53 protein-coding genes and 2 pseudogenes (2 of these 55 cut by a window edge) are annotated in these 57,671 nt (G+C 47.3%); 28 read left to right on the forward strand and 27 right to left on the reverse strand.

Going from position 1 to position 57,671, the window contains the following annotated elements; genetic code table 11:
• The 5 genes from recC to SOHN41_RS09105 all read left to right on the forward strand — a co-directional run.
• Positions 1-284, forward strand: partial view of an exodeoxyribonuclease V subunit gamma gene (gene recC, locus SOHN41_RS09085; RefSeq protein WP_007648078.1) — the 3' portion only. 3,385 nt of this gene lie to the left of the window's left edge; 284 of the gene's 3,669 nt are visible here — the last part of the coding sequence; its start codon lies beyond the left edge, outside the window; it ends in the stop codon at positions 282-284.
• A complete protein-coding gene (gene recB, locus SOHN41_RS09090) occupies positions 281-4,105 on the forward strand; it encodes an exodeoxyribonuclease V subunit beta (protein WP_007648081.1) in 3,825 nt (1,274 codons plus the stop codon). The genes recC and recB overlap by 4 nt, the downstream gene beginning before the upstream one ends.
• The gene (recD, locus tag SOHN41_RS09095; RefSeq protein ID WP_007648083.1) at positions 4,102-6,219 is read left to right on the forward strand and encodes an exodeoxyribonuclease V subunit alpha; all 2,118 of its coding nucleotides are present in this window, start codon (positions 4,102-4,104) and stop codon (positions 6,217-6,219) included. Before recB ends, recD begins: the two co-directional genes overlap by 4 nt.
• Before the next feature lie 22 nt (positions 6,220-6,241).
• Positions 6,242-6,637 (forward strand): hypothetical protein, encoded by a 396-nt coding sequence (locus tag SOHN41_RS09100; RefSeq protein ID WP_007648085.1) that lies wholly within the window; start codon positions 6,242-6,244, stop codon positions 6,635-6,637.
• An 88-nt stretch (positions 6,638-6,725) separates the two neighbouring features.
• A complete protein-coding gene (locus SOHN41_RS09105; RefSeq protein WP_007648086.1) occupies positions 6,726-7,361 on the forward strand; it encodes a PolC-type DNA polymerase III in 636 nt (211 codons plus the stop codon).
• Between the two features lie 171 nt (positions 7,362-7,532).
• On the opposite strand, the pseudogene SOHN41_RS20395 reads toward SOHN41_RS09105, so the two are convergent.
• The 6 genes and pseudogenes from SOHN41_RS20395 to SOHN41_RS09125 all read right to left on the reverse strand — a co-directional run.
• Positions 7,533-7,643, reverse strand: a pseudogene (locus SOHN41_RS20395) (transposase); the annotation flags it as partial.
• Positions 7,636-7,716, reverse strand: a pseudogene (locus tag SOHN41_RS20630) (transposase); the annotation flags it as partial. The pseudogenes SOHN41_RS20395 and SOHN41_RS20630, both read right to left, overlap by 8 nt.
• Positions 7,717-7,852: 136 nt before the next feature.
• Positions 7,853-8,344, reverse strand: a complete 492-nt coding sequence (locus SOHN41_RS09110; RefSeq protein ID WP_037458592.1) for a hypothetical protein — start codon at positions 8,342-8,344, stop codon at positions 7,853-7,855.
• A gap of 22 nt (positions 8,345-8,366) precedes the next feature.
• Positions 8,367-9,068 carry a hypothetical protein gene (locus SOHN41_RS09115; protein ID WP_007648091.1) on the reverse strand — a complete coding sequence of 234 codons (702 nt, stop codon included), beginning with the start codon at positions 9,066-9,068 and terminating at the stop codon, positions 8,367-8,369.
• Positions 9,069-9,248: 180 nt separating this feature from the next.
• Positions 9,249-10,295, reverse strand: coding sequence for a LacI family DNA-binding transcriptional regulator (locus SOHN41_RS09120; protein WP_007648093.1), 1,047 nt, complete (start codon positions 10,293-10,295; stop codon positions 9,249-9,251).
• Between the two features lie 104 nt (positions 10,296-10,399).
• Positions 10,400-11,128 carry a DUF3334 family protein gene (locus SOHN41_RS09125; RefSeq protein WP_007648095.1) on the reverse strand — a complete coding sequence of 243 codons (729 nt, stop codon included), beginning with the start codon at positions 11,126-11,128 and terminating at the stop codon, positions 10,400-10,402.
• A gap of 506 nt (positions 11,129-11,634) precedes the next feature.
• Here SOHN41_RS09125 and SOHN41_RS09130 point away from each other — a divergent pair.
• The 5 genes from SOHN41_RS09130 (at position 11,635) to crr (ending at position 16,443) form a co-directional block, all read left to right on the forward strand.
• Positions 11,635-13,272, forward strand: coding sequence for a methyl-accepting chemotaxis protein (locus SOHN41_RS09130; RefSeq protein ID WP_007648097.1), 1,638 nt, complete (start codon positions 11,635-11,637; stop codon positions 13,270-13,272).
• 162 nt (positions 13,273-13,434) lie between these two features.
• Positions 13,435-13,830, forward strand: coding sequence for an ACT domain-containing protein (locus SOHN41_RS09135; RefSeq protein ID WP_007648099.1), 396 nt, complete (start codon positions 13,435-13,437; stop codon positions 13,828-13,830).
• A gap of 24 nt (positions 13,831-13,854) precedes the next feature.
• Complete coding sequence (locus SOHN41_RS09140; protein WP_007648101.1) at positions 13,855-14,112, forward strand: HPr family phosphocarrier protein; 258 nt, start codon at positions 13,855-13,857, stop codon at positions 14,110-14,112.
• Between the two features lie 44 nt (positions 14,113-14,156).
• A complete protein-coding gene (ptsP, locus tag SOHN41_RS09145) occupies positions 14,157-15,863 on the forward strand; it encodes a phosphoenolpyruvate--protein phosphotransferase (protein ID WP_007648102.1) in 1,707 nt (568 codons plus the stop codon).
• A gap of 70 nt (positions 15,864-15,933) precedes the next feature.
• Positions 15,934-16,443, forward strand: coding sequence for a PTS glucose transporter subunit IIA (crr, locus tag SOHN41_RS09150; RefSeq protein WP_007648104.1), 510 nt, complete (start codon positions 15,934-15,936; stop codon positions 16,441-16,443).
• Positions 16,444-16,523: 80 nt separating this feature from the next.
• On the opposite strand, the gene SOHN41_RS09155 is transcribed toward crr, so the two are convergent.
• From SOHN41_RS09155 to SOHN41_RS09190, 8 genes are all read right to left on the reverse strand, one after another.
• Positions 16,524-17,684 (reverse strand): cupin domain-containing protein, encoded by a 1,161-nt coding sequence (locus SOHN41_RS09155; protein ID WP_037458633.1) that lies wholly within the window; start codon positions 17,682-17,684, stop codon positions 16,524-16,526.
• Positions 17,685-17,856: 172 nt separating this feature from the next.
• On the reverse strand, positions 17,857-18,444 hold the full coding sequence (locus tag SOHN41_RS09160; protein ID WP_007648108.1) for a cytochrome c3 family protein: 588 nt from the start codon (positions 18,442-18,444) through the stop codon (positions 17,857-17,859).
• A gap of 8 nt (positions 18,445-18,452) precedes the next feature.
• Positions 18,453-18,938: a nitrate reductase cytochrome c-type subunit gene (locus SOHN41_RS09165; protein ID WP_007648110.1), complete on the reverse strand. Its 486-nt coding sequence runs from the start codon at positions 18,936-18,938 to the stop codon at positions 18,453-18,455.
• Positions 18,939-18,948: 10 nt separating this feature from the next.
• A complete protein-coding gene (gene napA / locus SOHN41_RS09170) occupies positions 18,949-21,438 on the reverse strand; it encodes a nitrate reductase catalytic subunit NapA (protein WP_007648112.1) in 2,490 nt (829 codons plus the stop codon).
• A gap of 2 nt (positions 21,439-21,440) precedes the next feature.
• On the reverse strand, positions 21,441-21,698 hold the full coding sequence (locus SOHN41_RS09175) for a chaperone NapD (RefSeq protein ID WP_007648114.1): 258 nt from the start codon (positions 21,696-21,698) through the stop codon (positions 21,441-21,443).
• A gap of 41 nt (positions 21,699-21,739) precedes the next feature.
• On the reverse strand, positions 21,740-21,898 hold the full coding sequence (locus SOHN41_RS09180; protein ID WP_007648116.1) for a periplasmic nitrate reductase, NapE protein: 159 nt from the start codon (positions 21,896-21,898) through the stop codon (positions 21,740-21,742).
• Positions 21,899-22,407: 509 nt separating this feature from the next.
• Entirely contained in the window at positions 22,408-26,289 is a 3,882-nt protein-coding gene (gene hrpA, locus SOHN41_RS09185) for an ATP-dependent RNA helicase HrpA (RefSeq protein WP_037458594.1), read from the reverse strand.
• A gap of 136 nt (positions 26,290-26,425) precedes the next feature.
• Entirely contained in the window at positions 26,426-26,842 is a 417-nt protein-coding gene (locus SOHN41_RS09190; RefSeq protein WP_007648118.1) for a CBS domain-containing protein, read from the reverse strand.
• Between the two features lie 273 nt (positions 26,843-27,115).
• Between SOHN41_RS09190 and SOHN41_RS09195 the strand changes: the two genes are divergently transcribed.
• The 9 genes from SOHN41_RS09195 (at position 27,116) to SOHN41_RS09235 (ending at position 34,571) form a co-directional block, all read left to right on the forward strand.
• Positions 27,116-27,460 (forward strand): ArsC family reductase, encoded by a 345-nt coding sequence (locus SOHN41_RS09195; RefSeq protein WP_037458636.1) that lies wholly within the window; start codon positions 27,116-27,118, stop codon positions 27,458-27,460.
• Positions 27,457-28,611, forward strand: coding sequence for a succinyl-diaminopimelate desuccinylase (gene dapE / locus SOHN41_RS09200; protein ID WP_007648120.1), 1,155 nt, complete (start codon positions 27,457-27,459; stop codon positions 28,609-28,611). Before SOHN41_RS09195 ends, dapE begins: the two co-directional genes overlap by 4 nt.
• On the forward strand, positions 28,605-29,336 hold the full coding sequence (locus SOHN41_RS09205; protein WP_007648123.1) for a M15 family metallopeptidase: 732 nt from the start codon (positions 28,605-28,607) through the stop codon (positions 29,334-29,336). Before dapE ends, SOHN41_RS09205 begins: the two co-directional genes overlap by 7 nt.
• Positions 29,337-29,379: 43 nt before the next feature.
• Complete coding sequence (locus SOHN41_RS09210) at positions 29,380-30,210, forward strand: alpha/beta fold hydrolase (protein WP_007648124.1); 831 nt, start codon at positions 29,380-29,382, stop codon at positions 30,208-30,210.
• A gap of 177 nt (positions 30,211-30,387) precedes the next feature.
• Positions 30,388-31,005, forward strand: a complete 618-nt coding sequence (gene can / locus SOHN41_RS09215) for a carbonate dehydratase (RefSeq protein WP_007648126.1) — start codon at positions 30,388-30,390, stop codon at positions 31,003-31,005.
• Positions 31,006-31,197: 192 nt separating this feature from the next.
• Positions 31,198-32,385: an 8-amino-3,8-dideoxy-alpha-D-manno-octulosonate transaminase KdnA gene (gene kdnA / locus SOHN41_RS09220; protein ID WP_007648128.1), complete on the forward strand. Its 1,188-nt coding sequence runs from the start codon at positions 31,198-31,200 to the stop codon at positions 32,383-32,385.
• Positions 32,386-32,403: 18 nt separating this feature from the next.
• Complete coding sequence (kdnB, locus tag SOHN41_RS09225) at positions 32,404-33,474, forward strand: 3-deoxy-alpha-D-manno-octulosonate 8-oxidase KdnB (protein WP_007648131.1); 1,071 nt, start codon at positions 32,404-32,406, stop codon at positions 33,472-33,474.
• A gap of 77 nt (positions 33,475-33,551) precedes the next feature.
• The gene (gene kdsB, locus SOHN41_RS09230) at positions 33,552-34,289 is read left to right on the forward strand and encodes an 8-amino-3,8-dideoxy-manno-octulosonate cytidylyltransferase KdsB (RefSeq protein WP_007648132.1); all 738 of its coding nucleotides are present in this window, start codon (positions 33,552-33,554) and stop codon (positions 34,287-34,289) included.
• Between the two features lie 33 nt (positions 34,290-34,322).
• Positions 34,323-34,571, forward strand: a complete 249-nt coding sequence (locus SOHN41_RS09235; protein ID WP_007648134.1) for a DUF2897 family protein — start codon at positions 34,323-34,325, stop codon at positions 34,569-34,571.
• A gap of 110 nt (positions 34,572-34,681) precedes the next feature.
• On the opposite strand, the gene arsJ is transcribed toward SOHN41_RS09235, so the two are convergent.
• From arsJ to SOHN41_RS09265, 6 genes are all read right to left on the reverse strand, one after another.
• Complete coding sequence (arsJ, locus tag SOHN41_RS09240; protein WP_007648136.1) at positions 34,682-35,926, reverse strand: organoarsenical effux MFS transporter ArsJ; 1,245 nt, start codon at positions 35,924-35,926, stop codon at positions 34,682-34,684.
• A 70-nt stretch (positions 35,927-35,996) separates the two neighbouring features.
• A complete protein-coding gene (locus SOHN41_RS09245) occupies positions 35,997-37,007 on the reverse strand; it encodes an ArsJ-associated glyceraldehyde-3-phosphate dehydrogenase (protein ID WP_007648138.1) in 1,011 nt (336 codons plus the stop codon).
• 124 nt (positions 37,008-37,131) lie between these two features.
• Complete coding sequence (locus SOHN41_RS09250) at positions 37,132-37,368, reverse strand: thioredoxin family protein (protein ID WP_007648140.1); 237 nt, start codon at positions 37,366-37,368, stop codon at positions 37,132-37,134.
• 10 nt (positions 37,369-37,378) lie between these two features.
• Positions 37,379-38,377: a permease gene (locus SOHN41_RS09255; protein WP_007648142.1), complete on the reverse strand. Its 999-nt coding sequence runs from the start codon at positions 38,375-38,377 to the stop codon at positions 37,379-37,381.
• Between the two features lie 91 nt (positions 38,378-38,468).
• On the reverse strand, positions 38,469-38,816 hold the full coding sequence (locus SOHN41_RS09260) for a metalloregulator ArsR/SmtB family transcription factor (protein ID WP_007648144.1): 348 nt from the start codon (positions 38,814-38,816) through the stop codon (positions 38,469-38,471).
• Between the two features lie 257 nt (positions 38,817-39,073).
• Complete coding sequence (locus SOHN41_RS09265) at positions 39,074-39,361, reverse strand: ArsR/SmtB family transcription factor (RefSeq protein WP_007648153.1); 288 nt, start codon at positions 39,359-39,361, stop codon at positions 39,074-39,076.
• Positions 39,362-39,865: 504 nt separating this feature from the next.
• On the opposite strand from SOHN41_RS09265, the gene SOHN41_RS09270 reads away from it, so the two are divergent.
• From SOHN41_RS09270 to arsC, 3 genes are all read left to right on the forward strand, one after another.
• A complete protein-coding gene (locus SOHN41_RS09270; RefSeq protein ID WP_007648155.1) occupies positions 39,866-41,311 on the forward strand; it encodes a glutathione synthase in 1,446 nt (481 codons plus the stop codon).
• A 202-nt stretch (positions 41,312-41,513) separates the two neighbouring features.
• Complete coding sequence (locus SOHN41_RS09275; protein ID WP_007648157.1) at positions 41,514-42,797, forward strand: arsenic transporter; 1,284 nt, start codon at positions 41,514-41,516, stop codon at positions 42,795-42,797.
• A gap of 78 nt (positions 42,798-42,875) precedes the next feature.
• A complete protein-coding gene (gene arsC / locus SOHN41_RS09280) occupies positions 42,876-43,337 on the forward strand; it encodes a glutaredoxin-dependent arsenate reductase (RefSeq protein ID WP_007648159.1) in 462 nt (153 codons plus the stop codon).
• 279 nt (positions 43,338-43,616) lie between these two features.
• Here the strand turns inward: arsC and SOHN41_RS09285 are convergent, their stop codons facing one another.
• The 3 genes from SOHN41_RS09285 to SOHN41_RS09295 all read right to left on the reverse strand — a co-directional run bounded on the left by SOHN41_RS09285 (position 43,617) and on the right by SOHN41_RS09295 (position 45,759).
• Entirely contained in the window at positions 43,617-43,964 is a 348-nt protein-coding gene (locus tag SOHN41_RS09285) for an NIPSNAP family protein (protein WP_037458597.1), read from the reverse strand.
• 143 nt (positions 43,965-44,107) lie between these two features.
• Positions 44,108-44,575, reverse strand: a complete 468-nt coding sequence (locus tag SOHN41_RS09290) for a hypothetical protein (RefSeq protein ID WP_007648161.1) — start codon at positions 44,573-44,575, stop codon at positions 44,108-44,110.
• 179 nt (positions 44,576-44,754) lie between these two features.
• Positions 44,755-45,759 (reverse strand): rhodanese-related sulfurtransferase, encoded by a 1,005-nt coding sequence (locus tag SOHN41_RS09295; protein ID WP_007648162.1) that lies wholly within the window; start codon positions 45,757-45,759, stop codon positions 44,755-44,757.
• 264 nt (positions 45,760-46,023) lie between these two features.
• Here SOHN41_RS09295 and SOHN41_RS09300 point away from each other — a divergent pair, with 264 nt between their 5' ends.
• Both SOHN41_RS09300 and SOHN41_RS09305 read left to right on the forward strand, forming a co-directional pair.
• Entirely contained in the window at positions 46,024-46,701 is a 678-nt protein-coding gene (locus tag SOHN41_RS09300) for a glutathione S-transferase (protein ID WP_007648164.1), read from the forward strand.
• Positions 46,702-46,854: 153 nt separating this feature from the next.
• Complete coding sequence (locus SOHN41_RS09305; protein ID WP_037458599.1) at positions 46,855-47,052, forward strand: hypothetical protein; 198 nt, start codon at positions 46,855-46,857, stop codon at positions 47,050-47,052.
• Positions 47,053-47,117: 65 nt separating this feature from the next.
• On the opposite strand, the gene SOHN41_RS09310 is transcribed toward SOHN41_RS09305, so the two are convergent.
• The gene (locus tag SOHN41_RS09310; RefSeq protein ID WP_007648167.1) at positions 47,118-48,875 is read right to left on the reverse strand and encodes a SulP family inorganic anion transporter; all 1,758 of its coding nucleotides are present in this window, start codon (positions 48,873-48,875) and stop codon (positions 47,118-47,120) included.
• A 181-nt stretch (positions 48,876-49,056) separates the two neighbouring features.
• Complete coding sequence (locus tag SOHN41_RS09315) at positions 49,057-49,683, reverse strand: LysE family translocator (protein ID WP_007648168.1); 627 nt, start codon at positions 49,681-49,683, stop codon at positions 49,057-49,059.
• A gap of 93 nt (positions 49,684-49,776) precedes the next feature.
• Here SOHN41_RS09315 and SOHN41_RS09320 point away from each other — a divergent pair, with 93 nt between their 5' ends.
• Entirely contained in the window at positions 49,777-51,135 is a 1,359-nt protein-coding gene (locus SOHN41_RS09320; RefSeq protein WP_007648169.1) for a PLP-dependent aminotransferase family protein, read from the forward strand.
• Positions 51,136-51,306: 171 nt separating this feature from the next.
• Here the strand turns inward: SOHN41_RS09320 and SOHN41_RS09325 are convergent, their stop codons facing one another.
• On the reverse strand, positions 51,307-53,181 hold the full coding sequence (locus SOHN41_RS09325) for a choice-of-anchor I family protein (protein ID WP_007648170.1): 1,875 nt from the start codon (positions 53,179-53,181) through the stop codon (positions 51,307-51,309).
• Between the two features lie 467 nt (positions 53,182-53,648).
• Between SOHN41_RS09325 and SOHN41_RS09330 the strand changes: the two genes are divergently transcribed.
• The 3 genes from SOHN41_RS09330 to ilvN all read left to right on the forward strand — a co-directional run bounded on the left by SOHN41_RS09330 (position 53,649) and on the right by ilvN (position 57,501).
• Entirely contained in the window at positions 53,649-54,890 is a 1,242-nt protein-coding gene (locus tag SOHN41_RS09330) for a multidrug effflux MFS transporter (RefSeq protein ID WP_037458602.1), read from the forward strand.
• Between the two features lie 398 nt (positions 54,891-55,288).
• Complete coding sequence (locus SOHN41_RS09335) at positions 55,289-57,007, forward strand: acetolactate synthase 3 large subunit (protein ID WP_007648173.1); 1,719 nt, start codon at positions 55,289-55,291, stop codon at positions 57,005-57,007.
• Positions 57,007-57,501, forward strand: coding sequence for an acetolactate synthase small subunit (ilvN, locus tag SOHN41_RS09340; RefSeq protein ID WP_007648174.1), 495 nt, complete (start codon positions 57,007-57,009; stop codon positions 57,499-57,501). The genes SOHN41_RS09335 and ilvN overlap by 1 nt, the downstream gene beginning before the upstream one ends.
• A 74-nt stretch (positions 57,502-57,575) precedes the next feature.
• On the opposite strand, the gene SOHN41_RS09345 is transcribed toward ilvN, so the two are convergent.
• Positions 57,576-57,671 carry the 3' end of an Hsp20 family protein gene (locus tag SOHN41_RS09345; RefSeq protein WP_007648175.1) on the reverse strand. It continues 348 nt past the right edge of the window, so the window shows 96 of its 444 coding nt (coding positions 349-444); its start codon lies beyond the right edge, outside the window; the stop codon is at positions 57,576-57,578.

The following is a 57,671-nucleotide window of genomic DNA, read 5'->3' on the forward strand; positions in this document are numbered from 1 at the left end:
AAGCCGAGGGGGAGCATGCTGACAAACTGAAGGAAGCAGAGGCTGAATGGTTAGATGAACAGGGCGAAATCGGCGAAGGTACAGAGCCACACTACCAAAGGCTGTTTCAGTTCCCCAAGGACTTCACCCAAGCTCGCTTTGGGGAACTGGCGCAGCGCATTTATACACCTATGGTGAGCCTATATCATAAGGGTACCTTAGCGGATCTGGAGGACTTTGCCCTTAACGAAGGCATGACCTTAGGTGCAATCAGCCCCGGTCGCGAAGAAGGAGTACAGGCATGAGTCACCCGATAGGCCTGGACTCCCATAAGCAGGCACAAACCCTTAATCCCTTAACCCTACCCTTTGGTGGCAGTCGCCTGATCGAAGCCAGTGCGGGAACGGGGAAAACCTACACTATCTCAGGGCTATACCTGCGATTACTCCTAGGTGATATCACAGGAACTGGTGACAGCGGCAATCCCCTCACCTGTGAGCAAATTTTGGTGGTCACCTTTACCAATGCCGCCACCGAGGAGCTAAGGGATCGTATTCGTCGCCGTATTCAAGTCGCCTTTAAGCGTTTTTTAGGCCTAAGCGTGGACGACCCCTTCGTTGAAGCGCTTTACCAGAATACCCCAGAGGAGCAGCGACCTATTGCCCTAAGGCGTTTCGATTTGGCATTAAAGTCCCTCGATGAGGCAGCGATTTTTACTATCCATGGTTTCTGTCAGCGAATTTTAGCGGATCTTGCCTTTGAGTCTTCCCTACTGTTCGAGTCGGACTTTACCTTAGACGACAGTGAGTTTTTACACCATGCGGTGCGGGATTTTTGGCGTGAAACCTGTTATCCATTACCAGATGACTTAGCCGAAATCATTGCCAAGGAATTTGCGGATCCCGATAGTTTAGTCAAGCAATTACGCCCGCTACTCGGGGCGAGCCAAGCTATACCCCTAGTATCCACGGCAAAGTTTGCCACCTTAGCCCAATCCCTGCAGCAAAGTTTAGCGCGCTTTAAATTAGCGTGGCCCCGTGGCCGCGATGGCTTGCTCGAACTGCTCCACAGCTTGCCCTTAAACGGCACCCGATTTGGTAAGGCCAGCGATCAGTACCCCAGACTTGCAGAGATGTTCGATAGCCTAGACAACTGGCTCGCCTCGGGCCGCGGACTGCCTTCGCCAAAAGCCCTAGAGGCTTTATCCCTATCAACGCTAAAACTCAATAAGGGCGGCGTGATCCCAAGCGTGGCAGAGGCGCCCTTAATGGCACATATAGAACAGCTCGCCACGCTTATCGCCGACATCAAACCCGCGTTTTTATACAGTGCCAAACTGGGGATAAGCGCTCGTTTTGCCAAGCAAAAGCAGCAAAAAAATGTGCTCACACCGGATGATCTACTGACGAGCCTTGAGGCGGCACTACGCGCCAACCATCAGAGTTTACCTCAGGCCGTGGCGAGCCGCTTCCCGGTAGCGCTGATCGATGAATTCCAAGACACAGATCCATTACAATTTTCAATTTTTTCACAGATTTACCAGCTAGATAGCCCACAACATTCGAAGGATAAGCTCCCAGCGGCAGGTAAGGCACTTGGCCTACTGATGATAGGCGATCCCAAGCAGGCGATTTATGCCTTCCGTGGCGCCGATATCCATACCTATATTGAGGCCCGCAAGGCCACGGCCGAACACTATCACTTAGACACGAACTATCGTTCGGGCGCTAATATGGTGGCGGGGGTGAATCACCTGTTTAGCCAGCATCCTAATGCCTTTATCAGTGATTCAATCCCCTTTGAGGCGGTTAAAACACCCAGTGCGGCCAAAAACAAAGTCTTAACTGAGAAAATACCCACCGCGGCATCCCTCAGATTAAGGCTGCTGGGTGAAACCGACAATGGCCTAAATAAAACCTTAGCCAGGCAAATACTGGCGGAGGATGCGGCCGCAGAAATCACAAGGTTATTGACCGATGCGGCCAATGGCGAGTGTCTCAGTCCTAAGGGACCACTAGTGGCGAAGGACATTGCCATCCTAGTGCGGGACCGCAACGAAGCGGCGGTGATGAAAACCGCCTTAAATAAACGCCAAATTGGTGCAGTCTTTTTAAGCCGTGACAGTGTGTTTAGCACCTTAGAGGCGCGGGAAATGGTGTTAGTGCTGCGCTCATTGGCCGATCCTAAGGATGAGCGTGCCCTGCGCAGCGCACTGGCTAGTGCATTATTAGGCTATAGCGCGGAGCAAATTCATGCATTTAATCAAGATGAAGAGCAGCGGCAGCAACTTCTAGAGCAGTTTTTTAATCTGCATCAAGTGTGGCAAAAACGCGGCATCATGCCCGCTCTGTTAAGCCTCGCCAATAGCACTCATCTGATCGAACGCCTATTAGCCACAGGTAACACCCGAGCCGAGGATAGGCAGGATGGCCCCCTGGCCGACAACATAGACGGCGAGCGGCGTTTAACCGACTTTCGTCATCTTGCCGAGTTATTACAGCAAAAATCCACTGAGCTGGATGGCATAAGCGCTCTTCTCAATTGGTATGAACAGCAACTGATTGATAATACAGGCACAGATGAGCAGCAATTGCGGCTAGAGAGTGAACAGAATCTAGTACAGATTATCACTATCCATAAGAGTAAGGGCCTTGAGTACCCCGTCTGCTTTATCCCCTTTGTTAGCCTTGCGCGGGACAATCGCCGCAGACCTTCACCTATGCTTTACCACAGGACCAATGCCCAGGGGGGACAAGAACTGGTATGGGATATTGAGGGTACAGACGAAGGCTGGGAACAAGCCAAGCAAGAAACCTTAGCCGAAGATCTCCGCCTATTATATGTGGCGCTCACCCGCCCCGTTTACCTCTGCTATTTATCGGTTGCCAATCATAGCCGTCAACTTAAAAACGGGCTCAAGAGTCAGTTACATGAAACGGCCATAGGCTATCTGCTGGGCATTGATGACGACAACTGCGACTTTAGCCGCCTGTGCCAAGCGGTGCAGCGGCTTATCCAAGACCTTGATGCGATCAATTTTGCCATAGTGCCCGAGAATATCGACCCAAGCTCATTGCCCTCAAGCCAAGATGAGACGCAGGCGTTAAGCGCTAAAACCGTCACTCGCCAATATATGACGCCCTGGCGGATAGGCAGTTATTCCGGCTTAGTCAAAAACGCCAGCCAGGGTAAGGCCAAGCCAGGGGCCGATGATGAGGCCCTAGGATCACTTGAGTTAGATGGCGCATTTGGCTCTGCGATCCTTAATCTATTAGGACAAATCGCCAGCGATCCTCAAACAGGAGACCCAGATCCCCTCGCCTTAAGCCGTTTTAACTTCGAGCGCGGCGCCAATGCGGGCAGTTTTATGCATTTAGTGTTGGAACTCATTGATTTTACAAAGGCTGAAATCGATTTAGTACAACATTTACCTAAGGCAATGCTGCAATATGCTATTGCCCCAGAATGGCAAACGGTACTACAGGCTTGGTATCTGGATCTGTTGCACGCACCGCTCGCACCGATCCCCAGTGAAACTGCACCATCGGATGCGATTGCCTCGGCGCACAACAGCAATACTCTGGCGAACCATTCACCGCTCTGTCTTGCCAAGCTCGCCCCAAAGGACACTTTAGTCGAGATGGAATTTTACCTGCCATTAAGTGCACTTAAGGATACTGAGCTCAATACTCTGTTGCTGCAGTATGGTTACGAATCAAGTCTCAAGTTTGACGAACTTGAGGGCATGTTGAAGGGTTTTATCGACTTAACCTTTGAATATCAAGGCAAGTTTTATATTGCTGACTATAAATCCAATCATTTAGGCGACTCGTTCCAAGCCTACCATCAGGGAGCGCTGCAACAAGCGATAACCGAGCACAGATACGATTTACAGTACATTCTCTATTCCTTGGCTCTGCACAGATACCTAGCACTGCGCCTACCAGACTACGACTACGACATGCATATTGGAGGTTGTTACTATCTGTTTTTACGGGGAATGTCGGCGCAGCAGCCTGGGTTTGGTGTCTATTACGATAAACCGCCCAAGGCGCTTATCTTAGCCCTCGATGCTTTGTTTAAGCGCAGTCCATTAACCCCAAAAGCGGCAGGAGCCACAGCATGAACACCACACTTGGGCCAAATGTAATGTCAAACAGGGTTATCGCACACGGTAAAACCGCTGAAAACTGGCTTGACTATGGTGCAGTGCAACTGACGGCACCCATAGAGGAACTGCTCAAACGCTGGGAATTAGAAAGGCTGCTGACACCGCTCGATCGCCATTTTGCCCTCGAAATGGCCCAGCTACACCCTAAGGATCAGCAGGATCCGCTATTTATCCTGCTGTGCGCCCTACTGAGCCAGCAATTATCTTCCCAACACAGTTGCCTTGTGCTGGCCCATCTAGTGCCGCTCAATCCCCTGGCCGAACAGTATAGCCATTGTAAACTCACCCTCAGCCTAGAGGCACTCAACGACAGATTGCAAACCTTTGATGCGGTTGGTCATGCAGGCAGTAATAAACCCCTTATCCTCGATAATGGCCGGTTATATCTACAGCGTTATTACCAGTTTGAGACCAAAGTCGCGGCGGCTTTAGTGCGACTCTCGCAGCAATCGAGCCTTGAAAATGAACAGGATCCCAGTCGCAATCTCGGGCCGTATTTAGATCAATTGTTCCCATCGATTCAGGAAAAAAATGCCATTGACTGGCAAAAAGTGGCCACAGCAACGGCGCTCGGTAAAAAACTGGCGGTGATCACCGGCGGCCCTGGTACAGGTAAAACCACCACAGTGACTAAGCTGTTGTTATTGCAACAAATGCTTAAACTTCGGGAAATCCGTCTAGTCGCACCGACGGGCAAAGCTGCCGCCCGTTTAAGTGAATCCATTAAGGCCTCTAAGACTCGTCTAGCAAAGGAACTGTTAACACTGACGCTTCCCCAGATGACCGCAGCCGCCAATACAAAGAGCACGGCGAATTTAACGGATAACGAGGCGCTCTTAAGGGCCCTAGCACAGATCCCCGAGGAAGCCTCGACCCTCCATAGGCTACTTGGGGTGATCCCCAATTCCACCCAATTTCGTCACCACCTAGGCAATCCCCTAAGACTCGATCTCTTGATTGTCGATGAAGCCTCTATGGTGGATTTACCTATGATGTATAAACTGCTCAGCGCCCTACCCGAACACGCCAGTTTAATTTTACTTGGGGATCAGGATCAGCTTGCCTCCGTCGAAGCCGGAGCCGTACTCGCCGATATTTGCGCCGGACTCAAGCGTGAAGATGCCCCCTATGGTGAGCAGGGTATTCCTTGGCAAATGCGTTACTCCAAGGAACAGGCAAATCGGCTAAGCCAGTTAACGGGTTTTGATTTAAGTCCCTATATCAGCGACTCACCCAAACTCGGCGATAGCCTGTGCATGTTAATGCATAGCCATAGGTTTAAGGGCGATGCCGGAATTGGGCTACTCGCCAGCGCGGTCAATCGCTCCGATTTGCAGGGGATATTAGCGGTCTGGCAACGGGGATTCGCCGAGCTTAACTGGTTAGAGCATGGGATGGAGCTCAATGCCACCCAAGCCAAGATCAGTGAGCCTGAAAACAATAGCGGACTCAATGCACTGCTTGAACAAGCGGTGAGTCTCTATGGTAATTATCTGAGTCCCTTGCTCCAAGGCGCCCGCCCAAGCACCTTTGATATTATCGAATCCTTTAACCAATATCGTATTTTATGTGCGATGCGCTCGGGCAATTATGGGGTCGAAGGGATCAACAGCTATGTCACTTTGGCCCTCACCAAGGCAAAACTTATCCAGCCACAGCAGGAGTTTTACCTCGGTAGGCCCATCATCATCCAAAGCAACGACTATAACTTAGGGCTATTTAACGGCGATATCGGGCTGATTTTACCAGACGAAGACAAACCCGAGCGATTAATGGCCCACTTTATCAAGGCCGACGGCAGCCAACTTAAGGTATTGCCCGCACGCTTACCCCGCCATGAAACCTGTTACGCGATGACAGTGCACAAAAGCCAAGGCAGTGAATTTAATCGGGTAGCCTTAGTCCTGCCGCCTAACCCCCAGCCTAGCCCAGTGGCAGCTACTCACCAAGGAATTAGTCTACACGGCCATTACCCGCGCAAAAGCGCATTTTACCTGCCTAGGCACCCAACCCGTTTTCGAGCGTGCCAGCAGCCAAATCACCCAAAGGGCATCTGGCCTTGCCGCTAGGCTTTGGGAATAAGGATCAACATTGAACAATAACGGCATAATTAAACTTCAAAATCTGCAACAGGTTACCACCCTGTTTGATGCCATAGCGCCCGAGGCAAATTTGCCCGCAGAATACTACAGCAAGACCCGGTATATTCCCTGGTCAACATTCGATGCTATGCAGGTCTATGCCCTCGATTTTGAGCCCTATCTCTCCATCGCCGATCGCTGCAATATGAACTTTTTTAGTATCAGCCAAAGTCAGCGGCGTTTATACCTTACATACTGTAACGATGCGGGCCATGCGCCGCGTTGGGAGGCAAGACCTATCACCCTAGCGCAGCTTCTGGATACTGAATTGATGGAATATTTACATCAAAATCATGCCTATAACTTAGGGCTTAGAATAAGTATGGATCTGCATTATGATATTTAAGCCCCGAGAAGTGCAGACAACTTAGCATCCACCTTGGCCCATTAAAGGGCCAAACACTTGAGAAAAATAACGAACCTAAGACAGATTTATGCCTAAAAAACCCACATTCAGTCCCGCAAATACCTTAGTAGTGCTCGACTTTGAAACCTCTGGCCTGTCCCCCAATCAAGGGGATCGCGCCATCGAAATCGGCGCGGTACTCATAGAAAAAGGTGTAATAACCGATCGATTTTCAGAGTTGATGAACCCAGGATTTAAGATCAGCGCCTTTATTGAGGACTACACGGGGATCAGCAATCAGATGCTTAAGCATGCGGCGCCCAATCACGAAGTGATGGCCCGTTTTGCCGACTTTATCGGCGATCACCATTTAGTCGCCCATAACGCAGCATTTGACCAACGCTTCCTCGATGCCGAATTTGCCCATATAGGCCATCAATATGCGGGGCAATTTGGTTGCTCTTTACTCGTGGCGAGGCGTTTATATCCCTTAGCCACCAATCATCAACTTGCAACCTTAGTTCGTTATAAGCAAATCCCCAACGACGGCACCTTTCACCGCGCCTTAGCCGATGCGCAGATGACAGGCCATCTGTGGCTCACCATGCTCGATGACTTGCAACGTGACTTCGCTATTTCTACCCCGCCATTTAGCCTACTGCAAACCCTAGCGAAAAAGGCAAAAGCGGATGTGCCCAAGTTTTTGCGTCAATACGGGAAATAAACCCGTTAATAAAAGTCCGGGCTCAGTTGTGGGGAAATAAAGGGAGAATTCATTCGGATGTAAAGGACTACACGGACAGAAAACGATTTAGGGATTTGCCTGTGTACTTTGTTCCTACTAAACAAAAGTAATGCAAAGCGTTGAACAGTCAGCATTGAGCAGTTCATCCGTTTAAGGGTGTAAAGCGTGACGAGAGGCTTTACCTTTACACCATTCTCCACTGTTGGGCTGCTTTTTGAATTCGCACATGCTATCCCATCGACTACTTATACCACTGAATCGATGTAAAATCAGAGGCTTGCAAAGAATCAACAATGCCTGCCCGAATAGGATTTAAATCCATGTACATCATGCACGGCTTGTTCGTCCCAAAAAAGATATACCTTTCCTTGTTGTTTTACTTGTTGCTCTTTTTCTTTTGTTGCACTTGCCCACGGGAAATTAACCGTATATCATTGATTATGTTTATTTTTCACCATACCACTTCAAAATTAAGTGTCCGATGGAATTAGACCAGAACATGCCCATTGCTGCTCAATATTTTGTTTGAGATTATTCCAATGATGCCAGCAAGACTCGGCCAACTCCAAAACATCAATGACCTCATTTTCTGTTACAACGGCAAATTTCCCTCGAACTCCTGAAAGCTCGGCATCTCCAACGCTCTCATATTGAACTCCTGCGAGATGAGGCTTTACATTCGACCACTGTTTCTTAGTTAATCTGCAATGTTTTGATTGGTTGGCCAAATCCGCGCAAATTTGAAGAGATTTATGACTTTCGATGAACTGCTTAATTTGATCAAATTCGACACAAATTTTATTAAGATTTACTACCCAATCTTGCAAATGATGACAGTGCATAAAGAAAGATAAAATATCATCTTCAACACACTCTCTATCATCCCACAAGATGACATTGTCACCAGAGTACACATTTCTAATTCGTTTTAGATATCGTTCAACTCGAGCAAACTGTTCCATATTACCTCTAAAACTAACGCCTTCACTGGGGAAAACCGGAGCACAGCGTAGGTCTGTCACTAATAGTAGTTTTTAATACGTTAACACCTTGCGTTTCCATGAACCAAAAATTGCCGTACTGCATCCAATTTAGTGCATATGCTTTTTCAAGGCTAATATTCACCGGCTTACCACCGATTGGTGTTGTGAGAGTGATTGGACCGAAATTTGCTAAATTTGAAATGTCGTAATCCCAGCACTTAGCATTTTTATTTTTCGGATTCACCAATCTTGGTAAATCATTCATTACAAGAGATACGCCTTCTTGAGCTATACCTGTTAAAACATATTGCTCCAAAAGATAGAAATCTTCATATACATCTTTCATAAAAATGTCAGTAGCACCACGGTTGCCACCAGAAGAGGCCAAAGTACGGTAGCACTTCATTTCTATCGCTATAGCGTATTTTTGCTCTACAAATTCGCCCTTAAAGAGCAAATCAATTTCCCGACTTCTGCCGTTTACCTGAACGCCTGTTTCTAATTCAATTTCAAAAATCTCATGTTCATGAAATGTGATCAGCGGCAAAAGTTGCTGAAGGATATAAGCATACTGAAGCTGCATTGACGCTTCTTTATTTATTGATATAAGCCCATTTCCAACTTTTCGTGAGAACATTATCCAGCTTAGGTTTACAGCGGCTCTCATTCTCTCAGAAAAGCTTTCTGCTTCGATATTTGGCACTATCTATCCTTTACGCATAACGTCTTAGTATTTATGTGCGCTGTTTACAGGACATAAATTGCTTGTTGGCTTGACTGCTGAATCAATAAGGCTATAGGAGTTTGTTTTAACTGGGTCGTTGTTTTTATGCAACCATATGACTCTGAAGATAATTATTTGATACTTTTAGCTTTATCATCTTTATAGCGCCTCTATTGGCGTACTATCTATCCCGCAGGAGCTACGGACCACTAATGTGGTTGGAATAAGTTGCGGGCTGACTTCGATACCGCGAATCAGCTTAAGCACGCTCTCCACTAAAATTTCGCCGGCTAACTGGGTATTTTGTTTAATGGTGGTCAGTGGTGGGTTGGCAAAGCTGGCAACGGGAATATCGTCATAGCCGACCACGGCAACCTGCTCAGGTACCGCTATCCCCTTTTCTTTGAGTGCCCGAATGGCGCCAATGGCAATTAAATCACTGGCGGCAAAAATCGCATCAAATTTTGCCCCCCGTTCCAACAACAACATCGCCGCATCATAACCCGAGCTTTCCGTGCTGATGGCCGACACTTGTTTATTGCTATCAACGGGAATATTCGCCATTTGTAAGGCTTTAACGTGCCCTAGGTATCTATCCCTAAACTCGGGACTGTGGCTCGACGCATCCCCTAAAAAGGCAAATGCTTTACGTCCAAGGGAAATCAAATGCTCTGTTGCGATTAGACCGCCCTGATGGTTATCGCAACCAATTGACAATACTGACTTATTATTGTGTTCAGCTCCCCAAATCACAAAATGGGTGTTTTGGGCCAATAACCGTTCGAGCTTTTGCTCGTAGTCCATATAGTCGCCATAGCCGAGCAGAATAATGCCATCGGCCTTATTACTGTCCTCGTAATCGGCGTGCCAATCACTGGATAATTGCTGAAAAGAAACAAGCAAATCATAGCCTTGTTGCGCAGTTGCCCGGGTTATAGACCCCAACATCGACAGAAAAAAGGGGTTGATTAACGAGTCATCATTGGTGGGATCTTCACATAATAGGAGCGCCAAAGTATGGCTGTTTTGGGTGCGAAGATTACTGGCATTTTTATCGACTTTGTAATTCAACTCCTTCGCAATCGCTTGAATTCGCTGACGAGTCTCTAAGTTGACTAACGGACTGTTTCTCAGGGCACGGGAAACCGTTGACTGGGATACACCAGCACGATAAGCAATATCGATCGAGGTCGCTTTCGATGCCATAGAGGGTTTTTAACCTTAGTTATTATTTTGCGACGATACTAAAACAGTTCAATCAACTTGTATAGACGAATGGTTTAGCATTCGTCTTACAAGCACTTATCTACTTAAATACCCAACTGATCGAGCAGATCATCGGCGTCAACATCATTTAGTTGACTGGCGATCGCAGGCTTATCGGCCATCTTAGTCCAGGGTGAGACTGTGTTTGATGTTGTTATATGATTGCCATTTTGACCATGTTGCTCCAACAGGCTATCTGGATCGAATTCTTCATCGTATTCAAACTCATCTAATTTAATAAATTCAGTTTTATCCATGGCGAATTCGAGGTAAAAAATATGATTGTTTTCGGTTTTAAAAGACACTCGCCTCGCCACAGGATCGTCGAGATTAGCATCGATTGAAATAGTCAACTCTTTGTTAATAGTTAACATTTTCGGCTGACTCTGGCTGATTGACGTCTGTAATTCCTTAGAGATTTTATTGATAAAATCACCGAGGATCTGGTTCATCAACTCCCCCATCACGTTGCCGACTTCATCGGAGGTGTGGGAAAACGCCAATTCCGCTTCTGGCATGCCCATGTTCAGCATATAACGGCGGTAAATTTCAATCGCGGCGGAGGCGGAAAAGTTGATGACGACTAGGCCCGAAAATCCACCATCAAAAATAGAAAAGCAACCAAGATCGGGTTTAAGGCGGGTACGAGTGATGCTTTGTACCATACCCGCATGGCTCACATGGCTAGCGCTGGTATGGGATAACACATGGGCTACCGAGTGGCATAACTTCAGTAAAATATCATCCGAAGTTACAATTGTATTTGTAGTCATAATCGATTCTCAAACTAAACAGTAAATTAATCTTGCGCGTAAATACCTAAAAAATCAAAACTAAAACAATTGATTAGCTGAATTTTGCCCGCCATTCCATTTAACAATACCATAACCTATTGATATTTAATCATTCACCGAGCAAGTCAATGTTCAGTTATTGGTAACTTAATCACAAGCTAAATAACGGTTCCTAATTATGCTACATCGCAGGGTATTGCACGCAGGCACGCCTAAACGCTTCCATGAGGACGCCAACGCGCCATCCATGCCGCAGAGGGCCAGCTTAGCGATACTCTGCTCACCCTATAAATGGCCTACAAGAAACAACTAGTTAGCGCATCAGGCTATCGATTCCATTACCCTCACCTTATCAATATCCTGCTTAAGATCAAAAAAACTAATATTCCTAACGGCTTTACACGAAATTTGAACATACGCGATTCTATTAAAAAACATTCGCAGGTATATTGTGGCGCAATATCTTGCACGTCAGAGGAACACAAATGATCACATTTTTGCGTCGATTTACCATACTGCAACGGCTGATGATGATGTTAGTCATGGCGGCCATCGGCACTGTGTGTTTTGCGAGTTTCTCGATTAAAGAGCAGTACAGCAATTTAATCGATCAAAAATGGCTGCAAATTGATGGTCAATTAGGCAGCATCCTAAGTATCGTTGATGTATATCGTCAGGATGCACTTAATGGTAAAACCACCGAGGATGAGGCCAAAAAGGCTGCCGCCGCCCTGATCAATCAAACCCGCTATGCTGGTGCAGGTTACTTTATTGTGATCGATGATACTAATCAAATACTTGCACATGGTGAAACCCGCGAGCTTATCGGAACATCGGCACTGAATTATCGCTTAGCCAATGGTATGAATCCGTTGGCGACTATGTTGCCCTTAGCGCGCAGTCAGTCAAAAACCTCCTTAGAATATCCCATCGTCAACCCCATCACTAAGGTGGTTGAAGATAAGCTGACCACCGCCCGTTATTATCCACAGTGGGGCTGGACTATTATCACTGGGGCGTATCTGAGTGATGTTAAGCAAAGCTTAACTGCGGTGATCATTGATTACCTGATTATTATGTTTTTGATTTCAGTGCCTATTTTTGCATTTTTCCTCGTGCTGAATCACTCGATTACCTCGCCCCTTAACGCTGCCATCGACGCACTAGAGGATATCGCCCAAGGTGAAGGCGACTTGAGCCAACGCTTAAGCACCCAAGGTAAGGATGAAATTGCTCACCTTGCCCTCGCCTATAATCTCTTCGCGCAAAAAATTGGCGATATGGTGGGCCACCTACAACCCCTAGGACAATCCCTCGATAACGACGCCAAACAACTTATGCTCGCGGTCAAAGCCTCAAACCAGAGCGCTGAGCATATTCACCGTGAAACCGGTAGCGTTGCCACTGCGGTCAACCAAATGCTCTCGACCACCCATGAGATGGCAAGTAATACACAGCAAGCCGCAGATGCCGCCACCAGTGTTAAAGATCAAGCCGAGCAAAGCCAAGTGGTTATCGATAACACAGTACGCAACACTGAAAAACTCGCTCTAGAACTCAAAGCCTCAGAGGCCATCACCCAGAAACTAGGGGTTGCATCTGAACAAATTGGCAGCATTCTCGATGTGATCCGTGGCATTGCTGAGCAAACTAATTTGTTAGCACTCAATGCCGCTATCGAAGCCGCACGGGCAGGCAGCCATGGTCGAGGATTTGCCGTTGTCGCCGATGAAGTACGTGCACTGGCCAATCGCACCCAGGACTCGACCAATGAAATTCAAAAAATCATCACTGAAATCCAAACCGGCGTCGGCTCGGTGATGAAGAGCAATAGCCAAACTCAACATCAATCGGACGAACTTCAGGCCCAAGCCCGTGAAGCAGGTAACGCCATGGCGGCGATTTTGCAGCTGATTGCCCATATCAGCGACATGAATACCCAGCTGGCGAGTGCGACGGAAGAGCAGTCCCTTGTGACCGAGGAAATCAATCGCAACATCTGTAATATCTCGGAGTTGACCGAAGTGTCAGTCACGGCGAACGAAGGCAATAGCCGCGCCGCCCAATCGCTCCAAGAGATTAGCCAAGATATGTCGCATACCTTAGGCCAATTCAAAATCTGATCCGCGCTACTCAAGAAAACACTGATGCAGCAAAAGGAGGCGTTTAAGGACGCCTTCTTTTAGTTTACACTGCTGCCTATCTTGAAATTGCTGTTATAGGGTATGCTGTAACTAAATCCAAACTAGGCTGCCTAACTTGCAGTGCCGATTGAGGAACAGTCAATGCGAATGACCTTAGCCGTCCACACGCGGCAATACACTATCCATAGTTTTAGCCCTAATGCCCAATTACCCAGTGAGGTATTTGCAGAAGAAGTGTATTTTATCGGCAAAACGGAGGAAGGTCTTACCCTAGTGATTTCCAGCGACATCGAACTCGACAGTCTCGAACAGGAGCCAAACTGGTGCTGTTTGGAGGTTTTAGGGCCGTTGGGGTTTTCAATGACGGGTATTCTCTCTAAAGTTTCAGGCACCCTAGCGGACGTGCAAATCAGTATTTTTGCACTTTCAACCTTCGACACCGATTATATTCTCGTGAAAAAGAATCGCCTAACCAGTGCGATTGCCGCCTTAAAAAAACAGGGCTACCAAATTATCGAGCCAGAAGCTACGCCGTAATACGCCCATAAGAGTCTATCCAATATGTACGAAAAATCTGTCACTATCACCGCAAAACATGGTATCCATACCCGCCCTGCGGCGCTCTTAGTTAAAGAAGCTAAGACCTTTCATTGCGATGTCTTAGTGGAATGCAACGGTAAACAAGCCAGTGCTAAAAGCTTGTTTAAGTTACAAACCTTAGGTTTGTACCAGGGGGTTACTGTGAGAGTGTTTGCCGATGGCGAGCAGGCACAGGAAGCCGTTGAAAAAGTGTCTGCACTCTTAATTACCTTAAGTTAAACTTTGCTTTTACTGGCAGCTAAGACTCGATTGTAGGAATAAATATGTCGATTACGGGGATCATAGTGTCATCGGGTATTGCCTTTGGACAGGCACTGCACCTTAACCACACCGAAAATCACCTCGATTATCGCCCGATTCCCCTTTCACGGATCCCACAACAACAAAGCAAATTTGTCAAAGCATTACAGGCACTTCAACAGCAACTCAGCCACAGTCAAGCCAAGCTCGAGAGTGAGTGTGAAAATTTTCAGTTGATCGAAGCGGATTTATTACTGCTGCAGGATGAAGAACTCCTCGATCAGGTCAAGGAGGCCATCCGTACCCTGCAATTATCGGCAAGTGTCGCGGTAGAGCGTATTTTTGCGCACCAAGCCAACGAGTTAGAATCATTGGATGATCCTTACCTTGCCAACCGCGCACAGGATGTACGCTGCCTAGGGCAGCGCCTCGTCGCCGCCATTAATGGCCGGTTAGACCAAGGACTAGAAAAACTCACCACACCCACGATTCTGCTGGCACAGGATCTCACCCCCGCCGAATTTGCCCTATTACCCAAGGAGCATATTAGCGGTATCGTCCTTAAAACCGGCGGCTTAACCAGTCACACGGCCATTTTGGCCAGAGCCGCAGGCATACCGGCGATTTTAAGCTGTCAGTTTGATGCCGAGTTTATCCCCAATGGTACGCCACTAGTGCTCGATGCGCTCAACGGCGAACTATGCGTTAACCCCAATCCCGAACAACAGGCACGCTTAACGGCCACCCTGCACCATGAGCAGGCAAGACGCGCCGCATTACAGGCCTATCGGGATGTTCCGGCTAAGACGCAGGATGGTCACCAAATTGGGCTTCTGGCCAATGTCGGCAACCTAAACGACATCACCCATGTGAGTGATGTCGGCGCCGACGGTATTGGGTTATTTCGTACCGAGTTTATGTTGATGAACGTCAGCACCCTACCCGATGAAAAAGCCCAATACAGCCTCTATTGTGAGGCGCTACATGCCTTAGGTGGAAAAACATTTACTGTTAGAACCTTAGACATAGGTGCAGATAAAGAATTACCCTGTCTCTGCCAAGAGGTTGAAGACAATCCTGCCTTAGGTCTGCGTGGCGTGCGCTACACCTTAGCCCACCCAGAGCTGTTTAAAACCCAGATCCGTGCGATCCTGCGTGCCGCCAACCACGGCCCTATTCGTCTGATGTTTCCTATGGTGAACCAAGTAGAAGAACTCGATCAGATTTTTCAGCTTATCGCCGAATGCCAAGATGCCCTAGAGGAAGAGGAAAAAGGCTACGGTGAGCTGAGTTACGGCATTGTCGTTGAGACACCCGCCGCCGTGCTCAATCTGGCCTCCATGTTACCTAGACTCGATTTTGTCAGTATCGGCACCAATGACTTAACCCAATACGCCATGGCGGCGGATCGCACTAATCCACAACTCACCCGGGACTATCCTTCACTCTCACCCGCCATTTTAACCTTAATTAAAATGACCATTAGCCAAGCTAAGCATGCCGGCGTAAAAGTGTCCCTTTGCGGGGAACTGGGCAGTTCGCCCATGATGATCCCCCTGTTACTCGGCTTGGGGCTCGATGAACTCAGTGTCAATTTAAGTTCACTGCTAGAAGTCAAAGCCGCCATTTGCAAAGGCCATTTTGAACAATTTTCAGAACTCGCGCACACCGCACTACAACAAGATCGCATTGCAAGCCTACAGCAGTGTATAACAAGCTATAAATATTGAGATTTATTCGTTATGCTGCTTCACAGACCAAAAGAACAATGACAAAAACAAGCAAAAGGGGCTCAACATCATGGGATTTTTAAGCCGAATAAGGCGATTGGTATCGGGACAACCCCATTTGGCCGGCGGTATTATGGTATATGCCCCCGTGAATGGCGACATAGTGGCGATTGAAAAAGTCCCCGATGTGGTTTTTGCAGAAAAAATTGTCGGCGACGGCATAGCCATCGCACCTAAGGGCGAACTGATCCTCGCGCCAATTGATGGCACTATTGGCAAGATTTTCGAAACCAACCATGCGTTTAGCATAGAGTCACCCCAAGGTTTAGAATTGTTCGTCCATTTTGGTGTCGGCACAGTCGAACTGAGGGGCAAGGGATTTAAGCGTTTGGCCGAAGAAGGTCAAGTGGTCAAAGTGGGCGATCCTATCCTGTCATTCGATATTGATTATCTAAAAGATCAAGTGGATAGTTTGCTCACGCCCGTAGTGCTCGCCAATATGGAAGACGTGAAATACCTAGATAAAGCTCAGGGAAGCGTGATCGCAGGCAAGGATGTGATCTTTACGGTGCAGCTTTAACGCACTTCCCTGTAGGGGAAGCTTAAACGGTTTTGAGGGGCGCAAATATATTTGCGCCCCTCATCTATTGTTGGGTCAGACTATTCATCATCCCCATCACTCAAATCGTCAAAATACCAGTAACCTAAATTCACCCATTCAGTCAGCTGTGCTCGAAATTCGGCATTGTTTAACCAAGGCGCAAGCGCCGCCTTACTTAACAGACTGCCATCACAGAGTAGCGGGATCACCTCTGCAAATTCTGCGGGCAATTGGTAGCGTTCACCATTGATAAACACTATGCCCTTCACAAGGCTTATCTCAAAGTACAGGCAACGCAAACCGCCGAGGCGAATAAGCGGTTGCTCGTCTAGCCAAGCGAGTACCTCATCCTGGGTGATATCCAGCGACTCATCGGGTAAATCTAAGGCACATTTTGACTGGGTTAAATAGCGGCCGGAAAACTCACTGACCAAGTCATCATTTAACACTTGGGTGAGTTGTGTCCGTAAACGCGCAAGATCGGCCTTGTCGACACAACCACTACGGCTTGAGATCTGGCGGTCAGGATCTTCAATCTGTTGGGCACCTAAATCATGTTCAGATAAATGATCCGCTAATGCACTGACCATATCCTTTGCCGAGGCCGTTCGATAACCCACCGAAAAACTTAATGATTCTTCGAGTGTTATCCCATCGTGGGGAAACCCAGGGGGGATATAAAGGATATCACCGGGTAACAACTCGGTATCGATGATAGGTTCAAAGGCTTCGGTATGCAGTAGCGCAGGATGGGCAGCAAACTCACGGTGCGGACCGCGATCCCCCACTCGCCAACGGCGACGTCCAGAACCCTGACAGATAAATACATCGTAGAGATCGATATGCGGCCCGACACCACCACCAGGGGTCGCGTAGCTGACCATCACATCATCGAAGCGCCAACGGGGAATAAAATCAAAGCATTGAATTAATGCTTCTGCATCGGGTAGCCAGTTATTCAGGGCCTGAACTATCAAAGTCCAATCCCGCTCACCGAGTTCTTCATAGGAGTCAAAGGGACCAAACTCCGCATGCCATTGCCCCGCCTGCTGATAAACTCGCCGCGATTCGACTAACTCATCCATCGCCAAGCCAGCTAATTCCTCGGGGGACACTAGATCTTGAAAATGCTTAAATCCTTGACGGATCACCAGTGGCTTTTTCTGCCAATACTGGGCTAAGAACGCTGCGGGGGTTAAACCGTTAATATCGAGTTGCATGGGTTGCTCACGGACAAAACTGGGATTGATAATGATGAATGTTAACAGGAAGCTAAGGGGAGAAAGCTCGATGGGATCAACAAAGCGTGAAGTCCTTTGATAAGGGTGAATAACAATAAAAAGGCCAAGTGTGAAATACACTTGGCCTTGGAGTGATACTCAATATTGCAGGTTAGAAGCCTTCCACCCCTTTCATATCGGGGAGATGGTGGGCAATGCCTTTATGGCAGTCGATACAGGTTTTTTCTCCGCTCGCCAGCGAGGTGGAGTGCATCTGCGCCGCCCGAGGTGATTGGCGGGTAAAGTCCATATAGGTGAAGTTATGGCAGTTTCGACACTCTAAAGAGTCATTTGCCTTTAACCTTTCCCATTCGTGCTCCGCCAACTCACGCCGTTTGTCCTCAAACTTCTCACGGGTATTAATAGTGCCAAACACTTTACCCCACACTTCCTTAGAGGCCTGCATCTTGCGGGCGATCTTATCGGTCCAATTGTGTGGCACATGGCAATCGGGACAGGTCGCACGCACACCACTGCGGTTAGTGAAATGGATCGTCGTCTGTAATTCTTGGTAGACGTTATTTTCCATTTCGTGACAACCGATACAGAAAGCTTCCCTGTTGGTTGCTTCTAATGCAGTGTTAAATCCCCCCCAAAAAATCACTCCCGCCACGAAGCCACCTAAGGTTAAAAAACCTAAACTGTAGTGCACACTCGGGCGATTGAGTACTTGCCAGATCTTTTTCAGTTTATCTAACATGCTAACTCCTAGTGTTTTTTCTGCTCGGTGTTGGCTTTAATAAGATGTTCCATATCCACAAAGTCGTTTTCGACCAGTAATTTGGCATCTAACTGCGGCACATGGCATTGAGTACAGAAATAACGACGCGGAGAAAGCTCGGCTAAAAAGTTATTATCCCTATCCATATAGTGTGTCACGCTGACCATAGGCGCTTGGGAGTCACCGGTGCGGCTTCTCGCGTGGCAGGCCATACATTTATTCACTTTAAGATCTAACTGATAACCATCAATTTTGTGTGGGATCACTGGCGGTTGCATCGGGTAATTACGCACTTCTTTTACATCTGTGTTACGTACCGTTTGCATCGCAGGGGGCGTAGGTTCGATATTGATCGGTGCCTGACGCAAGGTATCGATTCTCTCATCGGGAACAGTGGCCGCCGATACGCTGGCCATAAAGACTAATCCCTGTGCGAGTAAGCCTAATGCTGAGACTAATTTGAATGTTTTCATCCTGTACTCCTTATACCTTGACGATTTTCACCGCACATTTCTTAAAGTCAGTTTGTTTTGACAAAGGATCTGTCGCATCTAAGGTGACTTTATTAATGAGCTGGCTGGCATCAAACCAAGGTACAAACACAAGGCCAACGGGCGGTTTATTACGACCACGGGTTTCGACTCGCGTCTTGATCTCCCCACGGCGTGACACCACTCGCACTTCATCGCCACGGCGAAGACCACGTTTTTTGGCATCCTCTGGGTGCATAAAACACACCGCATCGGGGAAGGCGCGGTAAAGCTCGGGCACACGTTGGGTCATCGAACCCGAATGCCAGTGCTCAAGCACGCGACCTGTGGATAACCAAATATCATATTCTTCATCCGGAGACTCGGCGGCAGGTTCATAGGGCAGCGCAAAGATCACCGCGCGGCCATCTGGTTTACCGTAAAACTCGAAGCCTTTACCCGCTTTAACATAGGGATCGGTTCCCTCGCGGAAACGCCACTTGGTTTCTTTACCATCGACCACGGGCCAACGTAGTCCATGGGCTTCGTGGTAAGCCTCAAAGGGGGCTAAGTCGTGACCATGGCCACGGCCAAAGGTCGCGTATTCTTCGAATAGGCCCTTCTGTACATAAAAACCAAAGTGTTTCGCTTCGTTGTTCAGATACTTAGGATCGGCATCCGTCAATGGGAACTTGTCAACATTACCGTTTTGGTACAGTACTTCGAATAAGGTTTTGCCCTTAAACTCAGGGTTAGCGGCGAGCACTTCCTTCGACCAGACTTCATCCGTGGTAAAACGCTTGGAAAATTCCATCAATTGCCACAGATCCGAATGGGACTCACCCGGTGCCTGCACCATTTGGTGCCAGAACTGGGTACGGCGCTCGGCATTACCATAGGCGCCTTCTTTCTCAACCCACATCGCAGTTGGTAGGATCAGATCCGCCGCCTGGGTGGTGACCGTTGGGTAGGCATCCGATACCACAATAAAGTTGGCTGGATTGCGATATCCTGGTAGCCCTTCTTCATTGATATTAGGACCGGCCTGCATATTGTTATTCACTTGTACCCAATAGCAGTTCAAGTCGCCGTCTTTTAACCGACGGTTTTGCTCGACGGCGTGGTAACCGGGTTTAGGCGGAATGATACCACTGGGGATCTTCCAGATTTCTTCGGCGTGTTTTCTGTGCTCAGGATTAGTGACCACCATATCGGCGGGTAAACGATGGGAGAAAGTCCCCACTTCACGGGCCGTACCACAGGCTGACGGTTGACCCGTCAATGAGAATGGGCTGTTACCTGGGGTAGAAATTTTACCCGTTAGTAAGTGGATGTTATAAATCAGGTTGTTACACCATACACCGCGGGTATGTTGGTTAAAGCCCATGGTCCAGAACGAAGTGACTTTCGTATTAGGATCGGCATAGAGTTTCGCCAGTTCAATTAACTTATCCTCTGAAACACCGGACAGTTTACTGACTTTTTCAACCGTATAATCGGCCACAAACGCCTTGAATGTATCAAAATCGATTGGGGTAGAATCCCCCGCCGTTTTCACATTTTTGGCTTTTTTCTCAAGGGGATGGGTTGGACGTAAACCGTAGCCTATGTCTGTGGTGCCCTGGCGGAAATTGACGTGTTTTTTAACGAAGTCCCAATTCACTTTATCGTTTTGAATAATGTAGTTAGCAATAAAGTTCAACATAGCTAAGTCGGTTTGCGGGGTGAACACTATCGGCAAATCGGCTAAATCGAAGGATCTATGCTCAAAGGTGGACAGCACAGCCACTTTGACATGGGATGCACTCAAGCGACGATCAGTCACGCGGCTCCAGAGGATGGGGTGCATTTCGGCCATATTCGAGCCCCACAGCACGAACGCATCGGCCGCTTCCATATCGTCATAGCAACCCATAGGCTCATCGATACCGAAGGTGCGCATAAAGCCGACAACCGCCGACGCCATGCAGTGGCGCGCATTAGGGTCAATATTGTTCGAGCCAAAGCCCGCTTTCATCAACTTAACGGCGGCGTAACCTTCCCATACTGTCCACTGGCCCGAGCCGAACATCCCCACCGCGGTTGGCCCCTTGGCTTTGATGGTTTCTTTCCATTTTTGCGCCATGATGTCAAAGGCACTGTCCCAGCTGATAGGTGAGAATTCGCCGTGTTTATCGTATTTGCCATCGGTCATTCGCAGCATAGGCGTGGTAAGACGATCACTGCCGTACATGATTTTCGATAGGAAATAGCCTTTGATGCAGTTCAGGCCACGGTTAACTTCACTGTTGGCATCGCCGTGGGTGGCCACGACTTTGCCATCGCGGGTGGCGACAATCACGGAACAACCCGTGCCACAGAAACGGCAAGGCGCCTTGTTCCATTCGAGTTTAGTTTGTTCTGAGCTGGTAATTAAGTTGCTTGCGCCCGCGGGCAAGGCTAAACCTGCTGCACCCGCCGCGGCGATCACCGCATTGGCTTTAATAAAATCGCGTCTGTTCATGTTCATTCTTCACCCTCTTCGAGCGTTTCACTCTGGTGGTAAACCATAGTGGCGGATAGGACGCCAGGAATGGCATTGATCTTTTCTATGCCGTCCATCAAGGCGCGTTGGGAATCGCCTTCAAGTACAACGACCAATTTCACATCGTTATTCACGGAAAGTTCGGCGTTTTCAATCGTCATAATGTGTTGCCTAACGTCTGCCATTTTCTGCGGCAATACTTGCACCACTAAACTGGTGATATGAAGTTCTTTGCTCATCCGACATTCCACTCTATTGCATTGTTATTGTTGTTTTCGGCTTAGCCTGCACCCGGTGGACCAGTGAGAATTTGGCTGAACCAAATCGCAAAGCCTAAGCCACTGACCAGTAATACGGACAATATCGGTGCTAATAGCACGGTTAAAAAGATAAAAATTTTCAGTTCTAAGGATTTTTCTTCTGCAGCGCTAGCACTCATGCGGCCTCCAAGAGGGTATCTCCCGTTTTACTTTGAACTCAATTCACACTGGTTTTACGGAAGTTTTATGTATATTAATTAAATCTTTTCTTCACATAACGATCATACCTTTGTGCTGTTAATAAAATGTATACCTCCAAATCGGTAAAGCAGATGATGCTTGATCCAGATCATCAATTTGTTGTAAATATTGGTTAGATCTAGGTTTTTAACTGATTTAAAAAATTAAAAGACAATCACTTAATTTAATTTAACGATTAAAAAGTCCCTGAAATAGAAAAATTACCGCGAGAAAACCACAAAAAAGTGGCCAAAAATCACAGGGTATTCATAAAGGAGTAGACAGCAGAAAGATTTAAAATCTCACGAGATAACGACATGATCTCAAAAGAAAGAGGCACGAATGAAATAAAAACCGAGCAAACGGTCAGTTTTACTCGGTTTTTTATGAAGTAGTTTTTTAATTTAACAAAATAAATGAGAACTATATTCTATTTTAAATCAAACAATTAAATCTGTTGTATATGATTTAAAATCCGTTTTTCAGATATCGGATAAGCAGTGCCTAACACTTGTGCAAAGCACGACACCCGATATTCTTCCATCATCCAACGAGCCTCAATCAAGGCCACAGGCGTTGGCTGCGAGCGCGGCACTTTGGCGAGCTGCGCCGCTAATACCTCCTGCACTTTATTGATGCTTTGCATATGCAAACGGTCACGGGTCGGATCGACGGGTAATTTATCTATACGGGTTTCAATCGCCTTTAAGTAACGCGCCACATCGGCTAAACGGCTCCAGCCACAGGCCTCGACAAATCCCTTGAACACGAGTTTGTCTAATTGGCTTTGAATATCACTCATAGCAAAAGCGATATCTAGGCTAATTTTACCCTTGAGGCGCTTTTTAATGCCCTGATATAGGGTCAAAATCTGCTCAACTTTCAGGGCAATTTGTTCGGCGGTCGGGTTAAGTTCTTGACGAACCCAATCCTTTGCCTGCTCAAACTGGTTTTTATCCCGAACATCCAGCTGTTTTTCATCCAACAACTGCTGCACTGCGGCGGCAATAATATCATCAATCAAGATTTGAACTTGACCAAAGGGATTGAAATACATGGCTAATTTTGCCTTATTAGGTAAGGCTTGCTGTAAATGCTTCACCGGCGAAGGGATATTAAGCAACAGCAAACGCCGTAGGCCCTGGCGGTGAGCATCCTGTGCCTCAAATTCATCATCAAATAATTTGATTGCTACACTGTCTTTATTATCGATCAGCGCCGGAAACGCTCGAACCTGATAATTGCCCTTCTGCTGCTGATATTGTTTGGGCAGCTCGCCAAAGGACCATTCGGTTAACGCTTCTTGTTCTATCCCTTTGTCGGCAACCTGACGGATAGCTTTCGCCACTACGCCCTGCAACTCAGCCTTGAGGGTATCGAGCAATCGCCCCTGTGCGATAAGTTTATGCTTGTCATCCTCGATTTTAAAATTCATCTGCAGATGCACAGGAAGTTGCGTTAAATCAAAGTCTTCTGGGGATATACGCGTGCCACTCATACGCAATAACTGCTTGCACATGGCCTCAAGCAAGCTAGCGCTAAAGGGCGCCATTGCCTGCACGCAAGCACGGGCATAGTCCGGCGCCGGCACAAAATTACGCCGCAAACTCTTAGGCAGCGACTTAATCAGGGCAATACACTTTTCTTCCCTAAGCCCAGCCACCAACCAATCAAAATCCGTATCATCAATTTGGTTGAGTAATGCCACCGGAATGTGCACAGACACACCATCGTCCGCGGCACTGGGCTCAAAATGATAACTGAGTTTGAGGCGTAAATTGCCCTTATGCCAAGTATCGGGAAAATCCAAGGCCGAGATATGATCGGCGCTGCGCTGCATTAACAGGGCTTTGTTAAAATCCAATAAATCCGGTTGCTCGCGCTTGGTCTTATTCCACCAACCAAAAAACAACTGAGCGTTATAAATGCCTTGGGGAATACGCGGCTCGTAAAAGTCCACCAGCACTTGCTCATCCACTAAAATATCGCGGCGGCGGGATTTATGCTCCAGCGATTCAATGTCTTCGAGCAGCTTCTGATTCGCGACAAAAAACGCTTCTTGGGTTTGCAGTTGCCCTTCTGCCAAGGCGCTGCGGATAAAGATCTCCCGCGCTTCAACAGGATCTATGGGGCCGTACTGCACTTTGCGGCGGTGCACCACAGTCAAACCATAGAGCACTTGATTCTCGAGGGCGATAACGCTGCCGGGTTTAGCCTCAAAATGGGGTTCTACATAGCTTTTCTTAATCAAATGCGCGGCTAAAGGCTCTAACCATTCGGGTTCGATTTTGGCACAGCAACGAGCGAATAAGCGTGAGGTTTCGGTCAGTTCTGCGGCCATGATCCACTTAGGACCTTTTTTGGCGAGTGGCGAACCCGGAAACACAAAAAACTTACGATTACGAGCACCTAAGTACTCGTTATTGTTATCTTTAAAACCGATATGACTTAGCAGCCCCGACAGGAGCGCACGGTGCAGGGCATCATAACTGGCTGGGGTATCGTTTAAACGCCATTTGAGATCATGAACCGCTTGCTTAAGCTGAGTATACAGATCCTGCCACTCGCGCACCCGCAGGTAGGCTAAGTATTCATCGCGACATTTTTTACGGAACTGGCTAGCAGATAACTCTTTTTGTTGATCTTTTAAGTGCTGCCACAGGTTTATCCAACTGACAAAATCGGAATGTGGATCCGCAAAACGGCGGTGAGCCTCATCACTGGCCTGCTTCTTATCCATAGGCCGCTCGCGGGGATCTTGGATCGACAGGCCCGCGGCAATCACCAGCACTTCATTTAAACAGCCTAACTGCTGACTCTCGACCACCATACGCGCCAAACGCGGATCCACAGGAATTTGCGCTAAATTGCGCCCCAGTGGGGTCAGCACGAGTTTGCCATGTTTGTTCGCTACCGCTTGTAATTCTTCGAGCAGTAAGAAACCGTCGCGGATATGACGCGGATCGGGTGGCTCGATAAAAGGAAACGCCGCAATATCCCCAAGGCCGATGGCGAGCATCTGCAAAATGACCGAGGCTAAGTTAGTGCGCAAAATTTCAGGATCGGTAAACGCCGGACGATTATTAAAATCCGCCTCATCGTACAAACGAATACAAATCCCCGGTCCCACGCGGCCACAACGTCCTTGACGTTGGTTAGCACTCGCCTGTGAAATAGGCTCAATCGGCAGACGCTGCACCTTAGTGCGATAGCTATAGCGGCTGATGCGTGCCGTACCTGGGTCAATCACATAACGAATCCCCGGCACAGTCAGCGAGGTTTCGGCTACGTTAGTGGCAAGCACAATCCGCCTGCCCCTGTGACTACTAAATACCTTGGACTGCTCACCGTAGGAAAGCCGTGCGTACAAGGGCAAAATTTCAGTATCACGGTAATTACGGCGGCTTAATTGCTCAGCGGTATCACGGATTTCCCGCTCGCCGTTCATAAAGATCAAAATATCGCCAAGACCTTCGGCCACCAGCTCATCGACAGCGGCAAAAATCCCTTCGATTTGATCCAGATCGGCGTCACTATCCTGCACCAATGGGCGATAGCGAGTTTCTACCGGAAAGGTACGCCCTGAGACTTCGATAATAGGTGCATTGTTGAAATGCTTAGAAAAACGCTCCACATCTATGGTGGCCGAGGTGATGATGACCTTTAAGTCGGGGCGTTTTTTCAGAATTTGTTTGAGGTAACCTAAGATAAAATCAATGTTGAGGCTACGCTCGTGGGCCTCGTCGATAATAATGGTATCATATTGATCTAAATAGCGATCCGAGGTTAATTCCGCCAGCAAAATACCGTCGGTCATCAACTTGATATAGGACTCACTCTTAAGCGCATCGGCAAAGCGTACCTTAAAACCGACCACTTCGCCGAGGGGGCTTTGTAATTCCTCGGCAACCCGACTAGCCACACTGCGGGCCGCCAAACGGCGCGGTTGAGTGTGACCAATCATGCCACGGCAACCTAGGCCTAATTCCAAACAAATTTTAGGTAACTGAGTCGTTTTACCCGAACCCGTTTCACCGGCAATGATCACTACCTGATTACCGGCAATTGCATGGGCAATTTCATCGCGCATTAACGACACAGGCAGGTTTTCGGGGTATTGGATCTTTGGCCGTGCAACGCGACGCTGCTCAGCCTTATCGAAAGCGGCCTGCGCTTGCTCAGTCAGTTTGGCTAATATTTGTGTCTTTTTATCTGAGTTGGCTTCTTTATTGAGCTTAAATAAACGACGACGGATCCGCGACGCGTCGCTCTGATAGCAAAGATTAAGAAAGGCGTTCGATAGCGGATGTTTGTCAGAGTTCAAAACCAAATTCCATTGCTAGCATCAAAAACGGCGATCCTAGCAAGGAACGTGGCGCATTGGTATGGATAATTTACCTAAGATGCGCCTTAAATCCTACAAATTCAGACGTAAGGTAACCCGATAAACGCACGGAGTCATTGCCCTAGGCCGGAGCTAAGTAACACTGCTGCATATAAACGTTCATGGCCTTTAACACATTGGTGCGATTGATAGTGCCAATCACTTTTCCCTGCTCTACCACGGGATAAATTTTAGGTTTTGGCCCAAGCATCTGCTCCGCTAACTGCAAAATGCTGTCTTCTGGCCCCACAAAGAGCACCTCTGTACGCATACAATCTTTCACGACGGAAGTCATATCACAGTGGTAACTGCTTTTTAGCATAACGGCCAAGCAATCCTGTTGGGATAAAAAACCGACCAGATTGCCATTATCGTCAACCACGGCGGCCCCCATTTTATTGTGATCTAATAGTTTTTCAACGGCGGTAGCAAGTGACATATTCGCACGCAACAATACGGGTTGACGGTCCATATGATCGCGAATTTTGATTGAGTCCATAGTGTTCCCCTTAATTAGCCCTACGCTTTGAGTCTAGTCAAAATCTCGCCAGAGGTAAGTGATAAATATCGATTGCGCTAATTGAGTGACGAGTAGATGCCCAAATGCCACCCTTTACACGATAAGGCGAGCAAGCGGTCCATCCCACTCGGTTTATGCCTTTTCCCATCAAGGCAAGGCGAGATCCTACTTGTGACATCATGCTCACAATGCCACAATGCGAGCAAAATCAAAGCTTGTATGCCAAGCGCCCATAAACACTGGAGCAACATTTTGACCCTTTTTGGTATTAAGAATTGCGATACAGTGCGTAAAGCACGCAAATGGATTGAAACTCATCAACTTCCAGTCAACTTCCATGACTTTAGAGAAGATGGACTCGCGCAAAAGGATCTTCAGCATTGGTGTAACACCGCCGGATGGGAAACCGTCTTTAATAAACGCAGCACTAGCTTTCGTGCCTTAAGTGATGCAGAGAAAACCAATATCGATGAAACCAAAGCCATTCAGCTGATGCTCACTCACCCAACCCTCATCAAACGCCCAGTACTGGTCGTTGCCGAGCAAGTGCTTGTTGGCTTTAATGAAGCCAAGTATAAGAAGGTCTTTTCCCTATGACGCACGCAGCACACTCTTCGAAAACTGAGCCGGTAACCGAACTCACTAAAGACTTGATCGCTCGCCCTTCGGTCACACCGTTAGATGAAGGCTGTCAAACCTTGATGGCTGAGAGACTCAGCGTCATCGGTTTTAATATTGAACCTATGGTCTTTGAAGACACCACTAATATGTGGGCACGTCGTGGTAATGATGGCCCAGTGTTTTGTTTTGCAGGCCATACGGATGTCGTGCCAACGGGCGATATCAGCCACTGGCATACCCCACCCTTTAAACCGACCATTATCGATGGTTATCTCTATGGCCGCGGCGCCGCCGATATGAAAGGCTCGCTGGCGGCGATGATTGTCGCGACCGAGCGTTTTGTGGCCAAGCATCCCAATCATTCCGGTTCGATTGCGTTTTTGATCACCAGCGATGAAGAAGGCCCCTTTATCAATGGCACCACTAGGGTTATCGATACCTTAGAAGCCCGTAATGAAAAGATCACTTGGGCATTGGTAGGGGAACCTTCATCCACCTTGAAACTCGGGGATGTAGTGAAAAATGGTCGCCGTGGCAGTCTCAGCGCTAACTTAACCGTTAAGGGGATTCAAGGCCATGTAGCCTACCCGCACCTCGCGGATAACCCTATCCATCGAGCCGCACCATTTTTAGCCGAGTTGAGCCAAACTCACTGGGATAACGGTAACGAATTCTTCCCGCCTACCAGCATGCAAATCGCCAATATTAACGGCGGCACTGGCGCATCGAATGTGATCCCCGGTACCTTAGAGGTGATGTTTAACTTCCGCTATTCTACCGAAGTGACCGCCGAAATCTTAATCGATCGCGTGGAAGCCTTATTAAAAGCCCATGAGCTGGATTACGATATTAGTTGGACTTTCAACGGCTTGCCATTTTTAACTGGCGATGGCCCGCTGTTAGACGCGACCCGTCATGCGATTCGTCAGGTCACGGGCTATGAAACAGATCCACAGACCACGGGCGGCACATCGGACGGACGCTTTATTGCCCCGACGGGGGCAAAAGTGCTCGAACTTGGCCCAGTCAACGCCACTATTCATAAGGTGAATGAATGCGTTAAGGTCGATGATCTTGAGCAATTGGCCCTGTGTTATGAAGTGATTTTGGAACAGTTATTGTGCTAAATGCGGCCCTGATCACTCCCGAAACCGCTCGTCTCTATGGCTTAGCATCCCATGCCTTAGTCGAGGTATTAAGCCCGAACGCTGGCCAAGCCACAGGTTTTTTACTGGAACCCCATACAGCCATCGCCTTCGGCGCTATGGCAGAAAAGGCGGCAAAAGATGGCATTCAATTGGCCATCTGCTCCGCCTATCGCCCCTTTGACCGCCAATTGGCGATATGGAACGCTAAGGCGAGTGGGAAACGTGCGGTTCTGGATGAAAACGAGCAAGCTGTTGATATTGAAGGCTTAACAGATAATGAGCTTATCGATTTAATCTTACTCTGGTCAGCCCTTCCCGGTGCATCACGCCACCATTGGGGCACAGATATCGATGTCTTCGATGCTAAGCAGGTTGCGATCAGTGATCTGCGCTTAGTTGAGGCGGAATACTCACACCAGGGCCCCTGCGCTAAGCTACACCACTGGTTGGTTACCCATGCTGAAGCGTTTGGTTTTTATTTCCCGTTTCAACGGGGAAAGAGTGGGGTCAGCCCTGAGCCTTGGCACATTAGCTATTTCCCCGTTTCCCAGACGCTTTTACCTCAGTTTGATCACTTAGCACTGGCAAACCTTATTGAAAACAGTGATATGTTGCTTAAAGGGGCCGTACTCGCCCGTTTAGATACATTAGTGGATAAATATGTACGGCAGATTGCCACTCCTAAGGATCATCTTCAGCCTTAGCATTATAGTTATCTAAAAATACTCTTTGATTTAAGTAGGTTTTATGGATTTTTCTTCACATCGTCACCAATTAGACATCGCGGGTAGTCGCTTAAGTTATCTCGATATTGGCACAGGCCCAGCCCTGTTGTTTGGACACAGTTATCTTTGGGATAGCGACATGTGGGCGCCACAAATTGCACTGTTGAGTCGTCAGTACCGCTGCATAGTGCCTGAACTGTGGGGGCATGGCCAATCGGGAGACTTACCCGAGAGTTGCCATAGCCTGCTCGATATTGCCGATCATATGCTCGCCTTAATGGATGCCCTGCAAATTGAGCATTTTAGCCTTGTTGGACTCTCGGTTGGCGCCATGTGGGGGGCAGAACTGGTGCTTAAGGCGCCAAGCCGCGTCAAAGCACTGGTCATGCTCGACAGCTTTATCGGTTTCGAACCTGAGGTGACCCGCGCAAAATACTTTGGCATGCTAGATATAATTTCACAGGCTGGAGCCATTCCCGCCCCTCTGATCAGCGCCATCTCCCCACTCTTTTTCGCCCAGGATGCCAGCAGTCAATCCCCAAAACTTGTGGCAAAATTTGAGCAGTATTTGGCCTCACTGACGCCTGATGCCATCCCCACCCTAGTCTCACTTGGACGGATGATTTTTGGTCGCCGCGATACTATGGATTTCGCCGAGCAATTTACTCTCCCCTGTTTGATTATGGTTGGCGTTGAAGATAAGGCCCGCAGCGTACTAGAAAGTTACTTGATGCACGATGCTATCGATGGCAGTGAGCTAGTACATATTCCCAATGCTGGCCACATCTCAACCCTAGAACAAGCTGATGTTGTCAATCAACATTTAAGCCAATTTTTGGCAAGGGTCCTATAGAAAATCAATCACCCGTTTGGCTTAACGTAAAAGAGCCCGTTGGGTAAGCATTACAGGCTGCACATTGGATAGACCAGCAGAGGGAAATTTGCTGGTATACTCTTACCGAACGTGCGTAACCTGTATCATTCAGAGTGTTGAAGACATTTAAATATGCCAATAAAACAATAGGTTAAAATGAAATTACTCAAGCCTTTATTCGACAATAACCGCCGCTGGGCCGGACGTATACGCCAAGAGAATCCCGATTTTTTTGAACAGTTGGCAAAACAGCAAAACCCCGAATACCTGTGGATTGGTTGCTCCGATAGCCGCGTCCCCTCCAACCAAATCATCGATCTCATGCCCGGCGAAGTCTTCGTTCACCGCAATATCGCCAACATGGTGATCCACACAGATCTCAACTGTTTATCCGTCCTGCAATATGCCGTCGATGTGCTCAAAGTCAAACATATCATGGTCGTCGGCCATTATGGTTGTGGTGGTGTGCGCGCAGCCATGGGCCAACAACGCCTAGGGCTTATCGATAACTGGTTAGGACATTTGCGGGATATCTACCGAATCTACCAAGAGGAATTACTGCAGATGGACGAGGCAAAGCGCTTCGACCGCCTGTGTGAATTAAACGTGATTGAACAGGTCGCCAATGTGACCAGTTCTACCATAGTGCAAGAGGCGTGGGATCGCGGCCAAGAAGTCGCTGTCCATGGTTGGATCTACGGTATAGATAATGGTTTGTTAACGGATTTAGATGTGACCGTCGATCGCAGCCAAGGCTTAGTGAGTAAGCGTTGATCCCGTTTAACCGGTGATTATTCGACCAAAGCTCCTATTCCTTCCCGTAAAAACCTACACTGGCTGTAGGTTTTTCTTTTTCCCCATTAATTTTCATCAATAAAACATCGCAAGGGATAATGAGCCCAGTTATAATCCGCCAGTTAATTGCAGCGCGACCTATGCGCCACAAATTCTAAGGAGATACCTTCCATGCCCGGTTTTGAATTATTTGGTCCTGAAGAGAAGCAAGAAGTCGCCGATGTGATGGAGCATGGCTTTACCTTCCGTTATAACTTCGACCATATGCGTAATGATCGCTGGAAGACTCGCGATATGGAGCAACTGCTCTGCGAGAAAATGAACGTTAAGCATGCCCACCTATTATCAAGCGGTACTGCCGCGCTGCAAACGGCCTTAATGGCGGCAGGCATTGGTGCCGGTGACGAAGTCATCGTGCCACCTTTCACCTTTGTTGCCTCGGTTGAAGCGATTTTTATGGCGGGTGCAATCCCCATTTTTGCCGAAATCGACGAGACCCTGTGTCTATCGCCAGAAGGCATTGAAGCGGCGATCACTCCACGTACTAAAGCCGTTAACTTAGTGCACATGTGTGGCTCTATGGCCAAGATGGACGAAATCAAAGCCGTCTGTGCTAAACACAAGCTAGTGTTGTTAGAAGATGCCTGCCAAGCCATCGGCGGCAGTTACAAGGGCCAAGCCTTAGGCACCATCGGTGATGTGGGTTGCTACTCATTCGATTCAGTCAAGACCATCACCTGTGGTGAAGGTGGTGCTGTGATCACCAATAACACCGAAATCTACGACAACGCCCATATGTTCTCCGATCATGGCCATGACCACATTGGTAAAGACCGCGGCGCCGAGTCACACCCGATTATGGGTCTGAACTTCCGTATCTCTGAAATGAATGCGGCCTTAGGGTTAGCCCAATTACGTAAACTCGATACCATTATCGATATTCAACGTAAAAACAAAAAAACCATTAAAGAGGCGATGGCCAGCATTCCTGAAGTCAGCTTCCGTGAAATACCCGATCCAGAGGGTGATTCTGCCGGCTTCTTAACCTTTATGTTACCCACCGAAGCGCGTACCCAAGAGATCAGCAAAAAACTGGCTGAAAACGGCGTTGACGGCTGCTTCTACTGGTATGTGAACAACTGGCATTACCTGAAAAACTGGAAACACATTCAGGAGCTTAAGGCATCTGCAGCGTTACCAATCACATTAATCGCCGACAGACCTGACTATACTCAAATCTCTGTGCCAAAATCTGATGCCATTATGAGCCGCACCATTTCCATGCTCATTAAATTGTCTTGGACCGATGCTCAGATTGCCGAGCGTATTGAAAACATCAAAAAAGCATTTGCCCAATAATTCTACGGGAGTTTTGCAATGAGTTTTAAGAATTTTAAAGTTGTTGAAAAGATGATCTTCGGCCGCGGCGCCTTCGCCCAGTTAGACGAAGTCTTAGCTGCCCAGCGTAAAACCGACGATGACTTCGTGGTATTTTTAGTCGATGACGTTCACCAGGGTAAACCACTCGAAGGCCGTGTTCCAGTTAAGGCCCACGACCTGCTGATATGGGTCAACGTTGACGATGAGCCAAGCACAATACAAATCGACACCCTGACAGAACAAGTTCAAGCCTTTAACGGTAAGCTACCTGTCAGCGTTGTCGGCCTAGGCGGCGGTTCAACGATGGACGTGGCCAAAGCCGTGTCGCTGATGCTGACCAACCCAGGCGGCTCTGCCATGTACCAAGGTTGGGATTTGATCAAAAACCCAGCGGTTCACCATATCGGTATTCCAACGATTTCCGGTACGGGCGCCGAAGCGTCGCGCACTGCGGTATTGTGTGGTCCTGTGCGTAAGCTAGGTCTGAACTCTGACTACACAGTATTCGACCAAATCATCATGGATTCTGAGTTAATCGATGGCGTTGAGACCGACCAATGGTTCTACACAGGTATGGATTGCTATATCCACTGTGTTGAATCATTAGAAGGCACCTTCTTAAACGAGTTCTCTAAAGCCTACGCCGAAAAAGCCATGGATTTGTGCCGTCAGGTCTATTTAGAAGACCACGTAGATAAAGACGACAAGCTAATGATGGCGTCCTTTATGGGCGGTATGAGTATCGCTTATAGCCAAGTCGGTGCTTGCCATGCGGTATCCTATGGTCTGTCTTATATCCTCGGTTACCACCATGGTATCGGTAACTGTATCGCCTTCGACGTGTTAGAAGAGTTCTACCCAGAAGGTGTGGCTGAATTCCGTCAGATGATGAAGAAGCACAATATCACCCTGCCGAAGAACATCTGTAAAGATCTGCCGGATGAAACCATTGCTAAAATGGTTGCCGTGACTAAGAGCATGGGTCCATTATGGGCTAACGTCTATGGCGCAGGTTGGGAAGAGAAAGTCACAGACGAGATGTTGACTGCCCTGTTCCGCCGTATCTAAGTGCTGATGCAGATGAAAAGGGCTCGTTTGCGAGCCCTTTTTCTTTATACTGACCCATTGAAAAATAGGAAAATGCAATGAATGTGACTCTGTTAATCCCGGCGCGTTACGGTTCAAGCCGCTTCCCGGGCAAGCCCTTAGCCCCGATTAACGGCAAGCCGATGATCCAACACGTGTACGAACGCGCGTCGTTAGCCAAAGGCCTCACCAATATCTATGTGGCGACTGATGATGAGCGCATTAAATCGGCCGTTGAAAGCTTCGGTGGCAAAGTGGTCATGACCAGCCCAGAAGCGGCATCGGGCACTGATCGTATCAATGATGCCATTACCCAGCTAGGGCTTAAGGATGATGATCTGGTTATCAATCTTCAAGGCGATCAACCCCTTATCGACCCAACCTCTATCGAACAAGTGATCAGCCTATTCGAACGTCACCCTGGTGAGTTTGAAATGGCGACCTTAGGCTATGAAATTGTCAATAAGGCTGAACTTGACGATCCTATGCATGTGAAGATGGTTTTCGATAACGACTACTACGCACTCTATTTCTCCCGCGCACGTATTCCCTTCGGCCGCGACACCAAAGATTATCCTGTTTACAAACACTTAGGTGTTTATGCTTATACCCGCAGATTTGTACAAGCCTTTGCCGCCTTGCCATTAGGTCGCCTCGAGGATCTGGAAAAGTTAGAGCAGCTACGTGCCCTAGAGCATGGTCATAGGATCAAAGTCGCTATCAGTGCCTTCGACTCTATCGAAGTTGATACCCCAGAAGATATTCGTAAGTGTGAGCAACGTTTGGCAGTTGATTAATCTTTAATCCGTTTTTCAATACAGGAGCTGTATATGTCAACCTTAGAAGTGTGGATCATCATCATTTTGATCTTAGGTGTCATCGTCAGCAATCTTGCAGCATTGAAATACAGTGCAAAATTCAAGCTACCGCAATTTGGTCAGCACGATAAAAACAAACAGCTTAAGACCGGCGAGGCCGAGTCTAGTGCGCCGGACAAGGCTGATGATGAAGCCCATAACCAAGCCCCATCATCCGCGGCGCAGACCCCTGCCAAAAAGGAAACTCAGCATAAAGGGTAATTTATGCCTAGGTATTTATCACTCAGCCAAATCTGTCCCATTCATGTGAAAAGGCGCTAATGCGCCTTTTTTGTTAGATATGATCCGTCCTAAATAGCTCGTTATCGCATTCAAGATCCTGCTACCGAATGCCTTGGCAGTTTGATCGAGATAAGTGCCGCTAATGCAATAAATGCCGCCGAGATCCACAGGCATGCCGCCATGCCATACACTTGATACACCCCGCCAGACAGCACAGTGCCGATTAAGCGCCCCATCGCATTGGCCATATAGTAAAAGCCCACATCCAAGGACACACCGTCTTCGTCGGCATAACTGACGATAAGATAGCTGTGTAATGAGGAATTGATGGCAAATAAGGCCCCAAACAGCATTAGTCCCCAAACCAACATATTCGCGGCATGGAAGTCATAACTGAGTGCGAGAGCAATGCATGCTGGCACTATGCTCAATACCGCCGCCCAGCCTAAGGCTGTTCGACCATCGGGCACTTTATGGTGCTCACTCTGCTTTGTTCCCGTTAATCGGGGCGCAAAAGCTTGCACTATGCCGTAACCTATCACCCAGAGCGCAAGAAAGCCGCCGACATACCAGTGATCCCAACCAAAGGTTGAGGCCAAATACACGGGTAAAGCCACCACAAACCACACATCCCGCGCGCCAAATAAAAACATCCGCGCAGCAGAAAGCGTGTTTACCGCCGCACTCTTAGAGAAAATTTCGGTAAACTTAGGCTTGTTTTTGGCTTTACCTAAGTCGCGCCGCAAACTTAATAGACTAAACATCCACACCAGCAATAGCCCAATCGCCATACCTAGCACGGTATTCTGGAATCCAAACAGGGTCAGCAAGGCACCACCGAGGAAGAACCCCGCGCCCTTTAGCGCATTTTTGGATCCGGTGAGCATAGCGACCCACTTATACAACTCACCCTGAGCATCCTTAGGCACCAACAACTTGATACTGCTTTTTGCGCTCATTTTATTGAGATCTTTAGCAATACCCGACAAGGCCTGCGCCGCCATCACCCAAGCAACCGTAAGCATACTGCTCGGCACCAACAGCATGCTAAGGGCGACAATCTGCATAAATAGTCCTATATTCATGGTCTTATTTAGACCTAAACGCGCCCCAAGCCAACCTCCAACTAAGTTAGTGACCACCCCAAAAATTTCATAGAAGAGGAATAGCATTGCAATTTGCAGCGGGCTATAACCTAAACCATGAAAATGGAGCACTACTAACATACGCAGCGCCCCATCGGTGAGCGTGAATGCCCAATAGTTGCCTGTGATCACTAAGTATTGGTGGATCTCGGGTGATATGTTGGACAAGAACCCTATCAACTTAGCCATAGTTCTCCTTTAACATAGCACGCCTTTAACACTGCCCAATTTAACATAGCATCCCTTTAAATATAAAAGCTTATGCCTTATCCATCAGACCGACCATCCGCGCCAGCTCGGCCGCACGATTAGCATAGCCCCACTCGTTATCATACCAAGCGTAGAGTTTGACCTGAGTGCCATTGATGATCATGGTCGATAGTGCATCGATAATGCTCGAACGGGGATCCGTTTTATAATCCACCGACACTAATGGACGTTCCTCATAACCTAAAATGCCTTTTAGCGGTCCATCTGCGGCTTCCTGTAACAGGCGATTGACCTCAGCCTCGGTCGTTTTGCGACTCACCTCAAACACGCAATCGGTTAATGAAGCATTTGCCAATGGTACGCGCACCGCATGGCCGTTGAGCTTGCCTTTGAGTTCAGGGAAAATATGGGTGATGGCTGTAGCAGAGCCCGTTGTCGTCGGGATAAGGCTTAAACCACAGGCCCGAGCACGGCGAAGATCTTTATGGGGTGCATCTAGAATAGTTTGAGTGTTGGTAATATCGTGAATAGTCGTCATCGAACCATGCACTATGCCGAGGTTTTCGTGGATCACTTTAACAATTGGCGCCAAGCAGTTAGTGGTACAGGAGGCCGCGGTCACAATCGGATGAATGGCTTTATCGTAGAGCTGATGATTCACCCCCATCACTACGTTTAATACGCCCTCTTCTTTAACGGGTGCCGTCACCACAACACGTTTAACACCTTGATCTAAATAAGCTTGTAACACGGCTTTGGTCTTCATCTTACCCGAAGCTTCAATCACCACATCGCAGGCGGACCAATCGGTTTCGGCTATGGTTTTATTGGATGTACAGCGAATACGTTTGCCATCGATAATGATGTCATCGCTATCGCTGTTCGCCTCATGCTGCCAACGGCCATGCACAGAATCAAATGTCAGCAAATGGGCTAAGGTCGCAGCATCCCCCGCGGGATCATTAATTTGCACAAACTCAACCTCATCCCAGCCCCAAGCGGCGCGCAGCGCTAAACGCCCCATACGCCCAAAGCCATTGATCCCTATTTTGATTGTCATACCTATATCCTTCACACTCAGTTTTATATTATTTGTTTAAGATTAAAGCGTTATCTGGTCGATATAGCCGCGCTGGAGCGCCTTCGTTAAGGGTAAAATATCAAATGGATGTGACACCTAGGTGTTACCCCTCTAACCAGGATTCAATCATGTCTCTATGGGGAATTGAGCCCCAATGCACGAGCTTCTCATCAATCACCACGGCGGGTGTACTCATCACCTTATACTCCATAATGACTTCGGGATTGGTTTCCTTCACCAGAGCTATACTGATGCCCTTCTCATTCGCAATGGCGGTAATAATCTCGGCGGTTTTAGTGCATTTAGAGCAACCACTACCTAATACTTTGATGTTTAACATTTTATAATCCTCACAACATGGGACTGATCGCGTTAAATATCCACCCAATTAGGGTGAATGAAATCAACAAAATGGCAAAAACAATGGCCAGTAAGCGCCATTGCATCACCTGCTTAAGCAAAATAAATTCGGGGAAACTCGCGGCCACCGTCGACATACAGAATGCTAATGTCGTGCCGATAGGAAGACCATGAGTGATAAGGCTTTCCATGATGGGAATGACCCCCGTCGCATTGGAATACAGGGGAACCCCTATTAATACCGCAGCAGGAACCGACCACCATTGACTATCGTCTAGGTGGGTTTCAATCCAACCATCGGGAACAAATCCATGGAGCGCCGCACCAAGCCCAACCCCAATAATGACCCATTTCCCCACCCGCCCAAAAATCTCTCGGGTCTCGCTTTTCGCAAACTCATGTCGCTCGGTTAACGTCATCGACGTCGCAGACGCACCAGCGCCATTATTGAGATCCGCCTGCGCCTGACCTCTTTCGAGTGCTTTTGCGGCAAAGGACTGCAACCAACGTTCGGCACGAATCGTGTCTAAAAATGCACCCGCGAGTATGCCCACCGACATGCCGACCAGCACGTAAATCACAGTGAACTTCCAGCCCAGCAGACTCACAAGCAACAGAATAGCTACCTCATTAATTAACGGTGAGGTGATCAAAAACGCCATAGTGATCCCAACGGGGATCCCGGCGGAGGTAAAACCTAAAAATACCGGAATACTCGAACATGAGCAGAATGGGGTGACAGCACCAAAGCCCGATCCCATAAAATACCCAATAAAGCGATTTTTACCCGACAAGTAATCCCGAACACGCTCAACATTGAGCGACGCCCGCACCAAGGCGATGGTGTAAATCATCAGCAGCAAGAGCGCGAAAATCTTACTGGTATCTTCAATAAAAAAATGTACCGCATCGGCAAGCTTTGTATTGGGATCTAAACCCATCACCCCAAAGGTTAACCAGCTCGCTAAATCGGAAAATATTTGCAGCATGACCCCACCACCTTATTATTGGTAAGCACCTAGAATGCATAAACATATGAAAAAACGTATGTTTGAGGTTAAATTTTTTGCTGTTAGTCTTCTAACAGCATGCTTTAGCACGATCAGGGCGCCCCCCCATCTTACACAGATTACGCATATTCTCTTCGAGGAAAATCGCGTTTTTGCTCGTTACTTCACTTAATACCAACTGACTCCATTGGGGTAAATCAGTATTAATACGATAGAAAACCCATTGTCCCTGGCGGCGATCGACTAATAACCCGCACTTGCGCAATTGGGCTAAATGCCGTGAAATCTTAGGCTGGATTTCCTGTAAGGCTTCAGTCAATTCACAGACGCAAAGCTCGCCCTCGTGCTGAATGAGCATCAAACAGCGCAGGCGCGTTTCATCGGCTAAACATTTAAAAAACTGAGTCGGATTAATCATTAAGGTCCTTAGACTATCAAGGTTCATTCACCTATCGGCTCTCGCTGCGTACTCACACTCAACGCCCCAAATAACTCGGTAGCTTGATGTCTTAACAAGACTTGGGCGAATGCTGAACGGACCGTATCCGCAACACAGAGAAACCGCACATGTTGTTTCGAGGTATAGGGCCTTTATCAAGATAGCGTCACTATATACGATTTATCATATATGTAAATGTCGATATGGCAGGAATTATCTCTCCCTCACAAAACGGTTCATTGATCACTACAACATTGATCCTGTAAAAAATGCACCAATCCCTGTAATAGTTCATAGTCAGGCACACAGTACAATACCCTTCCCTCACGCCGCTGCGAGATAATTCCCGCCGACATTAAGGCGCTAATATGGTGTGAGAGTGTCGAACCGGGGATCTGCAATTCTTCCTGTAATTTCCCCACGGCGACTCCCGTATAACCCCCCTTTACCAATATTCTGAACAGGGCAAGGCGAGTCGGATGCCCTAGTTCCTTCAATACTTTAGCTGCATTATCTATATTCATATCGACGCTATTATTTCAGTGCATTTCGTTAAGTTATTCGATAGTACCAGAAATATCTATCCCCGAGTGACGTCAAAATGGATGGCAAGCAACCTAGGGATGGTACTTAGGATGCGAGTCTTACAGAGATCCACATCATAATGTTTTATCACATATTTCTATAATTCTCGAAATTAGGTATTTAAAATATTTCGTCCACAATTTATTATTCCAAAATATTCGAAATATTCGAAATATTCGAAATATTAGTGTTGCAGGGGTAAAAATGAGTCCTGAAACGATCACAATGCTGAAGGCACCCAATGGTATGTGCATTAATCCCAAGAGGGATGGCGATGGGCGCGCGGTTTCTGCATAGCTATCTCTTTAGCTAATACACACAATAATGATCTAGTTCGATGTGGCACTCACTGTATGCCCTTAAAGTGAATGCCTTAGGGTTCTATCCTACAGATGTAAAGACGGGTATTGCCGATAAAATGCTGTCAGCTTAAGAGAATAAACATGAGGTTAACTGTGCCACTAACAGCCAAAGATGATGCCATAGAATGGGCGTTAACCCATGCTATGGCCTTTAAAGAAACGGCGTATTCTGCCCGCCATGCCCCATTTACCTTAACGCCCAGTTTAATCAGTAAAGAGCACTATCAATATCTAAAACGTGCGGTAGAACCACTGGGGAAACTTATCCATTATGTGTCTGAAGCACATGCCTTTTTAGTTGATGCAATTCAACCTATTACAGCAAGCGATCCCTTCTTTGGCGCGCTACTGAGGGCACATCAACAGTTGCATGGCTCTGCACATAGCTCTGGTACCCAAGCCCCAAGAATGCCACTGCTTATTATGCGTAGCGACTTTATGGACGATAGAGACTTAGGACCCAAACTGGTGGAGTTTAATGGTATAGCGGCAGGTATGGGGCCATTTGGTCAACTGGCCCATCAACTCCATCGCTATTTACAACAGCAATGGCCTTTGCAACCTAAGGGGGAACTGGTTGAGAATCATGCCATTGAGCAACTCTCTACGGCCATAGCCCACGCGACATTGATGATAAAACACGAGTTTGGCGATACTGGGCCCGCACGGTTTTTGATGCTAGTGCAAGAAAATGAAGACAATGTGTTTGATCAGCACTTGCTCGAATTCGCACTGCAACAAAAAGGAATACAGACCCTACGCAGAACCTTTAGTGAACTCCAAGGGCAACTCACCACTGGTGCACAACATAGACTTATACTCGAAGGCGTTGGGACTATTGATACCGTTTATCTGCGTGCGGGTTATCAATATGCAGATTATGGAACCGTCGACATAAATGGCAACAGGGACTACCAAGCCCTGATGGGGATCCGAGTGTTGCTTGAACAGCATCGCATTGCCGTCAATGCAACCTTAGGCCAGCAGTTGGCAACCAGTAAACGGGTACAAATGCTGCTCTCTTCTATGGATGAACTGACCTTGACTCAGTTTGGATTAACTCTGCCAGAAGCCAGCATGATCAAGGCACTCCTCGGTGAAATGCACCCTGTCACCGCAGAGAGCGGCCAGTTAATTGCCGAGTCCCCAATAGACACTTGGGTATTGAAAAATCAAGGGGAAGGTGGTGGCCATTGCCTCTTTGGGGCCGATATTCTACAAAAACTAGCCGAGCTTGAGCCCGCACAATACCCAGTATGGTCCTTAATGCGTCGCTTACACCCACAACCCAGAGCAACGCAAGCCTTAGTGGTGCGTAACGGTGAGATACACGTCATCGATGACTTGATCCCTGAAATAGGCATCTTCAGCGTCCATTTAAATGGCTTACCCGCTGTCAATCATAAAACCAATACAGATAGTCCCAGCTATGCGGGCTATCTCATTCGCAGCAAGTCCGCCAGAGTAACAGAGGGCGGCGTCCACAGCGGCCAAGGAGTATTAGATTCGCTGATGCTTAGGGAGTAATTCATTAGGGTTTGTGACGGAACTTAAGTATTAGCGATAAACATCCAGTTGTTGTTTGACTCGCGTTTTTTTCAAGGTAACATATATGAAAATTCATATATCAATATAATTCGGCTCAGCCAAGGGACAAATGACATTCATACCTCGTCTTGGCATTTTTTATAGTTAAGGGCAGCAAGTCTCAGCCCTTTTAGGAGGTTTTATGTGGTTGGCAGGGGCAATTTTTGTTCTCACCATAGTGTTAGTCATTTGGCAGCCTAAGGGCTTAGGCATAGGTTGGAGCGCCACCTTGGGCGCCGTATTGGCCTTGCTGCTAGGCGTAGTACAGTTAGGGGATATTCCTGTGGTGTGGAATATTGTCTGGAACGCGACCGCCACCTTTATCGCCGTCATCATCATCAGTTTATTATTGGATGAATCGGGATTTTTCGAATGGGCCGCGCTGCATGTGGTCCGTTGGGCTAAAGGCCGTGGCCGTTTACTCTTTACTTACATAGTGTTACTCGGTGCTACCGTGGCTGCCTTATTCGCTAATGATGGCGCGGCGCTGATCCTCACCCCGATCGTGATTGCGATGTTACTGGCTCTAGGCTTTAGCGCCGGAGCAACCTTAGCCTTTGTGATGGCCGCGGGGTTTATTGCCGATACCGCAAGTTTGCCGTTAATTGTCTCGAACTTAGTCAATATCGTTTCGGCGGACTTCTTTAAGATAGGCTTTAACCAATACGCCGCTGTCATGGTGCCCGTCGATATTGCCGCGATTAGCGCCACCTTAGTGATGCTGCATGTGTTTTTCCGCAAAGATATTCCCGCCACCTACGATCTGAAAAAATTGCGCGAGCCTAAAGCCGCTATCCGAGATCCCAATACCTTTAAAACTGGCTGGGGAGTTTTAATCTTACTCTTAGTGGGCTTTTTGGGCCTAGAACCCCTCGGCGTGCCCGTGAGTTTAGTCGCTGCCGTGGGTGCCCTCATCCTGTTTGTGGTCGCCAAGAAAGGCCATGCGATAGATACCACTAAGGTACTGCGCGGCGCGCCATGGCAGATAGTGATCTTTTCACTGGGTATGTATCTGGTGGTTTATGGTCTTCGCAACGCGGGCTTAACAGATTATCTATCTAACGTGTTGGACAGCTTGGCAGAACAGGGGCTTTGGGCTGCCACTATGGGCACGGGCTTCTTGGTCGCCTTTTTATCCTCCATCATGAACAACATGCCAACCGTGTTGGTCGGTGCCCTGTCGATAGACGGTAGCAATGCAGCCGGCGTGATTAAAGAAGCCATGATCTATGCTAATGTGATCGGTAGTGATTTAGGCCCCAAAATCACCCCCATCGGCAGTTTAGCAACCCTGCTATGGCTGCATGTGCTAGCGCAGAAAAATATCAACATTACCTGGGGTTATTATTTCCGCGTCGGCATAGTGATGACAGTGCCTGTGCTATTTGTCACCCTAGCGGCACTGGCACTGCGCCTCTCCTTCTGATCTATAACCATAGGTGCTCAAGCATCCGTTTAGTGCCTATGGATAAATGTATAAGCGATGATTTATCAGAGACATGTTATGGCCAATATCATTGACAACCATCTTGAAACACACAGCAGCATTAAGATCTACCACAATCCCGCCTGTGGCACATCGCGCAACACCTTAGGCCTTATCCGCAATACAGGGGTTGAGCCGACCATAATCTTCTACCTTGAGACGCCGCCAAATCGCCAAACGCTGCTGCAATTGATTGCGGATATGGGAATTTCGGTGCGCAGTTTATTGCGGCAAAATGTCGCGCCCTTTGAGGCATTAGGCTTAGGCGAAGATCAATTTAGCGCTGATGAATTAATCGATTTTATGCTCGAGTACCCCATCTTAATCAATCGTCCCATCGTCGTTACGCCATTAGGCACCCGCCTTTGTCGTCCCTCGGAACAGGTATTGGATATTTTACCTAATCCCCAACTGGGCGCCTTTACCAAGGAAGATGGTGAAGTGGTGATTGATACCAATGGGCAGAGAGTTAAAAAATAGCCCCTAACCCAGCCTAAAACGTCATAGAAAGCTTTCTACATCAACTAGTTAATTCAGCAGAAAAAGCTGATAAATCATACTATTCAAGGTGGATGGCCATATTTAGTAACAAATGTGCCTGTTCAGTTTTCTCGTCAAAATACGACCTTGATACCTTCAAATTCTCAATCTTCTATTTGCATAATAAAGTGTTAACGACCAGCCTCGGGTTTGTTCAATATTTGGATAAGATCGCAACTACACACGGCCTATCCTTATTGTTAGGCCATTGATATGCCCTCACCGGGTTTGAAATGACAATTTCATCGTCTTAATGGCTTCATTAGACAGCCAGACTGTTGCATTTGAATCTGACTCTATTAAATCAACGATTTCCTGACGAGGACCATGTCGCCACTTGTCCGTTGCATAGAATTCATTCTGTGAAAACTCAAGATGTTCTAAATTGTCATACGCTCTAATCAAAAAATAAGAGTCTTCATCATGGACTGATTGACCATAGACCACCACATCCATTCCCCATTCTAAATGAAGAGGCATGCTTTGGTTTACAACCAACTGGTGAAACTTGTTACCACTTCCTTTTTTAAGCTTATAAGTACGAATTTCTATCAACTTCTTTGTCATGTTTACTCCATGAGCCTAGCGTTTGGTTAAGAGCCGGATTTAACCTGTCCCAAGTGAGCGAAGCGAACGACTTGAACCACTAGTTATCACTCAGCCTGCCCTTTCAAGAAATCTGCCGCAGGTGTCACCCAAGGCAAGCTTTATTATGTCCTTTTAGCCGCTTGGCGACTTAAGGGGCGCTCTTCGAGGTGAGCCACTAAGAACACCAAAAAACGGAACAGAGATTTAATCTTCCGATCGTAATCTTTATCCGGCTGGGCCGTGGCTAATTTTTGCAACGACTTGATTTTTGAATAGGCGTTTTCGATAAGGTCATCGTTTTCTTTGCCAATATATTTCGCAAACTCGGCAAATTCGCCAATAAATGCCGGCGTCACTTTACGACGATTTAAACGACTAAGCGCGACACCTTCCTTGAGTTTTGCCTCAAACAATGTGCATTCCAGTCCTTGAATAATGGCAATCTGGGGCAAGTTACTGCTGAGCGCATCGGCAATAAAACCCAAATTCGCCTTTAACTCGAAGGCTATCGCTTGCTGACTGGCGCTCGATTGTTGCCAGCGACTGCGCTCTTTATCGAAGATATCGTATAACTCTTTCCAAATACTCATGGATTTTGCCTACCTTGCACGAAATAGATCCCTGATATTTCACATCACTCAGCGCTGCAAGTTATCATAAATTTAAGCTAATGGGATAAAGCCGATATAAAAAAGGCCCGAACAAGTCGGGCCATTTTCATCAATACATAACAGTACCTTGGGAGAAAGCGTCTTAGGCAAGGTCCCCCTTAAACTGTACCAGCTTGTTTCATTTTATTCTTTTGGGCGGCGAGTCGTCGCTGCGCCTCTTTCTGCTCACGGCGCGCCTCAATCACTTGATTCACATCGCTACCTATATGCGCTTCGTTACGTGACTTAGCCAGATTGACTTGACGTTCACGCTCCACAAAACGCTTGCGCTGTTCATCGGAAATCTTGTCGATGCAATGTGGGCAACTCACGCCCTGTACATAGGCTGGGCTCTGTTTTTCGGCTTCAGTGATGGGCATACGACAAGCATTACATTGATCGTATTGTCCTTTCTTTAAATCATGATCGACTGCAACGCGGTTATCAAACACGAAGCACTCACCTTCCCACAGGCTTTCTTCCTGCTGCACTTCTTCAAGATATTTAAGGATCCCACCCTCGAGGTGATACACCTCTTCGAAACCTTGCTCCTTTAAGTAAGCAGTTGATTTTTCACAGCGAATACCACCAGTACAGAACATAGCCACCTTTTTATGTTTGGCCGGATCTAAGTTCTGCTTCACGTATTCAGGAAATTCCCTGAAGGTTTCAGTCACAGGGTTGATGGCGTTTTTAAAGGTGCCAATTTGCACTTCATAATCATTGCGGGTATCGACTAAGATCACCTCGGGATCGGAAATCAAGGCATTCCAATCCTGTGGCTTGACATAGGTGCCAACTACTTTAAGGGGATCAATGCCTTCCACACCCATAGTGACGATTTCTTTTTTTAACTTGACCTTAGTGCGGTAAAAGGGCATTTCATCATCGAAGGATAACTTGTAAACAATGTTGTCTAAACCACTCTGGCCATTTAGCCATGCAAGTAGAGCCTCAATAGAGGCCTGTGAGCCCGCCACTGTGCCATTAATGCCTTCGCTGGCAAGCAGTAATGTCCCTTTAATTTCCGCCTGTTCCATCATGGCCAATAATGGCTCTCTAATCGTTTCAAAATGCGGTAAAGAAACAAATTTATATAAAGCACACACAACAACTTTAGACATAACACCCTCATCTGCTGGCTGGAACTTAATTTCCAGTGCATAAACCTATGAATGACCGATAGCTTTGCTACAGGTCGCAAAATCGCGCGAAATTCTACCTGAGTCACAGACGAATAAACACCGATAAAAATTAAGGTCATTGGGTTCTACCACCGAACACAAGTTAAAAATCCTTGTGATTGGCAGTATTTCACGCCCTAAGCCGTTACTATTGCAGACATTAGCCCCATAATATGGCGTTGCTTACCGATAAGAGTCTTATCTATGCCCTTGCCAATCTTATACACTTTTCGCCGCTGTCCCTATGCTATGCGAGCACGCCTAGGATTACTGCTGGGGCAACGGAATGTTGATATCAGAGAAATTACCCTGAAAGCTAAGCCCGAAGCCCTGCTGCAGGCCTCTCCTAAGGGAACTGTCCCAGTACTTGTGCTCAGCGATGGCCAAGTGATCAGCGAAAGCCTTGAGATCATGCGCTGGGCACTGTCATCCAACAATCCACTGCCACACGCCTACCCGCCTCTACTTGGGCAAACAGTCGATGAACAAGAGCAAATCGCGCACCTTATCCATCAAAATGATCACGAATTTAAGCCTTGGCTCGACAAATATAAATACGCAGATCGCTACCCAGCACAATCGCAGACCGATTATTTCCGGTCTGCGAGCGAATTTTTAAACACACTTGAAACCTATCTTAACCGGCATAGATATTTAGTAAATGACCAGTTGAGTCTTGCAGATTATGCGATTGTTCCTTTTATTCGCCAGTTTAATGCCGTGGATCCCAAGCGGGATCTCAGCCTCAGTTACCCGCGGCTTATGGCTTGGTTAAATGAACTCACCAGCAGTGAAATATTTACCCAGGCAATGAACAAATATGTGATCTGGGAAGCGGGCCAATCACAGATAAGTTTGTTAGACATTAATGTAACTAGATAAGTTTTAAAGGGTATTTTTATTTTACCCAGTAGCAATCGGTAAAATAATCGCGTAAGGTATTTATAAGCAGAAGATCGAATAAGAAATCCACCACGACACCACACCGGGTTGAATCGTCAGTCATGCGTCATAGGGATAAATCTGTTGGATAATATGGATATTAACATTACAGCTATGCTCATTGGTTTACTCATTCTGCACTGTTTATTTGCATTGAGAGCCTTCAAGAGTCCAGTGCGACTCAGCACTAACAAAAAATGTATTTGGTGCTTACTCAGCTTATTTTTAGGGCCCCTTGGTTATTACAGTTACCATGGCTTTATTCCCTTAGATAAACTGCAAAAAGATTAACATGATGATTGTGCAGCAATAAAAACGCGCAGCTTTAGCTGCGCGCAATTGTGCCAAAAATAAATCTATAAATGACTGTGCAATAACACTGAATCGTCGGGGACCTTTTGTATCACCGGCGCCTGTCCTTCGGCTAATGCCTGCTTATAGCTTTGGTTCATTTTAAGCGCTAAATATAAGTCGGGCCGAATTAAAATCCCCCCCTCACCCGATTGCATTCCAGCCTGTTCAAACCAGCCTAACATCTGCCGCTTTCGCCCTGCGAGCACTAAACGCACTCCGCGTTTTTTGAGCAACTGATGCAAATCAGCCAACATCGCCATCACGCTCAAGTCGAGGTGGGTAAAGCAAGGTACCGCATCAATAATAATGCAATCGACGGGCTCAGGTTCACGAATAAATTTTTCTAATAAACGTCGTTTAAAGTAAGTGGCATTAAAATACGTCAGCGGTGAATTAAAACGATAGATAAACACCCCTGGAACAGATTTAGCCTTACCCGAATCGTCGACACTGCGAATAACGCCCTTTTGATCTAAACCAAGTACTTGATCCGTTGGGCGCATAACCGTCGCTAAAAACTGGAATAGCCCCAACAGTACCGCGAGGGTAATTCCGGGGATTACACCAATAAAAAGCACAGAAAACAACGTAATACACGCTAATAAAAATGCAGAGCGATCCCTTACCCTTAGATTCCATAGTGCTTTTATGTCGATAAGGGAGATAGAAGCTATGACCAGCACAACGCCTAAGGCTGAGCTTGGAATATATTTCAAGGGAGCGGTAAAAAATAAGGCCACCAGTCCAATTAATACCGCCGCAATAATGGATACCAGTTGGCTTTTACCCCCATTGGCATCGTTAACTGCGGTGCGAGAATCCGCGCCACTGATCGCAAAACCCTGGGATAAAGCCGAAGCAATATTGGCAAGACCGAGTGCTCTAAATTCTTTATCCGCATCGATATCATAACCATTCTTAGCCGCAAAACTCCGTGCCGTCAGCATCATGCTCACAAAACTCACCATGGCTAAGTTAAGCGCTGGGACGACAAGCTCGCGAGTAATACCTAAATCAAACACAGGTGCTTGAAACGATGGCAGACCGGAGCGAACCTCACCCACCACATTGATATCAAAAGCCGTAAGATTAAATCCCCACACGAGTACGGCAGCCATCGCCATCGCACACATAGAAGCGGGCCATAGGGGGCGATAACGCTTCACTAACCCATAGGTCAGTAGAGTGACCCCTCCCATCAATAGCGTTGGCCAATGGGTTCGAGTCAGGTATGAAGGCGCACCACTGAGACGCTCAATCAAGTAGCGCTCGTCAAAGGTAAAACCAAAGATTTTAGAAAACTGCCCCACTATGATAGTGATCGCAACCCCATTGAGCAGCCCCATTAGAATAGGCTTGGAGAGAAAATCGGCTAACACCCCGAGCCTAAAACGGCTCGCAATTAAACACCAAAACCCCGTCATAGCCGTCATGGTCATCACGAGTTGCCAGTGTTTCATACTGTCGCCAGCGGCAAGCGGTGTAACAACGGCAGCGATCACGGCACAGGTCGCCGCATCGGGGCCCACAATCAACTGCTTAGAAGTCCCAAAAAGGGCATATACCAGCATGGGTAATACACAGGAATAGAGTCCGACCGCCGCATTCACTCCCGTTAACTGGGCATAGGCAATAGCCACAGGCAAGGCCACAGCGGCAACCGATAAGCCCGCTCGCACATCATCCCTAAGCCATTGCTTATCATACTGCAGCATCTGCGCCAAACCTGGCATGACCGAGTCTAAACTGGGAAACTTCACGCGGTAACCTCCATATACTCCGCCCCGAGGAAAAACCAACCTCGGGGTATCAATAACCACTACAATGAAGACCCTAAGGGCCTGCATGTAAAAAAGCCACCAATATTATGTTGGTTATGACATAAAGCCAATCATTACGCGAGTCCGTTTCCGATAATATTTTTAGGGTGTTAGCGTCTTCTTAACGCAAAATCATCGGTAAAGAGACGAGCAACAAACTCCCCATAAACCAGTTAAAACCACGGCGACGTTTATCTGTATTCAACTTTTTACTGATCGCGGCGCCCACAAACACCCATGTAAAGGAAGCAGGAAACCCAACCAAGTTAAACACTGCGACGCCAAGTAATGCACTCAACCAAAAACCGTCTCCTCCTAATGTAAATGCACTGCAAAGAGTAATAGTCGACATCCAAGACTTAGGGTTAATCCATTGAAATAAGGCTGCTTCGAGCAACGTCATCGGCTTGCGGCCCTCATCTAAATGGGCTGTGCTCACTGGAGAGGTCACTAAGCGGTAGGCTAAATACAATAAATAAACCAAGGCAAAATATTTAAGCAATTGATGTAAAACGGGTAAAGCCTCAAACAGAGCGCCAAGCCCTAGGAGCACGGCTAAATGCAAAGAGGTTGAACCTAAGCGGATCCCCGCGATATGGGGCACGGTTCGCAACACACCAAAATGTGCCCCAGAACTGGCCAGCAAAATATTGTTTGGTCCAGGAGTCATAGTCATAGTCGCGCAAAACAATGCCGCAGAAGCCATTAACGTCCATAGTTGTGCTTGATATAAAAGTTGAAAATCCATAGCAGCTCCTAAATTGTATGCATACATTAATTGACATAAAACGATGCAATGAATAATATACTGTGAATATTAGAGATCAATGGATTTATTGTCATGGGTACAATTTGGACGCCAGATCTAACGGTCTTTTCAGGTCCCAAATATCAGCGCTTAGTCAGTGCGATAGAGCAAGGGATTTTGCAGAAAGACTTGCCCCACGGTTGCAAATTACCACCGCAACGCCGTCTAGCCGATGCATTAGGCATTACGATTGGTACTGTCACCCGTGCCTATGCACTTGCGGAACAACGGGGTTATGTAGAGGCGAGGATTGGCGATGGCACCTATGTTAATGCCTCCCCCATTCCAGAGCTTAGCCATGCCCAGCTCAATATGGCGACCTGTCAACAACCTCTTACGGATCAAATCAGCACCCTAAGCGATTGTCTTAGCCAATTAGCGAAAGATCCCACTAAATTGAGCCAATTGTTGGGTTATCGCGCCAGTCCATTAGAACAACATCAGCAGGTTTTTCACCAATGGCTCCATCAACGGGGAATCGAGCAGAGTGTGGAACAACTTGTGTTCACTCACGGTGGTCAGCAGGCTATCTTCGCCTGCTTGAACGCATTGTTATCTAAGGGCGATGTGTTATTGCACGAGCAATATAGTTATCCCGGAGTGCGTATTTGTTCGAAGCAATTAGGGGTAAATAGTATTGGCGTTCCCCTAACGACAGACGGCCTAGATCTCGCACGCTTTGAAGCTTTAGTGCAAATTCATCAGCCCAAGTTAGTGTATCTCACCCTAAATAATCAGAATCCCACCTGCATCCAATACAGCGATGAACAGAGGCTAAAACTCCTAGAACTTGCTCAGCAGTATCAATTTTATATTATCGAAGATGACGTAAATTATTGCTTACCTGAGGAATGGCATACTCCGTTGTGGCAATTGGCAAAGGAGTTAGACATCCCAAGAGTAATTTATATTTCAAGCCTTTCTAAATTGTTTTCCGGAGGCTTAAGACAAGGGTTTATGTTAGTCCCAGAAGCACTCATTGCCCCCATTCGATTGGCTATTCACAGCCAGTGTTGGATGGTGTCGCCGCTCAATGTGGAAATCGCCTGCCTGTTGATTAAGAAGGGGCAGATCACTGCCAATAGAGATGCCATCGTGCGTCAGCGGCAAACGCTGTGTGTCGCCATGGGGCAACGCCTTGGGTTAACACAGAGATGGCGTGGCTTGAATGGTTGGTTGCAATTACCTGAAGATCTTAAAGCCCATCATTTAGTGACCGCCCTCGCGGCCAAAGGCGTGCTGATCCGCAACGGTGATGACTTCAACTGCCACGATAATTTTATTCGTTTAAGCCTAGGGGGCGCCGAAAATGCAGCGCAATTTCAACACGCATTAGATTGCATTGAATCAACTTTCCATACCCTAATACAAAATGCCTATTCAGTAGTATAATCCTTTAGCCCACAGCAGGTTTCAAACCATTCCCAATAAAAACGCCAGAGAAGTTCTCTGGCGTTGGTTTCACATTTGGCGTGGTGGAGCCCTCAAATGGCGTGCCTCTGTATGCCTACGATGGTGCATAATTAGGCTCCATTATTAGCTCAAATGACTGCACTCTGATAATTACTGCACTTTAATCTGGTAGACACTGGTCGTGCCGCTCACTTCATTACCTATGATTAATAACGGCTGGCCATTTGGGCTCTTATCGGCACCCACAAACTTCATCCCTTCGGGGCCTAAGTCCCCCGCCAAACTCGCATCACCTTGCACTTCGCCAGTGTCAGTATCTATGGTGAAATTCGCTTCAAAGTCACGGTTGACCACATAATCAACAAAATGCACATCAAAGGGATTAGTCACATCGTAAATCATAAAACCAGAGGTACGCTCCAGTCCGATAAAGGCATAGAGCTTTTGACCTATCTTACCCAGTGCTAAGGCTTCAGGCTCCGGCCCCTTATCGTCACTGCGACTATCGCCTTTGTTTTCTTCGTTGTTATTGTTGAAATTATCACCGAGTAAGGCTGCGGTGATCCGTTCAAAATCATTGCCACTGTCAAAAACCTGTTGACCATCGGCCGACCAAATTGAGAAGGAACGCGCACCAAAGCTGACGATTTTGTCGTAGTCGCCATCATTATCGTCATCCCCCATGCTCTTAGTCACTTTTAGACGGGCTAATTGGGTCTTATCCTTAGCAGCAGCAAATTGTGGATGATTAGGATCTAAGGTTAAATCGCCAGCACGAGCCTCCTCCGAGAAACCTGCATAGTCACGGGAATCCCCTTCGTTAGCCGTTACAATAAAATCGGTGTTATTCCAACGATAGCTCGCCACAGTATCGGGTTGATACATGCCATACACACTGGCATAAGCTTGCAGATTGACCATGTCATCCTTGTCACTCGCATCAATTTTATTCACACCAAGGCCGTAATCTTTCAGGCCTAAGGGTAAAATTTTGTCCACTTTGGCAGTAGCAATCTCAATCACGGCGATAGCATTGTTTTCCTGTAGACTCACAAAGGCACGGCTGTTATCCGGACTGATGCTGATATATTCAGGCTCTAAATCCTGGGCAACACTCGCCATTGGCCCATTAATCTTGATCTCCTTAGTGATTTCATTGTTGCGGGCCCCCCCTTGATTAAACTCACTAAAACCGACTAAGGTTGCCGTTGCTGTAGGCTTACCATCCACAATCTTAATAATGGCAACACTACCGTCTGGATCGACGCTATAGTCTTGATTAGGTTCACCTTCGTTGGCAACTAACAGGGTTTGACCATCGTGACTAAACACCACATTATCTGGTAATGCACCGACTTCAACCGCACTGATAAACAGGGGGGCTTCGGTGCCATTTAACTGATAAAACGCGACAAAACCATTAGCTTGTGTCTTATTACCCGCAGCGTCACCTCGCTCAATCGCCGCCGCTAATAAATTACCCGAGACACTGACACTATTAACACTTCCCATAAAACTTAGGCCAATATCTTTAGCGACATCTAGCTCGCCTAACTTATCAAGATTATTCAAGGCTAATGGTTCTGAGGCCTTAGGGGCGCTAGCCAATAAACTGGCATCAATAATATCGACTTTACCGCTGATCGCATTGACCACAAAAATTCGTTGCGCAGCAGCATAATACTCAACAATTTCCGCCGCACTTAATCCATAGACCCCCGTTTGATGGCGACCTATAAGTTCAGCCCTGACACCCGCTGACTGGGACTGGCAGATAAACTGTGTTTGCGTCGCCTCAATCTCAGCGTCTTCCAATTGACCATTGCTATTCGCATCTAAGCCAGTGTCGATACGTTGACCACCGGCGGAACAATGGGTATCACCTATGGCTAAGGCTGTCACTTTAATCAGAGAATTTAAGCCGTTATCGCCCTGCTCGCCATTGGTACCGTCATCACCGCTACAGGCACCAAGTAAGAGGCTCGCCACTATAGCGCCAGCAAGTGGAAGTCGTTTTGTGTTCATTGCATCATTCCTGAATGTGTTGTTATGCGTCGGGTAAATGAAATCCCGTTACACTAATCCGCATTCAAGACGGTTAGATGACATGGATATGACGAGAGAATGACAACTTCAAACTAAAGACTGATAAACCAATAGATATTACCTCTTGAACGCAGGCACAAAACTTCCAAATTCATTTTCGTTACAATTTAAGTGTAAAGATCCCGTCATCAAGATTGGTTTATTTGTCCGAGCACTTTACTATGTTATTGCTTAATCTCTTTAGCGATATACGTGAAATATTGACTGAAGTAGCAATTCCCTTTTACTCAACCCCATCCAATATCCCTTTGCAATGTCACAACTATTGCAAATTCGATTTATTGTTGAGGGGATGGATTATGGAGAGAATTGTCCTAGTACAATTTTAGCCACAAGACGCCATACAGAGACATGCTCTTTCAATTCTTTCGCCACCCGAGGTAACAGTGGAGCCACAATCACAACCAACACATTCTGCAACTAGCAGTAGACCTATTCCCCATCTCGCGCTACTTATCCCTATGCTTGCCGCCATAGTGGCGATCACGCCTTTGGCTATCGACATGTATTTACCCGCCATGGCGACATTGGCGCAAAGCTTTCACACCGACATCACGACAGTGCAGCAATCCTTAAGCCTCTATTTAGGAGGTTATGCCCTAGGTATGCTGTGTTTTGGACCGCTAGCCGACCGTATTGGACGTCGGCCTATGGTTATTATGGGTCTTACTGGCTTTATGTTGATCAGCCTATTGATCGGATTAGCACAGGAGGTTGAAGTGTTTCTGGTATTGCGCTTTTTACAGGCCTTTATCGGTGCCGCTGCGACAGTCGTTGTGCCTGGGTATATCAAGGAAGTCTATGGCGAAAACACGGCTAAGGGCATGTCATATGTCAGCCTTATCATGATGTTAGCTCCATTACTTGCACCGAGTATTGGCAGCCTGATTTTAGAATTAGGTGAGTGGCACCTGATTTTTTTCATTCAATCTGCCTATGCCTTGCTGTTATTATTTTTGGTGCTAATGCTGCTGAAAATGCCCAGTGATAAAGATCTCAATACCCGCAGCCAAAAGTCTTTTCTTGGGGCCTATGCCACCGTATTTTCACGCCCCGGCGTTAAACTCAATATTGCCAGCGGTGTATTAACTTCCTTCGCATTTTTCTGCTATCTCACCGCCTCCCCCTTTGTTTATATGGAAGTGTTCTCCTTAGACAAGTCCTTATTTGCCATTTTATTCAGTACTAATGTCGGCGCCCTGATGCTAGCCAATATTATCAATACCCGCATTGTCGGTCGCTATGGATCGCTGCGGATGTTACATGTCTCGACATTTTTCGGCGCGCTTGCTGGGGTAGGTTTACTCTCGGTAAATTTACTGGAGATGAGCTATCACTTTACTGTGCTCATGCTTATTCCACTAATGGGAAGCCTAGGGATCATGTCGGTCAATGCCGATGCCATAGTGTTAATGAAATTTAAGCAAGAGACAGGCACCGCAACCGCCGTTATCGGCACCCTAAGATTTGGCTTTGGTGCACTCGCAGGCCCCTTACTCGCCGTGTTTTATAACGGTACCGCTGTGCCCTTCTCTGCATTGATGTTAGGTGCGGTGCTCTTGGTTGGAATTTGCCAGTTTAATCGACCAAAACACCAAAGACGGCCAATAGATACGGCAAATAACTAATTAAGCCACAGCTTATCTTGCATCCCACACAAAAACGGCACTTATAGTGTCGTTTTTGCCATTTAAGCATCTAACAAAATGAAAAATATAGGATAAGACTAACAATCAATCTAAATTACTTCACTATTTATGCTTATTCCTCACCATACAAAGATGAAAAAGTTTCAAGTTGGTTATTTTTTATATAAAAGGCTTGATATGTTGTTTTTTTGAATATGATGAAAATCTGTTCATTGCAACAGCTGCTGCATTCAAGGGGATGAGTCACTTAGTGCTTTATAGCCTAAGTTCAGCAATCGGAGTCTGAATTACCCTTCAGGCTTATTTTTAGAGCGATTACCGTCGCTGTAACACAATACTGTTTACCGTAACGGTACTATAGCAATAGGAGTTTCCACATGGAAAAGTTATCCGGCGCCAGTATGATAGTGCGATCCTTGATCGACGAGGGTGTAAAGCACATATTTGGTTATCCTGGCGGCTCAGTGTTAGATATCTACGACGCCCTTCACCTTATCCCCGGTATTGAACACATACTCGTTCGCCACGAACAAGCCGCCGTACACATGGCCGATGGCTACGCCCGTGCCACGGGTAAAGTGGGCGTGGTATTAGTCACCTCAGGCCCAGGCGCGACCAACGCGATTACCGGTATTGCCACCGCTTACATGGATTCTATTCCCCTTGTGGTGTTATCGGGTCAAGTCCCGAGCAATTTGATCGGCAACGATGCCTTCCAAGAATGCGACATGATAGGTATCTCTCGCCCTGTGGTGAAACACAGCTTTTTAGTTAAAGATCCGACTGAAATTTCTGAAATTATTAAAAAGGCTTTTTACATTGCCTCTACTGGCCGTCCCGGTCCTGTGGTTGTCGATCTGCCAAAAGATTGTTTAAACCCCGCCCTGCTGCACGAATATTGTTACCCAGAAAGCGTCAAAATGCGTTCCTATAACCCCACGACATCGGGGCATAAAGGTCAGATCCGCCGTGGTCTTCAAGCCCTGTTAGCCGCGAAGAAACCCGTACTCTATGTCGGTGGCGGCGCGATTATCTCAGGTTGTGATAAACAAATTCTAACACTCGCTGAAAAACTGAATATTCCGGTGGTGAGTACTTTGATGGGCCTTGGCGCCTTTCCTAGTACCCATAAAAACAGCTTAGGTATGCTTGGCATGCACGGTCGATATGAAGCCAACATGACCATGCATAACTGTGACTTAATCTTTGGAATTGGTGTGCGTTTTGATGACAGAACCACCAATAACGTCGAGAAATATTGCCCTAACGCCACTATTTTGCACATAGATATTGATCCGTCTTCGATTTCAAAAACCGTACGGGTGGATATCCCAATTGTCGGCTCTGCAGACAGTGTGCTCGATAGCATGCTAGCCCTCCTCGATGAATCCAATGAACATAATGACGCCGAGGCGTTGAGCCAATGGTGGCAGGAAATCACCCAGTGGCGTGCTCGCCAATCTCTGGCCTACGACAAAGACAGTGGTCGCATTAAGCCACAACAAGTGATTGAAACCTTATATAAACTCACGAATGGCGATGCCTATGTCGCCTCAGATGTGGGCCAACATCAAATGTTCGCCGCACTCTATTATCCCTTTGATAAACCCCGCCATTGGATTAACTCCGGCGGCCTTGGCACCATGGGATTTGGCTTACCCGCCGCCATGGGCGTCAAACTGGCAATGCCAGACGAAACCGTGGTCTGTGTAACGGGTGATGGTTCGATTCAAATGAATATTCAAGAGCTGTCAACTGCACTGCAATACGATATCCCGGTTAAAATTATCAACTTAAACAACCGTTTCCTCGGGATGGTCAAGCAGTGGCAGGACATGATTTACTCTGGCCGTCACTCCCATTCCTATATGGATTCAGTGCCTAATTTTGCCAAAATTGCCGAGGCCTATGGCCATGTTGGCATGACGATTAGCGACCCCGCCGAGCTTGAATCTAAGATGGCAGAAGCCCTCGCCATGAAGAACAGACTGGTGTTTATCGACATCATGGTGGATGAAACAGAACACGTCTACCCCATGCTGATCCGTGGTGGTGCGATGAATGAAATGTGGCTAAGCAAAACGGAGAAATGCTAATGCGTCGAATTATATCTGTTTTATTAGAAAACCAATCCGGCGCCCTTTCACGTGTTGTCGGGCTGTTTTCACAACGTGGCTATAACATCGAAAGTCTGACGGTCGCACCGACGGATGATAATACGCTGTCGCGCCTCAATATTACCGTGGTTGCCGATGAAATGGTCCTCGAGCAAATCGAAAAACAACTGCACAAATTGATCGATGTGCTCAAGGTATCCAACATCACAGAATCGGCTTACATTGAACGAGAACTCGCCCTAGTGAAGGTGCGTGCCCAAGGTGAATTTAGGGAGGAAATTAAGCGCACCGCCGATATCTTCCGTGGCCAAATCGTCGATGTCACTGCCAATCTCTATACCATCCAATTGGTGGGTACCACCGAAAAACTCGATGCCTTTATCCATGCCATGGGTGAAGTGACCAAAGTGGTTGAAGTGTCACGTTCGGGGGTTGTAGGTCTTGCCCGCGGCGAGAAAGCCATGAAAGCTTGAGGTTAACAGCAGCAGTAAAAATAAATTAAGGGGAGCATTAAGCTCCCCTTCTTATATTAACTGTCAGCGGGCGATTAAGATTGGTTATCTAATAAACGTGATGAAGTGATCTCAATCTTGCGTGGTTTGAGTGCTTCAGGGATCTCACGCACTAAGTCAATGTTCAATAA

It is taken from the genome of Shewanella sp. HN-41 (assembly GCF_000217915.1).
Lineage (GTDB): Bacteria > Pseudomonadota > Gammaproteobacteria > Enterobacterales > Shewanellaceae > Shewanella.

Coding starts and splice junctions, on each gene's coding strand:
- ilvN (WP_007648174.1), top strand. CDS start 57,007: ATGCGTCGAATTATATCTGTTTTATTAGAAAACCAATCCGGCGCCCTT.
- SOHN41_RS09235 (WP_007648134.1), top strand. CDS start 34,323: ATGTCAACCTTAGAAGTGTGGATCATCATCATTTTGATCTTAGGTGTC.
- SOHN41_RS09210 (WP_007648124.1), top strand. CDS start 29,380: ATGGATTTTTCTTCACATCGTCACCAATTAGACATCGCGGGTAGTCGC.
- SOHN41_RS09265 (WP_007648153.1), bottom strand. CDS start 39,361: ATGAATATAGATAATGCAGCTAAAGTATTGAAGGAACTAGGGCATCCG.
- SOHN41_RS09260 (WP_007648144.1), bottom strand. CDS start 38,816: ATGATTAATCCGACTCAGTTTTTTAAATGTTTAGCCGATGAAACGCGC.
- SOHN41_RS09300 (WP_007648164.1), top strand. CDS start 46,024: ATGCCCTTGCCAATCTTATACACTTTTCGCCGCTGTCCCTATGCTATG.
- SOHN41_RS09245 (WP_007648138.1), bottom strand. CDS start 37,007: ATGACAATCAAAATAGGGATCAATGGCTTTGGGCGTATGGGGCGTTTA.
- kdnA (WP_007648128.1), top strand. CDS start 31,198: ATGCCCGGTTTTGAATTATTTGGTCCTGAAGAGAAGCAAGAAGTCGCC.
- SOHN41_RS09295 (WP_007648162.1), bottom strand. CDS start 45,759: ATGTCTAAAGTTGTTGTGTGTGCTTTATATAAATTTGTTTCTTTACCG.
- SOHN41_RS09160 (WP_007648108.1), bottom strand. CDS start 18,444: ATGTTAGATAAACTGAAAAAGATCTGGCAAGTACTCAATCGCCCGAGT.
- SOHN41_RS09110 (WP_037458592.1), bottom strand. CDS start 8,344: ATGGAACAGTTTGCTCGAGTTGAACGATATCTAAAACGAATTAGAAAT.
- SOHN41_RS09120 (WP_007648093.1), bottom strand. CDS start 10,295: ATGGCATCGAAAGCGACCTCGATCGATATTGCTTATCGTGCTGGTGTA.
- recB (WP_007648081.1), top strand. CDS start 281: ATGAGTCACCCGATAGGCCTGGACTCCCATAAGCAGGCACAAACCCTT.
- SOHN41_RS09275 (WP_007648157.1), top strand. CDS start 41,514: ATGTGGTTGGCAGGGGCAATTTTTGTTCTCACCATAGTGTTAGTCATT.
- SOHN41_RS09255 (WP_007648142.1), bottom strand. CDS start 38,377: ATGCTGCAAATATTTTCCGATTTAGCGAGCTGGTTAACCTTTGGGGTG.
- SOHN41_RS09270 (WP_007648155.1), top strand. CDS start 39,866: ATGAGGTTAACTGTGCCACTAACAGCCAAAGATGATGCCATAGAATGG.
- SOHN41_RS09335 (WP_007648173.1), top strand. CDS start 55,289: ATGGAAAAGTTATCCGGCGCCAGTATGATAGTGCGATCCTTGATCGAC.
- recD (WP_007648083.1), top strand. CDS start 4,102: ATGAACACCACACTTGGGCCAAATGTAATGTCAAACAGGGTTATCGCA.
- arsC (WP_007648159.1), top strand. CDS start 42,876: ATGGCCAATATCATTGACAACCATCTTGAAACACACAGCAGCATTAAG.
- kdnB (WP_007648131.1), top strand. CDS start 32,404: ATGAGTTTTAAGAATTTTAAAGTTGTTGAAAAGATGATCTTCGGCCGC.
- napA (WP_007648112.1), bottom strand. CDS start 21,438: ATGAACAGACGCGATTTTATTAAAGCCAATGCGGTGATCGCCGCGGCG.
- SOHN41_RS09130 (WP_007648097.1), top strand. CDS start 11,635: ATGATCACATTTTTGCGTCGATTTACCATACTGCAACGGCTGATGATG.
- SOHN41_RS09175 (WP_007648114.1), bottom strand. CDS start 21,698: ATGAGCAAAGAACTTCATATCACCAGTTTAGTGGTGCAAGTATTGCCG.
- dapE (WP_007648120.1), top strand. CDS start 27,457: ATGACGCACGCAGCACACTCTTCGAAAACTGAGCCGGTAACCGAACTC.
- SOHN41_RS09140 (WP_007648101.1), top strand. CDS start 13,855: ATGTACGAAAAATCTGTCACTATCACCGCAAAACATGGTATCCATACC.
- ptsP (WP_007648102.1), top strand. CDS start 14,157: ATGTCGATTACGGGGATCATAGTGTCATCGGGTATTGCCTTTGGACAG.
- SOHN41_RS09285 (WP_037458597.1), bottom strand. CDS start 43,964: ATGACAAAGAAGTTGATAGAAATTCGTACTTATAAGCTTAAAAAAGGA.
- SOHN41_RS09290 (WP_007648161.1), bottom strand. CDS start 44,575: ATGAGTATTTGGAAAGAGTTATACGATATCTTCGATAAAGAGCGCAGT.
- SOHN41_RS09165 (WP_007648110.1), bottom strand. CDS start 18,938: ATGAAAACATTCAAATTAGTCTCAGCATTAGGCTTACTCGCACAGGGA.
- arsJ (WP_007648136.1), bottom strand. CDS start 35,926: ATGGCTAAGTTGATAGGGTTCTTGTCCAACATATCACCCGAGATCCAC.
- SOHN41_RS09250 (WP_007648140.1), bottom strand. CDS start 37,368: ATGTTAAACATCAAAGTATTAGGTAGTGGTTGCTCTAAATGCACTAAA.
- SOHN41_RS09325 (WP_007648170.1), bottom strand. CDS start 53,181: ATGAACACAAAACGACTTCCACTTGCTGGCGCTATAGTGGCGAGCCTC.
- SOHN41_RS09125 (WP_007648095.1), bottom strand. CDS start 11,128: ATGACTACAAATACAATTGTAACTTCGGATGATATTTTACTGAAGTTA.
- SOHN41_RS09315 (WP_007648168.1), bottom strand. CDS start 49,683: ATGGATTTTCAACTTTTATATCAAGCACAACTATGGACGTTAATGGCT.
- SOHN41_RS09190 (WP_007648118.1), bottom strand. CDS start 26,842: ATGGACTCAATCAAAATTCGCGATCATATGGACCGTCAACCCGTATTG.
- can (WP_007648126.1), top strand. CDS start 30,388: ATGAAATTACTCAAGCCTTTATTCGACAATAACCGCCGCTGGGCCGGA.
- SOHN41_RS09155 (WP_037458633.1), bottom strand. CDS start 17,684: ATGCAACTCGATATTAACGGTTTAACCCCCGCAGCGTTCTTAGCCCAG.
- SOHN41_RS09305 (WP_037458599.1), top strand. CDS start 46,855: ATGGATATTAACATTACAGCTATGCTCATTGGTTTACTCATTCTGCAC.
- SOHN41_RS09320 (WP_007648169.1), top strand. CDS start 49,777: ATGGGTACAATTTGGACGCCAGATCTAACGGTCTTTTCAGGTCCCAAA.
- kdsB (WP_007648132.1), top strand. CDS start 33,552: ATGAATGTGACTCTGTTAATCCCGGCGCGTTACGGTTCAAGCCGCTTC.
- SOHN41_RS09180 (WP_007648116.1), bottom strand. CDS start 21,898: ATGAGTGCTAGCGCTGCAGAAGAAAAATCCTTAGAACTGAAAATTTTT.
- crr (WP_007648104.1), top strand. CDS start 15,934: ATGGGATTTTTAAGCCGAATAAGGCGATTGGTATCGGGACAACCCCAT.
- SOHN41_RS09105 (WP_007648086.1), top strand. CDS start 6,726: ATGCCTAAAAAACCCACATTCAGTCCCGCAAATACCTTAGTAGTGCTC.
- SOHN41_RS09135 (WP_007648099.1), top strand. CDS start 13,435: ATGCGAATGACCTTAGCCGTCCACACGCGGCAATACACTATCCATAGT.